The 57,671-nt window shown below is 40.0% G+C and carries 51 protein-coding genes and 2 riboswitches (2 of these 53 running past the window's edge); of the genes, 4 read left to right on the forward strand and 47 right to left on the reverse strand.

All coding sequences use genetic code 11. The annotated features are described in order from the left end of the window. From BHU72_RS10125 to BHU72_RS10140, 4 genes are all read right to left on the reverse strand, one after another. Window positions 1–1,133: the 5' portion of an ammonia-forming cytochrome c nitrite reductase subunit c552 gene (locus BHU72_RS10125; protein ID WP_069702515.1), read on the reverse strand. Its footprint begins 415 nt before the window's first position; only the first 1,133 of its 1,548 coding nucleotides appear in the window; its start codon is at window positions 1,131–1,133; its stop codon lies beyond the left edge, outside the window. Continuing rightward, a complete protein-coding gene (locus tag BHU72_RS10130) occupies window positions 1,126–1,605 on the reverse strand; it encodes a cytochrome c3 family protein (protein ID WP_069702516.1) in 480 nt (159 codons plus the stop codon). The genes BHU72_RS10125 and BHU72_RS10130 overlap by 8 nt, the downstream gene beginning before the upstream one ends. A gap of 249 nt (window positions 1,606–1,854) precedes the next feature. Further along, a complete protein-coding gene (locus BHU72_RS10135) occupies window positions 1,855–2,160 on the reverse strand; it encodes a YerC/YecD family TrpR-related protein (RefSeq protein ID WP_069702517.1) in 306 nt (101 codons plus the stop codon). A gap of 91 nt (window positions 2,161–2,251) precedes the next feature. After that, window positions 2,252–3,319, reverse strand: coding sequence for a DUF3048 domain-containing protein (locus BHU72_RS10140; protein WP_069702518.1), 1,068 nt, complete (start codon window positions 3,317–3,319; stop codon window positions 2,252–2,254). 142 nt (window positions 3,320–3,461) lie between these two features. Here BHU72_RS10140 and BHU72_RS10145 point away from each other — a divergent pair, with 142 nt between their 5' ends. Further along, window positions 3,462–3,920, forward strand: coding sequence for a DUF5665 domain-containing protein (locus BHU72_RS10145; RefSeq protein WP_083248386.1), 459 nt, complete (start codon window positions 3,462–3,464; stop codon window positions 3,918–3,920). Between the two features lie 139 nt (window positions 3,921–4,059). On the opposite strand, the gene BHU72_RS10150 is transcribed toward BHU72_RS10145, so the two are convergent. From BHU72_RS10150 to fdnG, 20 genes are all read right to left on the reverse strand, one after another. Next, entirely contained in the window at window positions 4,060–6,171 is a 2,112-nt protein-coding gene (locus tag BHU72_RS10150; RefSeq protein WP_069702519.1) for a methyl-accepting chemotaxis protein, read from the reverse strand. Window positions 6,172–6,531: 360 nt separating this feature from the next. Beyond that, entirely contained in the window at window positions 6,532–7,380 is an 849-nt protein-coding gene (ablB, locus tag BHU72_RS10155) for a putative beta-lysine N-acetyltransferase (RefSeq protein WP_069702520.1), read from the reverse strand. Window position 7,381: 1 nt separating this feature from the next. Further along, entirely contained in the window at window positions 7,382–8,677 is a 1,296-nt protein-coding gene (gene kamA, locus BHU72_RS10160; protein ID WP_069702521.1) for a lysine 2,3-aminomutase, read from the reverse strand. Between the two features lie 230 nt (window positions 8,678–8,907). Then, window positions 8,908–9,678 (reverse strand): TIGR01457 family HAD-type hydrolase, encoded by a 771-nt coding sequence (locus tag BHU72_RS10165; RefSeq protein WP_069702578.1) that lies wholly within the window; start codon window positions 9,676–9,678, stop codon window positions 8,908–8,910. Window positions 9,679–9,897: 219 nt separating this feature from the next. Then, on the reverse strand, window positions 9,898–11,187 hold the full coding sequence (gene purD / locus BHU72_RS10170) for a phosphoribosylamine--glycine ligase (RefSeq protein ID WP_069702522.1): 1,290 nt from the start codon (window positions 11,185–11,187) through the stop codon (window positions 9,898–9,900). A 17-nt stretch (window positions 11,188–11,204) separates the two neighbouring features. Next, complete coding sequence (gene purH / locus BHU72_RS10175; protein WP_069702523.1) at window positions 11,205–12,746, reverse strand: bifunctional phosphoribosylaminoimidazolecarboxamide formyltransferase/IMP cyclohydrolase; 1,542 nt, start codon at window positions 12,744–12,746, stop codon at window positions 11,205–11,207. Between the two features lie 58 nt (window positions 12,747–12,804). Continuing rightward, complete coding sequence (purN, locus tag BHU72_RS10180; protein WP_245671889.1) at window positions 12,805–13,434, reverse strand: phosphoribosylglycinamide formyltransferase; 630 nt, start codon at window positions 13,432–13,434, stop codon at window positions 12,805–12,807. Continuing rightward, window positions 13,421–14,455 carry a phosphoribosylformylglycinamidine cyclo-ligase gene (purM, locus tag BHU72_RS10185; RefSeq protein WP_069702524.1) on the reverse strand — a complete coding sequence of 345 codons (1,035 nt, stop codon included), beginning with the start codon at window positions 14,453–14,455 and terminating at the stop codon, window positions 13,421–13,423. The genes purN and purM overlap by 14 nt, the downstream gene beginning before the upstream one ends. A 7-nt stretch (window positions 14,456–14,462) precedes the next feature. Further along, window positions 14,463–15,857, reverse strand: a complete 1,395-nt coding sequence (gene purF, locus BHU72_RS10190) for an amidophosphoribosyltransferase (protein ID WP_069702525.1) — start codon at window positions 15,855–15,857, stop codon at window positions 14,463–14,465. Continuing rightward, window positions 15,857–16,570, reverse strand: a complete 714-nt coding sequence (gene purC, locus BHU72_RS10195; protein WP_069702526.1) for a phosphoribosylaminoimidazolesuccinocarboxamide synthase — start codon at window positions 16,568–16,570, stop codon at window positions 15,857–15,859. Before purC ends, purF begins: the two co-directional genes overlap by 1 nt. 11 nt (window positions 16,571–16,581) lie before the next feature. Continuing rightward, window positions 16,582–17,880, reverse strand: a complete 1,299-nt coding sequence (gene purB / locus BHU72_RS10200; protein WP_069702527.1) for an adenylosuccinate lyase — start codon at window positions 17,878–17,880, stop codon at window positions 16,582–16,584. Between the two features lie 189 nt (window positions 17,881–18,069). Beyond that, the gene (gene purK, locus BHU72_RS10205) at window positions 18,070–19,233 is read right to left on the reverse strand and encodes a 5-(carboxyamino)imidazole ribonucleotide synthase (protein ID WP_069702528.1); all 1,164 of its coding nucleotides are present in this window, start codon (window positions 19,231–19,233) and stop codon (window positions 18,070–18,072) included. A gap of 145 nt (window positions 19,234–19,378) precedes the next feature. Then, window positions 19,379–19,864 (reverse strand): 5-(carboxyamino)imidazole ribonucleotide mutase, encoded by a 486-nt coding sequence (gene purE / locus BHU72_RS10210; protein ID WP_069702529.1) that lies wholly within the window; start codon window positions 19,862–19,864, stop codon window positions 19,379–19,381. A gap of 75 nt (window positions 19,865–19,939) precedes the next feature. After that, entirely contained in the window at window positions 19,940–21,265 is a 1,326-nt protein-coding gene (locus tag BHU72_RS10215; protein ID WP_069702530.1) for an NCS2 family permease, read from the reverse strand. Window positions 21,266–21,394: 129 nt separating this feature from the next. Beyond that, window positions 21,395–21,496: riboswitch (purine riboswitch) on the reverse strand. A 119-nt stretch (window positions 21,497–21,615) separates the two neighbouring features. Further along, on the reverse strand, window positions 21,616–23,157 hold the full coding sequence (guaA, locus tag BHU72_RS10220; RefSeq protein WP_301553527.1) for a glutamine-hydrolyzing GMP synthase: 1,542 nt from the start codon (window positions 23,155–23,157) through the stop codon (window positions 21,616–21,618). A gap of 74 nt (window positions 23,158–23,231) precedes the next feature. Further along, window positions 23,232–23,561: a winged helix-turn-helix domain-containing protein gene (locus BHU72_RS10225; RefSeq protein ID WP_069702531.1), complete on the reverse strand. Its 330-nt coding sequence runs from the start codon at window positions 23,559–23,561 to the stop codon at window positions 23,232–23,234. Between the two features lie 77 nt (window positions 23,562–23,638). Continuing rightward, window positions 23,639–24,463, reverse strand: a complete 825-nt coding sequence (locus BHU72_RS10230) for a formate dehydrogenase accessory protein FdhE (RefSeq protein WP_176720459.1) — start codon at window positions 24,461–24,463, stop codon at window positions 23,639–23,641. A 342-nt stretch (window positions 24,464–24,805) separates the two neighbouring features. Continuing rightward, complete coding sequence (locus BHU72_RS10235) at window positions 24,806–25,492, reverse strand: formate dehydrogenase subunit gamma (protein WP_069702533.1); 687 nt, start codon at window positions 25,490–25,492, stop codon at window positions 24,806–24,808. After that, the gene (locus BHU72_RS10240; protein ID WP_069702534.1) at window positions 25,492–26,394 is read right to left on the reverse strand and encodes a 4Fe-4S dicluster domain-containing protein; all 903 of its coding nucleotides are present in this window, start codon (window positions 26,392–26,394) and stop codon (window positions 25,492–25,494) included. Before BHU72_RS10240 ends, BHU72_RS10235 begins: the two co-directional genes overlap by 1 nt. Before the next feature lie 2 nt (window positions 26,395–26,396). Next, a complete protein-coding gene (fdnG, locus tag BHU72_RS10245) occupies window positions 26,397–29,438 on the reverse strand; it encodes a formate dehydrogenase-N subunit alpha (RefSeq protein ID WP_083248387.1) in 3,042 nt (1,013 codons plus the stop codon). A gap of 406 nt (window positions 29,439–29,844) precedes the next feature. Here fdnG and fusA point away from each other — a divergent pair, with 406 nt between their 5' ends. Continuing rightward, window positions 29,845–31,908, forward strand: a complete 2,064-nt coding sequence (gene fusA, locus BHU72_RS10255) for an elongation factor G (protein ID WP_069702537.1) — start codon at window positions 29,845–29,847, stop codon at window positions 31,906–31,908. Window positions 31,909–31,980: 72 nt separating this feature from the next. Here fusA and BHU72_RS16665 read toward each other — a convergent pair whose 3' ends face one another. From BHU72_RS16665 to BHU72_RS10335, 16 genes are all read right to left on the reverse strand, one after another. Next, window positions 31,981–32,121: a YcnL family membrane protein gene (locus tag BHU72_RS16665; RefSeq protein ID WP_495657304.1), complete on the reverse strand. Its 141-nt coding sequence runs from the start codon at window positions 32,119–32,121 to the stop codon at window positions 31,981–31,983. Window positions 32,122–32,280: 159 nt separating this feature from the next. Beyond that, window positions 32,281–33,924, reverse strand: a complete 1,644-nt coding sequence (gene groL / locus BHU72_RS10260) for a chaperonin GroEL (protein ID WP_069702538.1) — start codon at window positions 33,922–33,924, stop codon at window positions 32,281–32,283. 116 nt (window positions 33,925–34,040) lie between these two features. Continuing rightward, window positions 34,041–34,322: a co-chaperone GroES gene (gene groES / locus BHU72_RS10265; RefSeq protein WP_069702539.1), complete on the reverse strand. Its 282-nt coding sequence runs from the start codon at window positions 34,320–34,322 to the stop codon at window positions 34,041–34,043. Between the two features lie 662 nt (window positions 34,323–34,984). Next, window positions 34,985–36,886: a molybdopterin biosynthesis protein gene (locus BHU72_RS10270; RefSeq protein WP_069702540.1), complete on the reverse strand. Its 1,902-nt coding sequence runs from the start codon at window positions 36,884–36,886 to the stop codon at window positions 34,985–34,987. Between the two features lie 12 nt (window positions 36,887–36,898). Beyond that, on the reverse strand, window positions 36,899–37,147 hold the full coding sequence (locus BHU72_RS10275) for a hypothetical protein (protein ID WP_069702541.1): 249 nt from the start codon (window positions 37,145–37,147) through the stop codon (window positions 36,899–36,901). Window positions 37,148–37,544: 397 nt separating this feature from the next. Then, window positions 37,545–38,384, reverse strand: coding sequence for a twin-arginine translocase subunit TatC (gene tatC / locus BHU72_RS10280; protein ID WP_069702542.1), 840 nt, complete (start codon window positions 38,382–38,384; stop codon window positions 37,545–37,547). 32 nt (window positions 38,385–38,416) lie between these two features. Continuing rightward, window positions 38,417–38,677 (reverse strand): twin-arginine translocase TatA/TatE family subunit, encoded by a 261-nt coding sequence (locus BHU72_RS10285; RefSeq protein ID WP_069702543.1) that lies wholly within the window; start codon window positions 38,675–38,677, stop codon window positions 38,417–38,419. Between the two features lie 60 nt (window positions 38,678–38,737). Continuing rightward, window positions 38,738–39,379: a redox-sensing transcriptional repressor Rex gene (locus BHU72_RS10290; protein ID WP_069702544.1), complete on the reverse strand. Its 642-nt coding sequence runs from the start codon at window positions 39,377–39,379 to the stop codon at window positions 38,738–38,740. A gap of 2 nt (window positions 39,380–39,381) precedes the next feature. Next, complete coding sequence (gene mobB, locus BHU72_RS10295) at window positions 39,382–41,172, reverse strand: molybdopterin-guanine dinucleotide biosynthesis protein B (RefSeq protein ID WP_069702545.1); 1,791 nt, start codon at window positions 41,170–41,172, stop codon at window positions 39,382–39,384. Window positions 41,173–41,186: 14 nt separating this feature from the next. Beyond that, window positions 41,187–42,224, reverse strand: coding sequence for a molybdopterin-binding protein (locus tag BHU72_RS10300; protein ID WP_301553528.1), 1,038 nt, complete (start codon window positions 42,222–42,224; stop codon window positions 41,187–41,189). A gap of 314 nt (window positions 42,225–42,538) precedes the next feature. Then, entirely contained in the window at window positions 42,539–43,471 is a 933-nt protein-coding gene (locus BHU72_RS16260; RefSeq protein WP_069702546.1) for an MOSC domain-containing protein, read from the reverse strand. A 1-nt stretch (window position 43,472) separates the two neighbouring features. Beyond that, window positions 43,473–43,955: a cyclic pyranopterin monophosphate synthase MoaC gene (gene moaC, locus BHU72_RS10310; protein ID WP_069702547.1), complete on the reverse strand. Its 483-nt coding sequence runs from the start codon at window positions 43,953–43,955 to the stop codon at window positions 43,473–43,475. A gap of 53 nt (window positions 43,956–44,008) precedes the next feature. After that, on the reverse strand, window positions 44,009–44,992 hold the full coding sequence (gene moaA / locus BHU72_RS10315; RefSeq protein ID WP_069702548.1) for a GTP 3',8-cyclase MoaA: 984 nt from the start codon (window positions 44,990–44,992) through the stop codon (window positions 44,009–44,011). Between the two features lie 107 nt (window positions 44,993–45,099). Continuing rightward, a riboswitch (molybdenum cofactor riboswitch) is annotated at window positions 45,100–45,215 on the reverse strand. Between the two features lie 83 nt (window positions 45,216–45,298). Next, window positions 45,299–45,880, reverse strand: coding sequence for a molybdenum cofactor guanylyltransferase (mobA, locus tag BHU72_RS10320; RefSeq protein ID WP_069702549.1), 582 nt, complete (start codon window positions 45,878–45,880; stop codon window positions 45,299–45,301). Between the two features lie 43 nt (window positions 45,881–45,923). Beyond that, window positions 45,924–46,832, reverse strand: coding sequence for a formate dehydrogenase accessory sulfurtransferase FdhD (fdhD, locus tag BHU72_RS10325; protein WP_069702550.1), 909 nt, complete (start codon window positions 46,830–46,832; stop codon window positions 45,924–45,926). A 440-nt stretch (window positions 46,833–47,272) separates the two neighbouring features. After that, window positions 47,273–47,854 carry a 5-formyltetrahydrofolate cyclo-ligase gene (locus BHU72_RS10335; RefSeq protein ID WP_083248389.1) on the reverse strand — a complete coding sequence of 194 codons (582 nt, stop codon included), beginning with the start codon at window positions 47,852–47,854 and terminating at the stop codon, window positions 47,273–47,275. Window positions 47,855–47,979: 125 nt separating this feature from the next. Between BHU72_RS10335 and BHU72_RS10340 the strand changes: the two genes are divergently transcribed. Together BHU72_RS10340 and BHU72_RS10345 are read left to right on the forward strand one after the other, a co-directional pair. Continuing rightward, complete coding sequence (locus BHU72_RS10340; RefSeq protein WP_069702552.1) at window positions 47,980–49,893, forward strand: ABC-F family ATP-binding cassette domain-containing protein; 1,914 nt, start codon at window positions 47,980–47,982, stop codon at window positions 49,891–49,893. Window positions 49,894–49,997: 104 nt separating this feature from the next. Then, window positions 49,998–51,305, forward strand: coding sequence for a copper amine oxidase N-terminal domain-containing protein (locus tag BHU72_RS10345; protein WP_069702553.1), 1,308 nt, complete (start codon window positions 49,998–50,000; stop codon window positions 51,303–51,305). A gap of 29 nt (window positions 51,306–51,334) precedes the next feature. Here BHU72_RS10345 and tsaD read toward each other — a convergent pair whose 3' ends face one another. From tsaD to feoB, 7 genes are all read right to left on the reverse strand, one after another. Further along, window positions 51,335–52,375, reverse strand: a complete 1,041-nt coding sequence (tsaD, locus tag BHU72_RS10350; RefSeq protein ID WP_069702554.1) for a tRNA (adenosine(37)-N6)-threonylcarbamoyltransferase complex transferase subunit TsaD — start codon at window positions 52,373–52,375, stop codon at window positions 51,335–51,337. Then, window positions 52,335–52,814, reverse strand: coding sequence for a ribosomal protein S18-alanine N-acetyltransferase (rimI, locus tag BHU72_RS10355; RefSeq protein ID WP_069702583.1), 480 nt, complete (start codon window positions 52,812–52,814; stop codon window positions 52,335–52,337). Before rimI ends, tsaD begins: the two co-directional genes overlap by 41 nt. 61 nt (window positions 52,815–52,875) lie before the next feature. After that, window positions 52,876–53,670, reverse strand: a complete 795-nt coding sequence (gene tsaB / locus BHU72_RS10360) for a tRNA (adenosine(37)-N6)-threonylcarbamoyltransferase complex dimerization subunit type 1 TsaB (protein ID WP_069702555.1) — start codon at window positions 53,668–53,670, stop codon at window positions 52,876–52,878. After that, the gene (tsaE, locus tag BHU72_RS10365; RefSeq protein WP_069702556.1) at window positions 53,658–54,134 is read right to left on the reverse strand and encodes a tRNA (adenosine(37)-N6)-threonylcarbamoyltransferase complex ATPase subunit type 1 TsaE; all 477 of its coding nucleotides are present in this window, start codon (window positions 54,132–54,134) and stop codon (window positions 53,658–53,660) included. Before tsaE ends, tsaB begins: the two co-directional genes overlap by 13 nt. A gap of 129 nt (window positions 54,135–54,263) precedes the next feature. Next, entirely contained in the window at window positions 54,264–55,445 is a 1,182-nt protein-coding gene (locus tag BHU72_RS10370) for an HD domain-containing phosphohydrolase (protein WP_069702557.1), read from the reverse strand. After that, window positions 55,442–55,606 carry a hypothetical protein gene (locus BHU72_RS15890; RefSeq protein WP_176720460.1) on the reverse strand — a complete coding sequence of 55 codons (165 nt, stop codon included), beginning with the start codon at window positions 55,604–55,606 and terminating at the stop codon, window positions 55,442–55,444. Before BHU72_RS15890 ends, BHU72_RS10370 begins: the two co-directional genes overlap by 4 nt. A 26-nt stretch (window positions 55,607–55,632) precedes the next feature. Continuing rightward, window positions 55,633–57,671 carry the 3' portion of a ferrous iron transport protein B gene (gene feoB / locus BHU72_RS10375; protein ID WP_069702558.1) on the reverse strand. 4 nt of this gene lie beyond the right edge of the window, so 2,039 of the gene's 2,043 nt are visible here — the last part of the coding sequence; its start codon lies beyond the right edge, outside the window; its stop codon occupies window positions 55,633–55,635.

Below are 57,671 nucleotides of genomic sequence, written 5' to 3' on the forward strand. Positions count from 1 at the left end.
GATAAGTCTTGAGCAACTAATAGCTGTTCCCATGTCTTTTCTTGTACATAATTTACTCTTTCCTTTACCCATCCAGCATCTTTATCTCCATGACATTGTAAGCAAGATTGCTCAGGAGATTTTAAAGGTGATGTCCAATGGTGAGATGAGATTTTCTTTTTCCCATCTACTCTCACATACGGCATATGGCAGTCTGCACAAGTAACTCCTGCTGCGCCATGAGGACCGTCAACCCAAGTCTCAAACTCAGGATGCTGCATTTTAATCATCTTTGTTCCAGATACCGCATGTGTCCAGTCTGCAAATTGTCCTTTAAACCCATCTTTCTCTGGATTTCCGTCCTTGAAGTATTCATAAATATTCTTCGGATGATACCCATTATCCCAAGGGAAGTGCGGCTTCGATGCTACACCATGATCTTTAGTCTCAAAGTAGTACTCGACGTGACATTGCGCGCACACATAAGAGCGCATATCGTTCTTGCTTGCATTCTTCCAATCGATACCTTGGCGTTGTAATGCCTCGTCTAATGGAACGCTAGTGATGACTAAATCCATAGTTTGAGGATCATGACAATTTGCACAGCCTATAGAATGCATTCCTGGCTTTTGCTCCTCACGCAGTTCGTTAAAGTTCATTGACCAGAAGCTATCACCATACTTTTCTAAGTATGTCGGAATCATTGTCGTTTTACAGTTATAGCACGTTGCTGGTAAACCGGCCTTCTCGTCATATCTGTTTACGCGGTCAATGTGCAAAATATCTTCAATGGCAAACGTGTGTCCACGTGCTCTCTTATATTCATAGGAAAAAGGATAACCTAACCATAAATTCTTCAAATAAGGTTGTGCATGCTTATATCCTTCTGGCAGTTGATTTACGCCATCATGTTTATCATGAGGTACAGACCCACCATACTCCGTCATTACTGTATCTTCACTATTTCTTAAATAACTTTCCCAGTGTAATGGGAATAGTTGTGCAAAAGCTTCATTATTGACTTCTTTTTCGTCTAACCCCGTGCTAAATGTTGGGGTTGCTGTTGTTGGTACATCCTTCGCACATCCAGCGATCACAAAAAGGCCGATAACTGCGATGAAGGCGATGCTCAACAATATTCTATATTTACTCACCTGCTACCATCCTTTCAGAAATTGGTTTCTTGCTAAAATGCGGTACTGTTCGATGACAATCTACGCAAAATTCTTTGGAATCCATTGCCACATTGGTATTCGTCATTTCATGGCAATTGAGGCAGTTCTGATTTACGATTTCCCTTGTTTTAGCATTTGCATGAATTACATCATCCACGTCACCAACTAAATTCTTATAAATATCCTTTGCTCCTGCTTTGGCCTTAAATGGTATTTTCGCTACAATATTATGTGGTGCATGACAATCATTACATGACAAATTGGCATGGGTCGAAAACTGGTGTGTTCTGTGTACACCTGTCATAACATGGCAACTACCACAAAATTCCGGCGAATCTGTATACTTCATGGATACAGCGGTACCAGTATAAAACACGATTGCAAATACTAAAACAAAAAATAGCACTGCCCATCTGTTTGCGTTTTTGAGCCTCTCCCTTAAAGCGCTCATTTCAATATCCACCCCCTTCGTTATAATTAGTAAAACCTTAGTGAAACGCTAGCATAGCGCTAGGAATATAATAGTCTTATTAAAAAAAGATCACTATGAAATAAATCACAAATCACTAGTAATTCAGAAAAAAATTCATAAAATATTCTAATTTTCACCTATAATTTTCCTATTAATATAGGGTTAACAAAAAGACACTTGGATTCCCAAGTGTCTACAGTTCATCAATCTTCAGTTGTATATCTATAACTATTTCTCTTCGTCTGCCTGTAAACGATCAAGCACAAGCTGATAGCCATCTGTTCCGTATTGGAAACAACGCTTTACCCGACTAATAGTAGCTGTACTCGCACCTGTTTCCTTTTCAATTTGGCTATAGGTATATCCTAATCGCAGCATACGAGCAACTTCAAGTCGTTGCGCCATTGACTGGATTTCATTGACAGTGCATAAATCATCAAAAAACTGGTACACCTCTTCTAATGTCTCTAACTTCAGTACGGCAGAAAATAGCTGTTGAATTACTTTATCATCACGCAGTTTTTCGAGCTGCATTGTCATCCCCCTATCCTTTTCACTCTTTAACGCGTTGCATTGTTATATAACATTATACATAATTATTATAGAATAGGGAAGAGTTTCATAATTATTTTTGTACATTTACTGTGATTACATCAGGAACAATCTGGATCCATGTATTTCCAGGCATAAGAGCAATTTCATCATTTCCATTATAGAAACGCATCATTCCATTTACATGTCTCCACGTAACATCTATCATTTTGCCTTCTTGAAAAGCAAATCCTTTTCCAGTAGTTTTCAAATTGATATCAATTCTTCCTACTTTATCTACGATGTTATGACGAGCGTATGCAACTAGGATGTTATTCGCCGTCAATTGTTCCTTACTTGTCATATCAGCATGTGGTTCGTTATTAATAAAGCGTTGATACCGTTGTTTTTCCTCATCGTAAATATATTTCACTTGATAGATATTCCCGTAAGGGATAACGAATTCCTTAGATACTGTCCCCTGAACCTCTTGTCCTTCCGCTCGAAACGATAGAGATGGTAAAGTGTAGTTATCTCGGAATTTGAGTGTTTGTGCACCCTTTGTCAATAGATCAATGTTTGAGTATACATTATGAGGCGCTTTACGGAATTTTTCCCGTTTAAAATACGATCCATTGATTATTTCAGAGATGCTAGGTAGCTTTTCTTTTTGGATTCTGGATAACGCTCCTGGACTCCCACCCGCATGCACTATCACAGCATCATAATCATTGGCGATGTCTAACATATATTCTCTAGCACTGCGAATCGGTCCAATCGTCTCTGGCTTTTGGCTTTGGAAAATTCCAATAAATCGTGTAATCCCGCCTTCTGCCATTACCTCATAGACTATATCCGCTTTGTCCAATCCTGATTGTGGTCGTGCATTCGGACTATTTTCCACAAATACTGCGATTGGCCTATTGTTAACTTCTTTCTCTACTCCCATATTTGTTAAAGGCGCTTTATATTTATATTCAGGTTGCTTGTTTTCACTTTTGGGTTCTTTTTCTTCTACTCTAGGACTTTCTGGTTCTTGACTTGTCGGGTCTACGCTTGTTTGCTCGTCTTTCTTACATCCTGCGAATGCGAATAGTAGAACAAATGCAAATAGTATAATAATTAGTTTCTTTTGCCACGATGCTTTCCTTTGAATTGTCATGATTTCAGTCTCCCTTCCTCTGTCATCTTACAAATTCGACAAAAGTTGGAATTTCCCTGCCCAGAGTAGACATTTAGATTTTTCATTTTCCCTCCAATGCGCTATACTATCTTTAGGAAATCTTGTAAAAGGATGATTACCTATGAAATTTCGTAGCATGAGAGCTAATAAAATGAATATAACCCCTACAAAAGTTAGAGGTGCCTCTAAAGATAATTTGCAAGAAGTTGGTACTATAATCGAAGAACCTAATGTTAAGAAAACTGAGCTAAATAGTCTGAATCAACCTCAGGATCATAGCCTAACGGATCTTGTGGAAAAGTTAAATGAAGTTGCCGCATTAAATTCCAAATTAGATCAACTAGGGCGACACTTCGAAGGTTCCAGATTAGAAGATGTGCTACAAAACTTCGCAAACCCTTGGAGAGTCATGCGCATTAATTTCCTAGTTGGCTTATCGAGGGGAATTGGTCTTACATTAGGGACAGCATTCTTCTTAGGGATATTTATTTTTCTATTAAGTAAAATAGTAACTATGCCTGTCGTTGGCGAGTATATTGCAGAGTTACTAGAGTGGATTGATCAGTACCGTACATATTAGAATCAAATTTAGGAATGTTATGTTAAAAAGCTACCATTAGTTCCGTGGACAAATCGTAAGATCCACGGAAGTATGGTAGCTTTACTTTTTACTTTTTATTGTATGCTCTATACTTTATAATCTCTATACTTTATAATCTCTATACTTTGAACCTAGAGACTAGTTGATTTAATTCATCCGCCATACTTTCTAATGTTTCTGCGGCTTTCGTCACTTCTTCCATAATTGCCAACTGTTCTTGTGATGATGCGGCAATATTTTGCGTGTTGTTCGCAGACTCCTTCGCAATATTGGCAAGCTCGTGGACGGAAGCGCTGATTTCTTCTGTTCCAGCTGACATTTCTTCTGATACTGCAGATAGTTCCTCGATTTGTCTGGAAACTTCAGTAATTGTACTTAGTATTTCTTTGAACATTTCTTCCACATTGCGTATATTTTCAATACCAATACTGACTTGTTTTTTGTTCCCATCCATTGATGCTACGGATCCGTCTACATTTTTACGGATTTTCTCGATGATCAATTGAATACTTCCTGTTGCTTGGGAAGTTTGATCTGCGAGTTTTCTAATCTCATCCGCGACGACGGCAAACCCTCGGCCCGCATCTCCTGCTCGAGCAGCTTCAATCGCAGCATTAAGAGCAAGTAAATTCGTTTGACTAGAAATGTTAGTGATAATCTCGAGAATCCCACCAATTTCTTGCGCGTCTTCTTGTAATTGCACGATGGATTGGGAAGTTTCAATTGTCTCTTTTTCTATCTGACCCATTTGTTCTACTGTTACACCCAGCTGCTTGTTTCCATTACGTGCTCGCTCGGTCATTCGGTTTGCTGATTCAGCAATTGACCCTGCACTCTCTGCCACACGCGTAATGCCTTGAGCCATTTCCTCAATGGCAACTGAACTCTCTTTTGAACTTGCTACTTGCGTCTCTGACCCGAGTGATACCTGTTGCGCTGCTTCTGCTACTGCATTCGTCACTTTCATCGTCTCCTGAGCACTTGCGGACAGTTCTTCAGATGCTACCGCCAGTTGATTGGATACACTCTTGCTACTTTCAATCAAACGTGCAAGAGATTGCGCCATTTCATTAAATGATAGACCGATATGAGAAAGTTCGTCCTTCGTTTCTAATCTCGCTCTCGCCGTTAGGTCGCCCCCAGCAATTGCATGCGCTGTTTGATTTAATGTCTTAATTGCCCGCATAGTAGAAACATAGAATCCGATAAAGAAATACATAACTATAACGCTAATACCAACATTTAAGAAAATTAAGAACAATTTATAATTTTCTTGATTCGCTACATTCTTCTGTAGTTCGGATGCTAATAAATCGCTTACTGTATCAAAAATTTCAAATCCCGAATCGATTGCTGTTGTCGCCGTTGCGAAATATTCTGTAGCTTGAAATTCAATTTCCTGTCCGGATAGTATTTCCTTCTCGATTAACTGAAAATATTGATTCATTGTATGATTTAAATTTTCGACTAACGGTTGTATTTTACCCGACAACGATGGGTTTTCCGTCATGGAAATATGCAAATTATATTCAACGGTTGATAGTTTTGTCTCTGCAGAGCTCTTTAAAGCTAATAATTGGTTTCTTTCTACTTCCGTCATATTTTCACGATTGATAATTGATGTTCCACGGGCTCGTAATTGTCCTAAATCTTCCGCTAACGATGGTAATTCTCGTATGCTTGTCATGATTAAATAGTGACGGTCCAGCTGCGAATCTAGTACTAACGAGGACTGATTTCCCACTTGATTCATTAAACTCTTGATTGCATCCACTAAATCCGTGTGCTGTTGAAAGCTTTTATTCTCTTGTAAGTTGAAAACGTTCTGCTCAATATCATACCATTGTTTTTCAATTGACTGCCAAGGGGATATCGTCTGCAGTAGTGTTCCATCTTTTATATTCTGTTGTTGTATGGACTGTATTACCTGCACAATTTCTTTTTGTTTCTCTACCACTCGGGGTTTTATAGTTTCATCACCACTAAGGTAAGATCCAGCCATGCCGCGATGTTGTTGGACATTTCTCATTAAGTCTTTAAGTAACGTGTTATAGTGTGCGCCAATCTGTTGGTTTTTGGCATTTTCTAGATCCTGATTAATAACATTCATCAGTTGAAGATTTATAATCATAACCAAAACCCCGCCAATACCCACAATACACATGAATTTTTTGATATACGTGAGTTGATTCATAAAAAGCTCCACGGGTCTAACAAACATCTTCCACATAAACTGTCCCCCTCGTAGTAACAAATGACTATTTGACTTTCTTTTATCATAATTGAAAACACGTTTATATGCAGTGATAAAACTCACGGATTACGACCAATTTAAAAAATTTTCAATAGTTGTACTTTCGCAAAAGCACGGTAATTTATTACTAATGTGTTGCTAAAAGAAAAAACCAGATTGATGGGGGGATCAACCTGGTAAAGGCTATGCTATATTCTAGGTATCCTAAGATAAATGATCTTACGGTTTTATTTCTTCATATATTTTAGGATATTCAGAATGATGATTGTCTAATTCCATATATATTTATATTTACACCATCGCTCAGTATTCGTTAGAAGAGCTAGTATAAGTTTCTTATACAGTAGTGTTTAATTGCTTCTCCCAAATATTCATGCTTTCATATTGACCGCATATATGACAATTATTCACAAGCCGCCCACGATATTGATAGCCTCTATTGCGGAACACCATTGTAATTCCTAAGCTTCGAGCCCTCGCTAGACTATACACACATGGTATATCCAGTGTAAGCATCTCCGTTTCAAGCGCATCAATCAAATTATCCATAAGACCCAAACCTCTATATTCCGGTAACGTCGCACAATCTGTCATTTCTGCATTTTTGTGATTCCAATCGATTTCTGCCGAAGCTACACTCGCAATTCTATCATCGATTACGCATACTTTAAACAGTACGTGTTGATTCATAATCTCTGCAATATAGGATGGATCATGTAGTTGCGTTGGATACGTACTAAATACCTTGCGAAATATCTGACTTAACTCTTGAGCATCTGCTGTCGTTGCTGTTCGTGTGACAATCTTGATCTGATCTCGCCGCGAAGTGTCCATGTTGGACGTGTACTGCTCTGTTTCTAGCAAAACTTTATCTTCTTCAGCCGAATATGGATTCTGTTGTCTCTCGTCTTGTAGGAACAACGATAATAGATATGCCTTCTCCCCTCGGAAAAACTTTTCAATTGTACCTTCTATTTGAAACCCGTATCTACGATACTTCCGATAGGAATATTCCCCAGCAGTCACAATAATCTTATCAAGATTCTTTGCTTTTGCGATACACTTTAGTGTTTCTACTTCATCACGAGCCAGTTCATTATTATAATTCACAATCTTGATTCTACTGTTCTTATGATCAAGCACGGCATTTGCAGTTCCTGGCTTACCTTGTTCATTTAGACGCATATTAACTGGTCGCTCCTTGAATATCTTCAAACGCCTTACGTCTCTCTTCACGCATGTTTCCTTCTGGAACTAAACTAATTTCCTTATCATTAAACAATGTTCCCAAGCCGCTGGCTGCTAACTTTTTCCCTTTTTTATCACGGCACAGCTCTTTCGTACAAGTCGTACAATCGCTAGCGCTATTCTCTGGTTCTGTGTATACGCAAATGACACCCTCGTAATTACGCAAAATTGTTTTATCACTAGATTGCGAAATTAAATATTGTGGATTTACTGGAATCTTTCCACCGCCTCCAGGCGCATCGACTACAAATGTAGGAACGCTAAGACCAGACGTATGTCCACGAAGCAATTCTATAATCTCTATTCCCTTCGAGACAGAAGTTCTAAAATGATCAATTCCTTGAGACAAATCGCACTGGTATAGATAATATGGTCGAACTCTCATTTTCACAAGTTCATGACATAGTTTCTTGATAATATGGTGACAGTCGTTAATGCCCTTTAATAGAACACTCTGATTCCCCAAAGGTACACCGATATTTGCAAGCTTTGTGCAAGCTTCTTTCGCTTCAGGAGTGATTTCGGATGGGTGGTTAAAATGTGTATTAATCCATACTGGATGGTATTTTTGAATGATAGCGCACAATTCCGGGGTAATTCTTTGGGGTAATACTACGGGCGTTCTTGTCCCTAAACGAATAATTTCGACATGTGGTATTGCTCTTATGTTTTTCAGCAAATATTCAACTAAATCGTCCGATACACAAAGGCTATCGCCTCCTGATATCAAAACATCTCGTATCACTGGATTGGACTTAATGTACTGAATTGCACGGTTAATCTGTGCTAACGGCATTGTCTTGTCTGTGTTCCCTGCAACTCTTCTGCGAGTGCAATGTCTACAATACATAGAGCATTGATCAGTCACTAATAGTAATACTCGGTCCGGATAACGATGGGTAATCCCTGGCACTGGCGAATCTACTTCCTCGTGCAATGGATCTTCCATATCATGACAACCTGTCTCTAGCTCCAGCTTTGTCGGTATGGCTTGTTTGCGAATCGGACAATCTGGGTTCTTCGAATCGATTAGAGTAGCATAATGTGGAGTAATGGCCATCGGTAGAGTTTCCAGACAGGTTTTAATCCCTTGCTCCTCTTCTTCTGTAAGATCTACAATTTCCTTCAACTCCTCCAAGGTAGTGATTCGATTTCGAAGCTGCCACTTCCAATCGTTCCAATCCTCAGGTGATACATCTTTCCATAAGCGAAATTTGGTATAGTCTTTCCTCAATTGAATTCCTCCTTTTCCCCGAAAAAAATAATTTTCCTCGACTATTCAATTGTATCACGACCAAAAATTTACAACAAAGTGTGTCATCATGGGTCACATGTCTGTGCCTTTCATAACCTTGACTTAGGGGGAGTCACCTATGATATATGGAAAATTGCTCTAGATAACTCCCATCTCGTCTATATTTCAAAATTGCCTTGCTTTTGCCCTGCTTTTGCCCTGCTTGCCTGCTAAAGTATCCATTGATTTAAGGAATCAATACAATACGTTGGTTTCCTGTCTTTTTGTTGCAAATCTTCTTTTGAAGTAAATCCAGTAAAAACGAGTAACGTATCCATACCAGCGTTAAAACCTGTGCAAATATCCGTTTCATAGTTATCGCCAACCATCAGTGCCAAATCTTTTGCTACCCCTAGTTTCTCAAGTGCGTACTGTGTAATGATTGGCATTGGTTTGCCAACAACGATTGGTTCTATGCCAGTGGATGTCGTGACGACTGATACAATCGATCCATTCCCTGGTAGTAGGCCCCGCTCGGTAGGAATCGCGCGATCGAGATTTGTCGCAAGTAGTTTTGCCCCATTGCGAATTGCTAGACATGCAGTAGCAAGTTTCTCATAGTTGATATGACGGTCAATCCCCATCACAACATGGCTAGGATTGTCTTCTGTAATCTGAATTCCTTGGCTTTTAACCGCTTGTATCATCCCTTCTTCCCCAATCACATAGGCACGGATTCTCTCGTGCTGGTTTTCTTGTACTAGAAATCTAGCAGCAGCCATGCTCGATGTATACACATGGTCTACAGTGATTGTAAGTCCATAGGAGTTAAGCTTTTCTGCTACTTGCAGTTGGGTCTTTGACGAATTATTCGTAAGAAACAGAAACGGAATGTTTCTCTCCTGTAACCGCTTTACAAATTCGATTGCCTCAGGAATTGGCTCTGTTCCACGATATATAGTCCCATCTAAATCTAGCAAATATCCTTGATACTTTTTCAACCGCTCCATTCTATCACCTCAGTATTATTCTATGCGAAACAACTTAGAATCACAATTCTAATAGAAATATCGTATAGTGTTGCTAACGCACCACTCTACTACTTCATTAAATATTATACTTTCTTATTATAATGAAAAGAAGATGGCACACTTCGCCACCTTCTCCTGTATCATCCAACTATCTAATTATCTAAAATCCTTACTTCAGTTGCTAGATTACTATTGAACGTTTTTAATTCCTTTTAACCCTATATCGGTACGATAGTGCGCACCTTCAAATGCAATGTAAGGAATCGCCTGATATGCATAATCGCGAGCTTGCAATAAATCCATGCCTCTCCCCATAACACCTAACACGCGTCCACCATTCGTTACAATTTCTCCATCCTTAGTTGTGGTTCCAGCATGGAACACATATACGTTGTTGCCAAACTCCCTATCAATCTGCTCTAGACCAGTAATGACACGACCCTTTTCATAGGTGCCCGGATAGCCCCCTGCTGCCATGACAATACATACGGTAGCATCATTCGACCACTCAATGTCAATGTACTCAAGTTTTCCTTGAATGACGGCACTAAAGACTGAGATGATTTCCGTTTCTAAACGCGGTAGTACCACTTGTGTTTCTGGATCTCCAAAACGAGCATTAAATTCAATAACTTTCGGACCGTCTTTCGTAATCATTAGACCAGCATATAGGACGCCTTTGTAAACAATCCCTTTATCTTTTAGTGCATCGACTGTTGGTTGAATAATTGTTTTTACAACCTCATCCGTAAGCGACGCAGGGAATTGCGGTACTGGAGAATACGTTCCCATTCCACCAGTATTCGGTCCTTCGTTATTGTCAAACACTGGCTTATGATCCTGTGCCATCACCATCGGAACTACCGTCTTCCCATCGACAAATGCCATGATTGTTACTTCTTCACCTTCTAAGAACTCCTCAATCACGACTCGACTTCCAGCGTTGCCAAAGATACTATCGCCCATGATTTGGTCTACAGCATCTAATGCTTCTTCCAAGGTCATAGCTACAATTACACCTTTACCTGCTGCTAAACCATCTGCCTTTACTACAATAGGGGCACCTTGTTTACGAATGTATTCCTTCGCTGCCTCTAATTCTGTAAACGATGCATATGCTGCTGTTGGTATGTTATACTCTACCATTAGTTTCTTCGCGAATTCCTTACTAGCCTCGATTTGTGCAGCATCTTTCGTAGGACCAAATGCTGGTATCCCTGAATCCGTTAATGCATCCACAAGACCAGCAGAAAGTGGCGCTTCTGGGCCGACGACAACAAGATCCATCGTCTTCTGTATGGCAAAAGTAACAATTTCCTCGATGTCTAATTCATCGATTGCTACGCATTCACATTGTGGAATTGTCGCGATTCCAGGGTTACCAGGCGCAACATACACATTCAGCACTTCAGGACTTTGAGCCAATTTCCATGCGAGTGCATGCTCACGTCCACCACGACCAACAACTAAAACTCTCATATTCAAACCTCCTGCGATTAGTGTTTAAAGTGGCGCACTCCTGTGAACACCATCGTTATTCCATGTTTATCTGCTTCTTTGATAGAGTCTTCATCTCGAATCGATCCACCTGGCTGAATGATTGCTGTAATTCCTGCCTTAGCTGCCGCTTCTACTGTATCTGCCATTGGGAAGAACGCATCTGACGCTAGGACTGATCCTTTTGCATTAACTCCCGCTTGTTCTATGGCTATCTTTGCTGAACCGACACGGTTCATCTGCCCTGCTCCAACACCAATCGTTTGATTATCCTTCGCTAATACGATAGCGTTTGATTTCACATGCTTTACTACCTTCCAAGCAAATAATAATTGGCGAATCTCTTCTTCCGTAGGCTGACGCTTTGTCACTACTTTTAATTCGGTTGCCTCTATTGTCTTCAGGTCTTGCTTCTGAACTAAAAGACCACCACCAACCTTTAATGTTGTATACGGATTTCTTAAATCATTGCTTGCCTCTATGTCTATCTCTAACAAACGTAGGTTTTTCTTCGCCGTAAGAATCGATAGTGCCTTGTCTGAAAACTTCGGCGCTACAATGATTTCTAAGAATACATCTTTCATTGCATTCGCCGTCTCTTCATCAACCTCGCGATTGAGTGCAACAATCCCACCAAAAATTGATACAGGGTCTGCCTCATACGCCTTTTGGTAAGCACCGTAAATACTACCTGCAATACCAACCCCGCAAGGATTCGTATGCTTTACAGCTACTACTGCTGGCTCCGAATATTCTGCCAATATCGATAATGCAGCATGGGCATCATTGATATTATTATATGAAAGTTCTTTGCCATGAAGCTGTCTCGCTGTCGATATATTACCAGCATCCGGCAACGCTTCACGATAAAATGCAGCGTTTTGATGAGGGTTCTCTCCATAACGCAGATCTTGGATTTTCTCATACGTCATAGTGATTTTCTCTGGGAACTCTTGTCCTGTTTGCTTTGTTAAATATTCCGCAATTAACGCGTCATACGCAGATGTGTGACGGAATACCTTAGCAGCTAGTGCGATACGCGTTTCGTAAGAAACAGAACCCTTTTCCTGCAACTCGTTTAGGACTGGCTCATAATCTGTGCTATCGACTAATACAATCACATCCTTGTGATTCTTAGCCGCTGAACGTAGCATACTTGGACCACCAATGTCGATATTCTCGATTGCATCTTCTAATGTAACGTCAGCTTTAGAAATTGTCTCTTTGAAAGGATATAGGTTCACGATTACGAAATCGATTGGTTCAATTTGATTCTTTTCCATTTGTTCAAGATGAGAAGGTAAGTCTCTACGCCCTAAAAGACCACCATGAACATTCGGGTGTAACGTTTTTACACGTCCATCGAGTATTTCTGGAAATCCTGTAATGTCAGATATACCGATTACAGGTACCTCGTTTTCTTGCAGAAGCTTTTTCGTGCCTCCGGTAGAAATAATTTCTACACCGATTTCTACTAGCTTTTTTGCCAATTCCACAATACCTGTTTTATCAGAAACTGATACCAGTGCTCGCTTTTTCACTACCTATTTCCTCCTAAAATTTCTTTATATATCATAATAAGTATCATATTATTAGCTTTTAGATAATCTCAGTCCGTCTTCCGTGGCGGATGATTCGGTTCTGCGCATATAGGTTCACAACTTCCACAACCATACGATGCTCATGTTGTTGGATTTTCGCTTGCAGGGATTGTTCTGTGTCGTGAAAATCAACCAGTACTGCTTGTTGCAGAATAATTGGTCCTGTATCTAAACCTTCATCGACAAAGTGAATTGTACATCCTGATACCCTAACCCCCGCATCAATTGCCTGCTGTGGAGCATGAAGCCCTTGAAAGGCTGGTAACAACGACGGATGTAAGTTAATCATTCTTCCTTCATACGCCTGCAATAGTTCCTCACCGACAATCCTCATGTAGCCTGCAAGTACAACAAACTGCACTTCATGCTGGTGCAAGTACTGTACAATTTGCTTTTCGTACTCTTGTTTCGACACAAAAGCTTTCGGCGATAGCTCATACGCTGGAATTTCTGCATTCCGTGCGCGCTCTATTGCCTTGGCACCAGGCTTATCTGTGATTACAGCTACAATCCTATATTGAGAGTTACTATCGTCTTGTCGATCGATTAACGCTTGCAGATTCGACCCATTTCCTGATGCAAGGACAGCTATTTTCAATCGTTGCGAATCTAAATTATTCGATTCCACGAATCACAACTCCTGGCTCTTCAGCATTTCTCGCCTCGATATGCCCGATGCGGTAAGCAGTCTCGCCATGTTCTGTCGCTAATTGCATGACTGCATCTGCCTGCTCAGCAGGTACAACTAAAAGCATACCAATCCCCATATTAAATGTACGGAACATCTCACGTTTTGGAATTTGGCCTTTTTCTTCTAAGAAAGAGAAAATCTTCGGGATTTCCCAAGCTCCTAACTCGATTACAGCTTTATAAGCATCTGAGAAGACGCGAGGAATATTCTCGTAAAATCCGCCGCCCGTAATGTGCGCCGCCGCATGTAAAGCGAATTGCTCTTTCACAGCTAATACAGATTTCACATAAAGCTTTGTCGGAGTTAAAATCTCTTCCCCTATCGTCTTACCATTGAATTCTTGGTCAAATGGAATTTGATTGTCAGAAATGACCTTACGAACGAGTGATAATCCATTCGAGTGAACACCACTAGATGCAAGCCCAATGATAACATCCCCTGCTTGTACCTTTGATCCATCAATGATTTCACTCTTATTCACTGCACCTACAGAAAACCCAGCGATATCATACTCGCCTTCCGCGTACATACCCGGCATTTCAGCAGTTTCGCCGCCAATTAATGCGCAACCTGACATTGCACAGCCATCAGCAATTCCCTTGATAATCTGCTCAACCTTGCCCGGCTCTAGCCTGCCACAAGCAAGATAATCTAAGAAAAATAATGGCTCTGCACCTTGTACTACGATATCATTGACACACATTGCTACCGCGTCGATACCAATCGTATCATGTTTATCCAATGCAAAAGCAACCTTCAGTTTCGTACCTACGCCATCCGTTCCTGAAACTAGAACAGGCTCATGGAACTTTTTCAAATCTAACTGAAACAGCGCCCCGAAACTTCCCAAGTCTGTTAACACTTCTTTACGCCACGTTTTCTTTACGTGCGGTTTCATACGATTGACCGCTTCATTCCCTGCATCTATATCTACACCAGCATCTTTATATAAGCTCATACTGTCCCTACCTCTCTAAGCTATGTTTATCTTGTTCAATAATTTCCGTCGGATACGATCCACTGAAACATCCTTCACAATACCCACAGCATTGAGTTGCTTCACTGATAGCCCCTAAACGATCTTTAAACGTGTCGAGCATTCCTTCTGTCGATAAGTATGCGAGGGTGTCTGCCCCGATATGTTCACGAATCTCTTCTATCGATTTACTAGAAGCAATTAACTCTTCTTTCGCAGAAGTATCTATGCCATAGTAGCAAGGGTGCGTTACTGGCGGTGAACTAATGCGAACATGCACCTCTGTAGCACCAGCTTCACGCAGCATGCTGACAATTCGTCCGCTGGTAGTACCACGGACTATCGAGTCATCAATCATGACCACGCGTTTCCCAGCAACTACCTTGCGGACAGCGTTCAATTTCAAACGTACTCCGCGTTCTCTTAATTCTTGCGAAGGTTGTATAAAGGTTCTTCCTATATAACGGTTTTTGATTAACCCAAGCTCGTACGGGATATTGGCTTCTTCTGCATATCCAATCGCAGCAGATATACTAGAGTCAGGTACCCCAGTGACGACATCCGCCTCAATCGGTGCTTCCTGCGCCAGTCGTTTCCCTAGTTGCTTACGCACCGTATGGACGTTTAAGCCTTCGATGTCACTATCTGGTCTAGCAAAGTAAATATATTCAAATACACATGTCGCTTGTGTCGGATAACTCGATACTCGTTCACTTCTAATTCCATCTTGGTCGATAATAATCATTTCGCCAGGTTCTACATCGCGAAGGAAAGTAGCACCGATCGTATCAAATGCGCATGTCTCAGAAGATACGACAAAGCTTCCATTCAGTTTTCCAAGTGATAGCGGTCGAATCCCATTCGGGTCACGGACTGCTATTAACTTGTTATCTGCTAGAAACAACATCGCATAGGAGCCTTTAATCATGCCTAAGCTTTCCTTGACAGACTGCTCACTATTCTCATAGCCTGCACGCGCGATTAAATGTGCTGCTACCTCCGTGTCGCTAGTCGTTTGAAAAATACTGCCCTGTCTTTCTAAGTGACTGCGTAATTGATGAGCATTCACTAGATTTCCGTTATGGGCTAAGGCAAGATTTCCACCTTGATACTTGAAAAATAATGGTTGCGCATTCTGCAAGGAATTCGCTCCCGTTGTTGAGTAGCGCACATGACCGATGGCAGCTTTACCTTCTAAACTTGCAATTTGTTCTTCTTTAAAGACATCAGCAACTAATCCAAGGCCTTTGTGGTGATGAAATTTACCTTCGTTGGAACTAATAATACCGGCACTTTCCTGTCCTCTGTGTTGCAGTGCATAAAGGGCATAATACGTAAGTTGAGCAGCCTTCGAATTGTTATAAATGCCAAAAACACCGCACATTACATTTGTGCCTCCAATCGTTTAAGGATTTCCTGATACGCTTCTTCCACCCCGCCTAAGTCCTGGCGGAAGCGATCTTTGTCTAATTTTTCCTTCGTTACAGCATCCCAAAAGCGGCATGTGTCAGGAGATATTTCATCCGCTAGCAAAATCTTTCCTTCGACATCAATCCCAAACTCCAACTTGAAGTCTACTAACAAAATCCCTAGCTCTTTCATGAACTGACGTAGCACTTGATTGACCTTCAGTGCTTGACTCTTCATTTCAACAATTTGCTCTGGAGTCGCCAGCTTTAAAATCGAGATATGATCGTCGTTTATAAAAGGGTCATTTAATGCGTCATCTTTATAGTAAAACTCGACAATTGTATGAGGTAGCTCCGTACCTTCTTCTAATCCTAAACGCTTCGCTAAAGAACCTGCAGCCACATTCCGTACAACAACTTCGACCTTCACGATTTCCACCTTTCGAATCAGTTGTTCGTTTTCTGAAATGCTTTGTACAAAGTGATTCTCAATACCGTGTTTCTTTAACAATTGGAAGAACAACGCACTGATTTTGTTATTCAAAAATCCCTTGTTCGCAATCTGCCCTTTTTTCGCACCGTTAAAAGCAGTTGCATCATCTTTGTACTCTACCCAGTAGATGCCTTCTTCGTTCGTTTGGTAGATTCTCTTCGCTTTTCCCTCATATAGCATTTGACCCTTATTCACGTAAATTCCCCCTAGTCGATTAATCCAATACGTTTGAAAATTGTATCTACATGCTTTACATGATAACGAGGGTCGAAGCAGTCTTCGATTTCTTCAGTCGTTAGGTGGTGCATGATACTTTCTTCGCCTTCCACTAAGCCTTTGAAGGATGTTTGTTCTTCCCACGCCTGCATTGCTTTTCTTTGTACCATGTCATAAGCTTGCTCCCTTGACATGCCCTTTTCAATCAATTTCAACAATACTCGTTGAGAGAAAATCAGTCCAAAGGTACGATCCATATTTCTTCTCATATTTTCCGGGAATACCGTTAATTCCGCTAATACTCCGCCCATACGACGCAGCATATAGTTTAGAAGGATTGTGCTATCTGGAATAATGATACGCTCTACTGATGAGTGGGAAATGTCGCGTTCATGCCATAATGGCACACAATCATATTCAGCAACCATATTTCCGCGTAGTACGCGCGCAAGACCACAAATGTTTTCACTAGATACTGGGTTACGCTTGTGCGGCATAGCAGACGAACCTTTTTGCCCTTTATGGAAACGTTCCTCTACCTCACGTACTTCACTCTTTTGTAAGCCACGGATTTCAACGCCAATCTTCTCTAGGGTTGTCCCAACCAAAGCTATTACAGAAAGGTAATGCGCATGGCGATCACGTTGTAATGTTTGTGTTGACACAGGCGCTGGTGATAAACCTAGCTTTTTACATACATATTCTTCTACAAAAGGCTCAATATTCGCATATGTCCCTACAGCGCCAGACATTTTTCCAAACTCTATTTCTTCCGCTGCACGGTTAAATCGATCTAGGTTACGCTTCATTTCTTCATACCACAACGCAAGCTTCAAGCCAAAAGTTGTTGGTTCCGCATGAACACCGTGAGTTCTACCCATCATAATCGTGTTTTTGTGCTCGATAGCACGTTTACGAAGCACTTCTATCACATATTCTATATCCTTACGCAGGATGTCATTTGCTTGTTTAATCAAGAAGGCAAGTGCTGTGTCTACCACGTCTGTAGACGTAAGACCGTAATGAACCCACTTCTTCTCTTCTCCTAAAGTTTCAGAAACTGCTCTTGTGAAAGCCACCACATCGTGGCGCGTTTCTGCTTCAATCTCATGGATGCGTTGTACATCAAAGCTAGCTTTCTTCCACAATAGAGCAACATCCTCTTTCGGGATAATCCCTAACTCTGACCACGCTTCGCAAGCCTCAATCTCTACACGTAACCAAGCGTTGAATTTGTTCTCTTCTGTCCAAATGGCTGTCATTTCTGGTCTACTGTATCTTTCTATCATCTTGAATCCTCCATAAATCTTTCTATTTTTATTTTTTATGATTTTTGTGTTTATATGGTTTTTTGCTTATTACTTTTCCTTACTCATTTTTTTGTTTTTTACTTGTTTTTTACTTGCTCTTTGCTGATTTTTGTTTCTTCTCTTCTAGTTTCTGCTTACTTCTGCTTACTTCTGCTTGCTTCTGTTTCTTTAGCAGGTTTGCTTTTCGCGAAATACCGAAAGCTGGTCAGCTATGTCGAGGGCTTGATTGATCGTTTCTGATAGTATGTTGATATGACCCATTTTCCGATTCACGATTGCTTCTTTTTTGCCATACAGATGGAATTTAATTTCCTTAGGTAATGACGGTATCAATGTATAGAAATCTTCCATATGTTGCCCAAGTAAATTCATCATCACTACTGGAGAAAGTAAATCAGTTCTACCTAGTGGCAAGTTGCAAATCGCCCGGATATGCTGCTCAAACTGAGTAGTTATACAGGCATCCATCGTATAGTGACCAGAATTATGTGGTCTAGGAGCTAATTCGTTAATGTAGATACTTCCATCTTGATTATAAAACATTTCAACTGCTAATAGTCCAACGAGTTCCAAATGATTCGCAATTTTTATAGCGATTGCTTGGGCTGCTTTTAAACTAGCAGCTTGAACTCTAGCAGGCACAATCGACATATGCAGAATGTTATTGCAATGAATATTCTCGGCTACTGGAAATGTCTCTACTTCTCCCTTGCGATTTCGAGCGACAATCACTGATAACTCTTTCTCGAAGGGTACGAACTGCTCAATTATAAATTCAATCCCTTGATAGAATGGATGTTGAAATGCTTTCGCTGCTTCTATTAAATCTTGATTCGATCGGATTACCCATTGTCCTTTGCCGTCATAGCCTCCTGTGGCCGTCTTCATGACAACAGGCAAGCCGAGGGTTTCTATAGACTTAGTTAGGGCTACTTCACTATCTACTACTTGAAAAGGTGCGGTAGGAATCCCCATCGAAGCAATCGTTGTTTTCTCAGTTATGCGATTCTGTGTAATTTTTAAAAGCTTACTGCCTTGAGGGACATCTGATATTTCTTCTATATATTCGACAATACTTGCGTTGACATTTTCAAATTCGTAAGTAATAATACTACTCTTTTGTGATAATATGGTCGCTCCCTGTTCATCTAAATATTCCGACTGAATGTATTCATCTGCTACCTGAGCGCACGGGCAATCGTTAACTGGATCTAAGGTAACAAATCTATACCCCATTGCTTTACCTGCGAGCGTAATCATTCGCCCTAGCTGTCCCCCACCTAATATCCCTATGGTTGAACCAGGCAATACTACTTTATCTTGCTTACTCATATTATCACCTCCCATTTGTATGTATTAACCATGAAATAACGATTCATTATTTTACTTAGTGATTTTTAATAATTACGCAGTCGTTTGTTTAGTGTATTCGTTTGTGTTTTCGTTTTCTCGTTTGTATTTTTGTTTGTGTTTTTTGCTATAATTCGTCTGTTAAAACTTTATCTCTTTTTTCTTGTCGCATCTTTGCAACGTTTTGTTGGTACACTGGATATTTAATTCCAAGAATTTGCGTTGCCAAAATTCCTGCATTTGTAGCTCCTGCTTTACCTATAGCTACTGTTGCTACAGGAATACCTCCAGGCATTTGTACAATGGATAATAGCGAGTCTAACCCATTTAAGTTACTAGATTTCACTGGAACACCGATGACAGGTAGTTCAGTCTTTGATGCGACCATCCCAGGTAAATGCGCTGCTCCACCCGCTCCAGCTATAATCACTTCAATTCCGCGTTCTTTTGCTGTAGCAGCATATTCAAACATATAATCTGGAGTACGATGTGCTGAGACTACTTTTTTCTCATACGTTACACCAAGCTCCTCCAACATTTCACATGCAGCTTGCATTGTATCCCAATCCGATGTACTTCCCATAATGACACCAACTAATGGTTGAGTATCCATGAATATCCTCCTTTAGAAGTAAAGAGGACTCTTATGAGTAAAGAGTCCTCTCTATTTAACTATTAAAATTGTATATTATTCTCCACCAAGGAATAAGAAACGAAGTACGAACAACACGCCGATGATATACACGATTGGGTGAACTTCTTTACCTTTTCCAGCGAATAATTTAATAATTGGGTAGAAAATAAAACCAAAAGCAATACCCGTTGCGATACTGAAGCTTAAAGGCATTAACAACGCTGTCATAAACGCTGGCACTGCTTCTGAGAACTCTCCCCACTCGATATCTTTAAGGCTTGACGCCATAAGAACACCTACAATAATAAGTACAGGAGAAGTAACAGCAGGTGATAATGCTAGTGCCTTAATAATTGGGAAAAACGGTAATGATACTAAGAATAGTAAACCAGTAACTACAGCTGTCATACCTGTACGTCCACCTGCAGCAACCCCAGCAGATGACTCGATATATGAAGTAGTCGTAGATGTACCAAACGCAGCACCTGCGATTGTAGCAACAGAGTCAGCTGTTAACGCTCTACCCGCTCTAGGAAGTTTGTTGTCAACTAACATATTTCCTTGTTTCGCAACACCAGTTAAAGTACCAGCAGTGTCAAAGAAATCTACAAATAAGAATGCAAATACGATTGTTAATGCACCTAACTCTAACGCACCCATAACATCCATTTGCATGAATGTAGGTGCCATACTAGGAGGAGCTTGTACGAAACCTTCTGGACGAATTACATCACCAGTAACAAGTCCAATTACTGCTGTAATCAACATCCCGATAAAGATACCACCAGGAACTTTACGAATCATTAATAATGCGATAATTACAATACCTACTAAAGTCAATAACGGTGTACCAGTGAAGATTTCTGGATTTAATCCAACATATGTTGCAGGGTTTGCAACAACGATACTTGCATTTTTCAAGCCAATGAATGCAATGAATAGACCTATACCGGCTGCCACTGCACTTTTTAAACCTGAAGGGAACACGTTAATAATTGTTTCGCGAAGCTTCGTAACTGTAAGAAGTAGGAATATAATACCAGAAACAAATACTGCACCTAATGCTACTTGCCAAGGATAGTTCATGCCTAATACAACGGTATACGCAAAATAAGCATTTAATCCCATACCTGGTGCTAAAGCAATTGGATAGTTAGCATAGAGCCCCATGATTAAACTACCGATTGTAGCTGCTAATACTGTTGCTACGAATACTGCCCCAAAATCCATACCCGCATCCGATAGAATTGCTGGGTTTACAAAGATTATGTAGGCCATTGTTAAAAATGTTGTTAGACCTGCCACAAACTCTGTTCTGAAATTCGTGTTGTGTTCTTTAAAACCAAAATACTTACCAACTGCACTTTCTTGACTAGCCATTCGTACATCTCCTTTTAAATGAAATTTTGGAAATAGCAGAGCCTAGTGTCTATTTATACACACTAGGCTCTACGAAAACAAGCGCATCATCATTATCTCCAACATAACAAAAAAGTATCCAGAGATAACCAATGATACGTGACGTTTCGTAGTCAAGCAATTTACGGTTGCTTGGTAGAGACTTCTGAGCCTTATTCCCAGGAATATACGAACCTTACGTTTGAAATTTTTTTCAAAACTATCAACCTTAGTTTAGCAAGAGTTTCGACAAAAGTCAACAAAAAACACGAACATTAAGTTCGTAATAAACTTTATTGTTCGTGTATTTTAATTTTTAGGTTTTAAACCAGTTATTCCCACTCAATCGTTGCTGGTGGCTTAGAAGTAATGTCGTACACAACGCGGTTTACTTCAGGGATCTCATTGATCATACGTGTGGATAACTTCTGTAATAATTCATAAGGAAGATGCGCCCAATCGGCCGTCATTCCATCCGTACTAGTAACAGCGCGAATTGCAACTGCATGGTTGTATGTTCTTTCATCACCCATAACACCTACACTACGCACATTCGGAACTACCGTGAACATTTGCCATACCTCACGATACAGCCCAGCTTTACGAACTTCCTGCTCAAGAATAGCATCAGACTCACGAAGAATATGCAGCTTTTCTTCTGTCACTTCGCCAATCGCACGAATTGCAAGACCAGGACCTGGGAACGGATGTCTCCATACTATTGTATCAGGTAATCCTAATTCTTCTCCTACACGACGAACTTCGTCTTTAAATAGCGTGTTTAATGGCTCGATGATTTGGAAATCTATGTCTTCTGGTAATCCGCCTACGTTATGATGCGATTTGATTGTTGTCGCAGTGTCTGTACCGCTCTCAACGATATCAGTATATAAGGTCCCTTGTACTAAATAATCGAACTGTCCAAGTTTCTTCGATTCTTCTTCGAATACTCGAATGAACTCTTCACCGATGATCTTACGTTTAGTTTCTGGATCGCTTACGCCTTGTAATTTTGACATGAAACGTTCTTTGGCATCGACAAGGATAATATTCATATGGAACCCTTCCTTGAAGGTCTCCATCACTTGCTCAGCTTCGTTTTTACGTAATAATCCATGATCGACAAAGATACAAGTTAAATTGTCTCCAACGGCACGGTGAGTTAACACAGCCGCAACCGAAGAATCTACTCCACCACTCAGACCAAGAAGCACCTTTTTATTGCCTGCCTTTTGCTTGATATCATCAATCGACATTTCCACAAAGTTACTAGCTGTCCAATTTAATTCACAACCACATACCTCTGTAATGAAATTCTTCAACATATCGTTACCATGAATAGAATGTAAGACTTCAGGGTGGAACTGTACTGCGTAGAACTTCTTATCGATATGACTCATGGCTGCCACAGGTGCGTGGTCCGTACTAGCATCTACAGCAAAACCAGTAGGTGGCTCAATCACAAGGTCACTATGACTCATCCAAACTTGTTGCTCTGCAGGTAAATTTCTATACAGCAAGCTTTTGTCATTCTTCACTTGGATGGTAGCTTTTCCGTACTCTCTGACGTTAGCTCTTTCTACTTTGCCATCAAAGTGATAAGACATCATTTGCATCCCATAGCAAATCCCCAAGATAGGAATCCCTAACTCATAAATTTCTGTGTCTACCTTCGGTGCGTTTTCGCTGTACACGCTATTTGGTCCTCCAGAGAAAATAATCCCCTTTGGATTTAATTCTTTAATCTTATCTATCGTAATCTTATGAGACATCAATTCGCTGTAAACACCTAATTCACGAATTCTTCTTGCAATCAGTTGATTGTATTGACCTCCAAAGTCAAGTACAATCACTTTCTGTTCTGGCTTTTGCACGTATCTTACACTCCTTAGCATAATCAAGATTAGATGTAATTTTATCAACAGTTATTTTGTTCGTCAAGAATGCATTAGGAGGAAAAATATTTTTTATGTATTTCATCAACAGCCTGATTCGATTCCTTTTTAAACATCTCGTACTTTCTCATGAACTCTTTTCCATTTTCCGTTAAAAAAGTCCCACTGTCTGAACCGCCGGCTTTCGTACTTACTAAATCGATTCCGAGGCGTTCCTCAGTAGCTTTAATCTTCCCCCATGCCGCCCGATAAGACATGCCTAGCTTGCTTGCCGCTTGACGTATCGATCCCGTGGATTCGATAGCTTCTAGTAATACTTGTCTACCGTCTCCGAACACAACGTTATTATCTCTCTCCAACCAAACCTTAGATTTTGCCTTCATGTTTTTCAACTCCCCTAAGATTATTATAAGATTGCAAAAAGCGTATCCAGTATTGTCTATACAAGATACGCTTAGTTTTACATTACTTTGCTATTGGATTCGGCTTCTTCTCCGTAACCCTCTTGGCTTGCCACCATATCAAGATGGATTGTCTCTAAATCTATTATGAAAAAGCTCGGTGTACCAAGCTGATCTTTCAAATTCACAATTTTAATATATCCTTTGCAAGATTCACACACATATAACTTTCTATTCTCGTCATCGCCTGCAACGATATATTTCAAATCTTCATGCTTTTCATTTTTACAATGTGGACATTGTAAACGTTGAATCTCCCATACCGTATCACAGCGCGTACAGCATGCTTCACGCTTACCATCTTCCGCTCCTCGTGCAAGACGAGCTTTCTCCCCACATACTGGGCACATATTATGGTTATATCCTTCAAACTTAACCTTTTCATCTAATAATTTGGCTAATGCTTTAATGTATGGACGATATGCCATCTCTGCTAGGAATTGTACAATCGCACCATTTAAAGAATTTCTTTCTGCAAAGTCTGCAAAATAATACGAATTCAAACATTTTGTAGCTTCAATAAATTTTTCTGTTTCGTCAGTAGTTTTTAAGGCTGTTGTAATTGCATCCATTGTTTCTTGTAGATGGGGTTGATTCCCTACGCTAATTTCTGCAATTTGTTGAACAAATCCAAAGAATTGCTTAGCATCAATAGGGACATCAATGACAGATGCGATTGGTTTCTTCTGTTTCACTTGTTCCTGTAGATAGCCATCAATCAATGCTAAATTCGCAAATTCAACCTGATCTATAAGGCTATTGACTTGCTTCGCTATTTCTTTGTGCAATTTTAGGTAGTCTTTGTTTGCTGCGGAATCGCTCATATATATAACCCCTTTAATCGTAGTTTTAAAGAAAACTTGCATTTGCCAAGCCTTCTGGCGAAGCACGCAAGGTATAAGCCTCGCTATATGCCTTGCATAAGTCTCGCTATAAGAATGCCTTAGTAGCACTGACGCAAAAACACAGTAATTTATTACTGATGTGTTGCTAATGCATAGCTATGTACATCAGATAAAATTTATAAATTCTGATGTACCATGAAATTCATCCTTATAAAGATATTAGCATGAATAGAATCATGGAGCAACTGGCTCCATGATTCTATTTCACTTTTCGCTAATATTTAACTTTATTGACTTAATTATTGTGCGTACGCTTAATAATTAAGAACTCTTCTTTTTCTTTTCTGCTGCCACTACTTCGTTGTACCACTTCTCATGGTGACCCTTAGCAAATTCAGCATCTACATAACCGTTAATCATGCCTGGTAATGCAGCCTTAGATCCTGGGTTGAACGTTCCAAGGTAAATGTGTACGATAGCTACTGCACTTAATAATGCCATTGCACCACTATGAATCACATATGACCATTGAACTACTGCAGTACTGAAAGACTCAGGGAACCACATTACAAATCCAGAGATAACGATTAACGTTGTGAAAGTAATTGTTAATAATGAGTTAACTTTCTCCCCAGCGTTGATGAAGCCTTGAGGAGGGCACTTAGGATGCATTCCGAACAATTCCATAGCAAAAGCAGGGAAGAACTTAATGTCATCCATTGTCCATGTGAAGCAGTCCTTTAACCATCCGAAGAAGCTCTTAGGATCGAACAACACAAAGATTACAGCTGGTAATAAGAATACTACAGCAAAGATTCTATGAATCAATTGCGCTCCTTCATACCCACCAAATAATGGTGCTAAGAAGTCAAACGTATCTGCAAATAACAGTAAACCTGTTAAGAACAATACAGCATATGAACCTACATATAACCAGTGAGTGAATCTAGCAGTGGGAGTAAAACGATAAATTTTACCGTCTTTTAACATTGGCACATTCTTACTCATTATGCTTCTCCTCCCTTCTTGACATCATGATCATCATGATGACCGCCTTTTCCTCTAGTTAAAATGAAACTAGCGATTGCTACTGCAGCAGTTGCTCCCATAGCTACCTTACCAAATGGTTGAACGATGTCTTTCCATAGAGCAAGTGAAGCTGGTACAACAGGCTTAGCAGGAAGGTCGAAAAACTCTGGCTTCTCGCCTAATACATAAATTGCATTGGTTCCATCAATACTAGCAGGATTGTATACGTTAGCATTTGGATACTTCGCTTGTACTTCAGCCAAACGAGCATTTGCCTTTTGAATCATTGCTTCACGGTCGCCAAACTCTAGAGCACCGCTTGGGCAAGTCGTAACACATGCAGGCTTCATTCCAGCTTCTACACGATCTACACAGTGGTTACACTTAGTAGATTTCTTAACTACTGCGCCTTTGTATTGGCTCTTACGAACCGCATTCTGGCATCCTGGCTCCTCCATAAAAGTAGGGTGTTTTGCATCATCAATGATGATATCGCCAGCTTCTGTATATTCTTGAACTTGGATAACTTTGAATGGGCAGTATCTTGCACAATATCCGCAACCTACGCACTTATCCCAATCACGATCAACTGCACCCCACTCTGTATGATACAGAGCATTTTGCGGGCAAGCCTTTACGCAAGCAGCATCCACACAATGTTTGCAAGTATCTTTCATGAAGTGCCATTCCATCTTACCGTTTACTTCATGTTCTTTAAACTTGATTAAGCACCAAGTGTTAGCTCCTACAGCAGCATGAGATTGATAGCTACCCTGAAACGCTTCGTTAACAGCAGGAAGTTCGTTCCAATTCTTACAGCTTACCATACACCCGCGGCATGCAGAGCATTTCGTTGTGTCAATATATTTAGTGTATGCCATGGTTACGCCCTCCTAACGTCGCATAAGAATGCTTTATATTCAGGGATTCTTGTATTCGCACAACCAATATGAGATGTCAGTAGGTTCGCTTGGTGTCCTGTTACGATACCTTTGTAACCAAAGTGCCAAGGCATACCGATTTGATGAACTTCTTGGCCACGAATATTGAATGGCTTAAAGCGTTTTGTTACCATAGCTACAGCTTTTACAACACCGCGCTCGTTGAATACTTCAACTTGTTCGCCGTTCTTAATTTGCTTTGCAGCAGCTAATTCTTCACTTAATTCTACGAACATGTGAGGAACAAGCTCAGATAACCATGCTAAGTTACGAGTCATAACCCCTGATTGCCAGTGTTCGCACATTCTGTACGTAGTAGCAACGATTGGGTACACATCTCTTGAACATACTTCGTTCATTGACGAGTCATATATATGAACCGCAGGGTTTAACTCTACAGAGTTAAATGCGTTCGGAATTGGGCTCTCTAATGGCTCATAGTGTTCAGGGAATGGACCATCCACCATGCCTGTCGGTGCAAATAATGCCCCTACACCATCATTCATCATGATAAACGGATTCATACCACCTGGATCTTGAGGTGCTCTTGTGCCTACGAAGTCAGGAACATCGTATCCCGCCCACTTCTCACCATTCCACCAGATTGACGCCTTATCCTTAGACCATGAATTTCCATTCCAGTCTGCAGAGCAACGGTTGTAAAGAATGCGGCGGTTTGCAGGCCAAGCATAGGACCAGTTCAAGTAAGAACCAATGCCTTCTTTACCATCTGGACCAAGATCAGTGTCATCGCGACGGCAAGCCTTATAGTCTTTATAGAATTGGTCATTTTCTTGATCTGTCGTTACGTCAACGTCTTTCGTGTAGCAACCACTGTAAATCCAGTTACCACAAGCAGTTGTTCCGTCAGCTTGAAGCTCCCCGAACAATCCAACTGTCTTGCCAGTTTCAACGTTATAACCGTTGATTTCTTTCGCAATTCTTTGGATGTTTGGATACTCGCCAATGCCTGCACTGTAGTTCCATGTAAGCTTTTGGATTGGAATATCCTTAGCAGCTGTACTACCTTCATATAACTTCTTAATGCGTAATCCAAGGTCATTCGCTATGAATAAATCAGACTTAGAGTGCACACCTTCTCTTGGAGATACAGCCTTCCAACGATATTGCATCCAACGTCCACTGTTTGATACAGTTCCTTCTTTCTCCATTGGTGCATTCGCCGGTAAGAAGAATACTTCAGTATTAATGTCAGCAGACTTCGCTTGTGAGCCATCATTGTCTTGCCAGAAAGCAGCCGTTTCTGTTTCATATAGGTCAATTGACACTAACCAGTCAAGATTCGCCATTGCAGCTCTTTCCTTGTTAGAGTTTGGCCCACCAACCATTGGATTCTGTCCCCAACAGATTAGACCCTTTATTGTACCTTCATACATTGCTTCGAAAATTGATATAAATGAATGGTTTCCATAAGACTTCGGTAAGAAATCATAGCTGAAATCGTTTTCTGGTGTAGCGTAATCACCCCACCAAGCCTTTAGTAAGCTTGCCATGAATTTCGGACGGTTAGTCCAATATCCGCCAGGAGTCGTCTTATTATATGCTTCTAAGTTTTCATGCAGTGGCGTTCCAGTTGGAGCTGGTAAATAGCCAGGTAGGATATGGAATAGTAACGCAAAGTCCGTAGAACCTTGTACGTTTGCCTCTCCACGAAGAGCATTTACTCCACCACCCGGTAAGCCCATGTTTCCTAATAGTAACTGCAACATTGCATATGAACGAACGTTTTGAGAACCCACTGTATGTTGTGTCGTTCCCATAGCGTAGTTGATGTTACCAGAACGATCGCCAGAACCAGTAGAACATACAATCTCAGCTACCGCTAGGTAGTCTTCCTTCGGAGTTCCTGTTACTGAACAAACAGTATCAACATCATAACGCTCTAAATGTTTCTTTAATAACTGCCATACACAGCGAGGATCTTGTAAAGTCTCGTCCTTGATAACGTTACCTTCTTCATCCTTCTTATATGCCCATGAAGCATTCGCATACTTTCTGCCCGCTGCATCGTATCCCGAGAATAACCCATCGTTGAATTCATATTCATCGTTAATGATAAATGAAGAGTTTGTATATTTTAGCACATAATCTCTATGCTCTAAGCCATTATCAATAATATACTTCATTAAACCAAAGATAAATGGAATATCAGTACCTGAACGCATAGGAGCATATACATCAGATCTTGCTGCTGAACGTGTAAATCTTGGATCAACAGTTACAATCTTCGCACCACGTGTGCGTTGTGCTTCTTCAATCCACTTCCAAGAAATTGGGTGGTTCTCAGCAGGGTTACCTCCGATAATGAAGATTACGTCTGCATTCTTGAAGTCTACCCAGTGATTCGTCATTGCTCCACGACCAAAAGATGGTGCCAGACCGGCAACCGTAGAGCTGTGTCAAATACGAGCCTGGTGCTCTAACCATACAGTACCAAGACCACGCATTAACTTAGAAATTAAGTAGCACTCTTCATTCTCAAGTGCAGCTCCACCTAAGCTTGCAATCCCAGTATTGTGGTTTACTGTAATGCCATTAAGTGTTTCACGGAATGTAGCATCGCGAGTTTCTTTCATCTTCTCGGCGATTCTATCTAACATCCACTCCCAATCTTTTTCTTCCCACTTGTCAGATCCAGCTGCGCGGTACATAGGATTCTTCACACGCTTATGGCTGTAATGCGTCTGCTTTAATGAAGAACCTTTACTGCAAAGTGATCCTCTGTTGTTCGGATTCCTTGGATCTCCCTCAGAACTGATAAGCTTACCGTCTTTCGTGTAGCAAATGATACCACACCCTACAGAGCAATACGGGCAGATTGATGGAACTTCAGTAGCAGATTCGATTTTAAGTGTTTGCGTTTTTGCTTGTACAGCATTTGCATCAAACCCTAAATCAACAACTGCTAATGTTGCCGCCGTAGCTCCTGAAAGTTTCAAGAATTGTCTTCTTGTTACTCCCATTGATGATCCCCTCCTTAAAGTATCTAGTAAAAAGAATTGAATAAATGCAACTAGCTTAGTAGTTTGATAGTCAAACGACGTGCCTACTAACTGTGTTGTCCCCATAAAATGTATATAATTAGTAGTTCTCAGCTAGCCTCTTAAACTATTATATGATTATTTTATAGCCTTAGGACTATAAATCTTATAGTCCTGTAGTATTAACTATACTAGATTATCATAAAAGGTTCAAGGGTATTTTCTGGCATGAATGTAATATAACAAACTCTTATGTTTGAATAAGTTTTTATTATTTATATCTCGATTAATCCTATTATTTCCTTATCGTACCATTCTATATATTTACTTTTATAGTACTCAGTAGTACGATAAAAACAAAAGCACTAACATAAGAGGAGCTGATTGGATGAAAGCTTATGAAGCAGACAAAATCAGAAATATCACCTTGTTAGGACATGGCGGTAGTGGTAAAACCTCCATCACAGAAGCTGCTTTATTTACTGCAAAATTAACGACAAGATTGGGCAAGACAGAAGATGGCAATACTGTTTCTGACTTTGATAAGGAAGAGACTGCAAGAGCGATTTCGATAAGCACGTCGCTCATCCCGATAGAATGGGAAGGTTATAAGATTAATTTTCTTGATACTCCAGGCTATTTTGATTTTATTGCCGAAGCCCAAAGTAGTATAAAAGTAACCGGCGGTGTAATTATAACCGTCGATGCCACAAGCGGAGTTGAAGTAGGTACAGAGAAAGCCTGGGATATGGCAATGGCAAGAAATATCCCTACGTTTATCTTTGTCAATAAGATGGATCGTGATACAGCAAATTTCGAAAAGGTATTAAAAGAGCTGCGCGAAACCTTCGGAAAGAAAATAGCTCCTTTCCAAATCCCCCTTGGAGCTAACGAGACATTTATCGGCAACGTGAATGTAGCGAAGATGGTTGCGTGGGAATATACAGGCAAGGACTGTATAGCAAAACCCATTCCTGATGCTTTACTCGATAAAGCACACGAGATTCGTGAAATGTTAATGGAATCCGTAGCCGAGAGTGATGAAGTACTCATGGATAAATACTTCGGAGGAGAACCGTTTACCGAAGATGAAATTCAGAACGGACTCCGCGCTGGTATCATTTCCGGCAGTGTCGTGCCTGTAATCTGCGGGGCTGCTAATAAAAACATCGGGATCCACACCATGTTAAGTATGATTACTGACTATTCCCCTTCCCCAATGGATATGCCTGCAAAAGAAGGTATAAACCCTTACACTAAGCAAAAAGTAAAGCGAACTTTAGAGTTCAATGAACCTTTTTCCGCACAAGTTTTCAAAACAATCATCGACCCATATGTAGGTAAAATTTCATTATTGAAAATGATTTCTGGCAAACTCACCCCTGACACCGAAGTATTCAATGCAAACAAAGACGAAAAGGAAAAAATATCAAATCTGTTTATCTTACGGGGCAAACAGCAAATTGACGTGACTGCTGCATTAGCTGGCGATATTGTTGCTGTTGCAAAATTACATCATACTGTAACAGGTGATACCCTTTGTAGCGTGAACGCGCCCATCATGTATAGCAAAATCGATATTTCTGAGCCACAACTATACCTAGCCATTGAACCAAAGGCTAAAGGCGATGAAGATAAAATCCACATCGGACTTACAAAGTTAGCTGAAGAGGACCCTAGCTTTTCTTTTGCAAGAAATACCGAAACAAAGCAAACCCTCATTAAAGGGCAAGGAGAACTACATATAAAAGTCATAGTTAGTAAGCTAAAGAGTAAATTTGGAGTTGACGTCGAGCTAAGTGATGCGAAAGTTCCCTACCGAGAGACGATTAAAGGTACTGCGGATGTGCAAGGAAAGCACAAAAAACAGTCAGGCGGCCATGGTCAGTATGGAGATGTAAAAATTAAGTTCGAACCTTCTAGTGAAGAATTCGAATTCCACGAGAACGTATTTGGCGGCGCTGTACCTAAGTCTTATATCCCTGCCGTAGAAAAGGGGTTAAGAGAAGCTATGGAGCATGGCGTCCTTGCAGGATTTCCTGTGATTAATATCAAAGCGACCCTGCACGATGGATCATATCATGATGTCGACTCATCGGAGATGGCATTTAAAATCGCTGCAACGATTGCCTTTAAGAAAGGAATTGAGACCGCTAGCCCTGTTCTATTAGAGCCGATGGCCGAGTTAAAGGTAATTATTCCTGAAGTGTATATGGGTGAAGTGATGGGTGATTTGAATAAAAGACGTGGTCGGATCATGGGTATCGAACCACAAGTAAGTGGCGACCAACTAATTATTGCAGAGGTTCCTCAATCCGAAGTGTTCCAATATGCGACAGATTTACGATCAATTACACAAGCGCGGGGTAGCTTTACGTCAAAGTTCGCCCGCTACGAAGAAGCACCACCTTTTATTAGCGAGAAAGTTATTGCCGCCGCAAAAAATCAGTGAAAATAGGTACGTATTTGACATAGAAAAGTCCACTCAAGAGGTCACAACTAACAGTCCCTTTGAGTGGACTTTTTATATATGTAAAGAAAATTTACCATACTTCAAAATGATATATGCTGTGAATTGAATTCCAAACTTATAAATTGGCGATAAAAATATGATTACGATTAACCATGTTGGAAATTTATTGATAAGTTCATAATATGGACTAATTCACGTGACGTAAAAATACAAACCACTCTCTTTACCGTAAATGCAAGTAAAAGAAGCCTCTCACAAGTTCAAAATGAACCTTTGAGAAGCTTCAAAAATGTTATCATTTAGGCATTACTTCGGGGTAATTCCTGATGCATAAGGCTTTAAGGGCCTAGATTACATCATTCCGCCCATTCCGCCCATGCCACCCATGCCGCCCATTCCGCCCATGTCTGGCATTCCTTTTCCTTCTTCTTTCTTGTCAGCAACTACAACTTCTGTAGTTAAGAACATTGCTGCAACTGATGCTGCATTTTGAAGTGCGGAACGAGTAACCTTCGCAGGGTCAACGATACCCGCTTCGATCATGTTCACCCATTCGCCAGTAGCAACGTTGTAACCAGTGCCTACAGGCTCATTCTTAATGCGCTCAACGATTACAGAACCTTCAAGTCCAGCATTGTCAGCGATTTGACGGATTGGCTCTTCTAATGCACGAAGAACAATGCGTACTCCTACTTGCTCTTCTGGTTGTAATTGAATCTTCGATACTGCTTGAATTACGTTTACTAGAGCAGTTCCACCACCAGAAACGATACCTTCTTCTACTGCTGCACGAGTAGAGTTTAGTGCGTCTTCGATGCGTAATTTCTTCTCTTTTAATTCTGTTTCAGTAGCCGCTCCAACTTTGATTACTGCAACTCCACCAGCAAGCTTCGCTAAGCGCTCTTGTAACTTCTCTTTATCGAACTCAGAAGTAGTTTCTTCGATTTGTACACGGATTTGCTTTACGCGAGCACCAATTTCTTCTGGGTTTCCAGCACCGTCAACGATAATTGTGTTCTCTTTCGTAATGCGAACTTGACGAGCAGTTCCTAATTGCTCTACAGTAGCTGACTTAAGGTCTAAGCCTACTTCTTCTGTGATTACTTCTCCACCAGTTAATGCAGCGATGTCTTGTAGCATTGCTTTACGACGGTCGCCAAATCCAGGAGCTTTTACAGCTACGCAAGTAAATGTTCCACGTAACTTATTCACTACTAATGTCGCTAACGCTTCGCCTTCTAAATCTTCTGCGATGATTAATAGCGGCTTGCCTTGTTGAACAACCTTCTCAAGTACTGGAAGGATTTCTTGAATGTTGTTTACCTTCTTATCTGTGATTAAGATATATGGATTGTCAAGAACAGCTTCCATTTTATCTGTGTCAGTTACCATGTAAGGAGAGATGTAGCCGCGGTCAAATTGCATACCTTCTACTACTTCAAGCTCAGTAACAAAGCCCTTTGACTCTTCTACTGTAATAACTCCATCGTTTCCTACTTTATCCATTGCTTCTGCAATGATTTGACCGATTTCTTCGTCAGCAGCAGAGATAGCAGCAACTTGTGCAATAGCAGCTTTGCTTTCTACCTTCTTAGAAATCGCTTTAATTTCTTCTACAGCAACTTGAGTTGCTTTTTCAATACCCTTTTTGATAACCATTGGGTTTGCACCAGCAGTCACGTTCTTTAGTCCTTCACGGATTAAAGCTTGCGCAAGTACAGTTGCAGTTGTTGTACCGTCACCCGCTACATCGTTCGTCTTAGTAGCAACTTCCTTCACTAACTGTGCTCCCATGTTTTCGAAAGCATCTTCTAATTCGATTTCCTTCGCGATAGTTACACCATCATTAGTAATTAGTGGAGAACCGAATTTCTTTTCTAACACTACGTTACGACCTTTAGGCCCTAAAGTTACTTTTACAGCGTTTGCTAATGCATCTACACCGCGAAGCATTGCACGTCGTGCGTCTTCTCTGTACTTAATGTCTTTTGCCATCTATAAAAACCTCCTAATATTCTATATGTGATAAATCGCTAGTATCGATTGGACTAGCATCTCCGTCTATTACTTAAGTATAGACTACGAAATAACTTATGTGTTTGGTGATGCTACTACTCTAGTACAGCAAGAATGTCGCTTTCACGTAAAATTAAGAACTCTTGACCATTGTGCTTTACTTCAGTACCTGCGTACTTAGAATAAATCACTTGATCTCCTGCTTTCACATCTAATTCTACGCGCTTACCATCTTCGAAACGGCCATTTCCTACAGCAACAATTTCACCTTGTTGTGGCTTTTCTTTTGCCGATTCTGGTAAAACGATACCACTTGCAGTCTTCTCTTCTTGTGCCACAACTTTAATAATGACACGGTCGCCTAAAGGTCTTAACATTTGAAAAAAACCTCCTTGAAATATTATGATTTTTAGATTATTAGTATTTTTATTGTTAGCACTCGGGTTAAGTGAGTGCTAACGATTATTATAATAGTCATTTACCTAGAAAAATGCAACTAAAAAGATGGGTTTTTTATCGTTTTATTTAAATATATAAGTCATTTATAGAGAATATTTCCCATCTTATCTCTTTGTATCTCGTTTTTTCAATCATTTTTGTACGTTTCAATATTCATACGATGATTGTTTTTACTCATTATTATTAACTAGAGTTTATTCTTTAAAAAGACATACTGCTCTATGGTATCCAGTTTTCGCAATATATATTCTCTTGAAAAATAAATAAAGCTAGTTATTAGTTCCCTAGCTTTATTACACCAATGATTATAAAGAATAATAACACTGAATATAGAAGTATTTTCATTCTTTTCTCCCATATCGCAGCTATAAATATCCTACAATAGAATAAGAAAATGAAAGTCACCCCATTCCCAGATTACATAACAATCCTCTAAATATATATGTATGTTGATGGCAACTATAAATTGCATGGTATAAACGAAAAAAACAGTAAGTTGAGCCCAAGAGCTTTACTTACTGTTCCTATCAAGTATCAAAGTTGATATTTTATTATTGCGGTTTCATAACCAGTATTATAGTTATGGGCGTTTTATTTCCCCTGTATCTCTACAGCTATATCCACCTAAAGCTTCAATTCTACTTTTGATTCTTGGATCACGAATCAAAGCTAGGAGCATTTCTCCTTGCTCACTTGCAAGGAATGCATCAGAGACTACAAATTCATACTTTTCTTCGCATAGTGGAACGAAATCGCATCCCATCGCCTCAGCTGCAGAACGAATTCCCATGGCACAGTCTGCCGCCCCGTAGGCAACTGATGCTGCCACCGAGCTATGGGTAAACATCTCTCGAGTATAACCCGCAATTTGACTCGGGACAATTCCTGCTTGCTGCAATAAGTAATCGAATAGCATACGTGTTCCCGCACCTTTTTGACGGTTCACAAAGACAATATCCTGTCTCATTAAATCAGAAATGCCTTGAATATTCTTTGGATTTCCTTTGGCTACAATAAATCCTTGCTCACGATGAACAAAATGCACAATTGACACTGGTGTGTTTTTTACAAACTTCTTTACATAGGAATGATTGTACTCCCCTGTTTCGGGATCTAGTAGATGAATGCCAGCAAAATGACATTCCCCGCGATCAATTGCCATAATTCCTGCCATACTGCCCACATGGGCGGAAGATATACGCTTTTCTGGATAACGAAGTTTGAGCTCGTCAACTAAAATATCTAAGGAAAGGTCGTGGCTACCAATCCCAACCATGGTATTCTTAATAATCTCTGGTTGGCATAACAACTCTACTTCAACTTCTTGCCCGCTATCGAAGTGCTCTCGTTCTGGAGGAATTGTCATAATGCCGTCAGCTAATACCAGCGACATGACAACACCTGCACCACTGCCAATCGGTGTAACAATCAACTTGTCATTCACGTAGCCGATCTTGACTCGGACAAACTCTTCAGAACCAAATACGGAGTTTACACGTTTCGAAAGAATCCCATGTAACTTCGGTCGCTGTGGCGGAATCAACTTACGCAACCGATATACTAGTGGCTTAGCAAACCAATCTAGAGCAAGCCAAGCAGATACAGGATAACCAGGTAGTCCTAAAACAGGCGTCTCTGCAATCTTACCAAGAATTGTAGGCTTCCCAGGTCGAGTGGCAATCCCATGCAACACGACTTCCCCACGATTGCGTATCGCATGCACCGTATAGTCCTCCGATCCTGCGGAAGAACCTGCATTAATAATGACAAAATGATGAGATGAAGCAGCCTTTGCGAGCGCTTCTTCAATAGCGTGCAACTCATCCCTTACAATATCAAAAACGGTTACTTCTGCTCCCCATTCCTCTAAGTAACCTTTAAAAATCGTGCTATTAAATTCTATCAATTCTCCCCGTTCAGGGTCTCTTTTTGGTTTAACGATTTCATCGCCCGTTGGAATGATTGCAACTTTAGGTTTTACATGAACAGGAACATCTAGTACTCCAGCAGCAAGCATAGCAGCTTGGTCAATCGGTCGAATCTGATGGTTCGCCGTTAGAATGAGTTCCTTTGTAACGATATCTTCTCCAATGGCACGAACATGTTGCCCAGGTCCAACAGATTGATGGATGATTACATTGCCATTTTCCAACGTATTGACTCTCTCAATCATAATCACTGCATCAAATTCGTCTGGAATTGGATCTCCTGTATCAACAGGTATAAAGTCAACGTCCTTAACTAATTCTACTGGATTTGCTTCCGATGCGTCATAGGTCTTGTACGCTTTAACAGCAATCCCGTCCATTGCAGATGCTTGAAAATTCGGATTTGAGTTATGTGCATACACGGCCTCAAATGTAACACGATGTAATGCACTCTCCACAGGGATTTGTTCGTAATCTATATTTGTACTACATGCTTGTAACCATTTGTGTAACGCGTCTATACGCGGGCTATTATCTAAATATACATTTCGCACAGGCCCACCTACTTAAAAGCAGCCTAATTCACATGCAACAATTTTAATATTATGTTGCTTTGCAATTGCGCCTAATCGATTACTTGGCAAACCTAGTTCCTTCGCAATCTTTCTTAATCTTCCACAAGCAATACGATTCTTCACTGCGTATGTTTGTAGTACTTCCACTACATAATCTTGTTCAAGTTCATGAGTTTCTTCTAGAGAATTGATGACTTCAGGAATTTCCGTATATTCAGTAATAGGTGCGATTTGTTGCATATAAATCCCCCTCCATCTAGTTATCTCAGCGGCGTTTACTAATACTCCCACTTCTACAGAATGGTTCTTCTATTTTAAAATAGTTAGAACCATTACGTACCTGAGGTGAAAGCGGGAGATAAGTGCCGCCAAGCTTCGAAATAAGTGCAACTAAAGTTCAGTTGGAGTAAAAACTCCATCTGAACTAAGTTTTCTTTATATCTGTATATTTTTTAGGCTATGCCTCACAAAACATATGGTATGTGTCTTAATTGATATAATAGCACATAGGGGCGGGAACTGACAAGAATAAAAATAGTACTTTCCAAAAATTTTATAGTCATATTGGATGGTAGTGTCAATGAAAAAAACGAACTGCAGAAAGTTCGGCAGTCCGTCTATCCATTTCTATTCAGCTTTAATTCGATTCCTTAGTTTCCTCGTTAGAATCTTCCTTCACTACATCTGACTCATTCGACTCAGTAGTACCTTCTGATTCTCCTTCGGATTTCTCGCCGTACATTGCTTCATACTCTGCTTCCTTTGCTAACTGCTTCTTATATACGACGCCAGATAACAAGATACTAATCTCATATAATCCCACGAGTGGTATAAATACAGCGATTGCAGAAATAAAGTCAGCCGGCGTAATCATTGTAGCAACAATAATTAACACTAAGTAAGCCATTCTTCGCAGTTTACGCAACCTCGGTGGGTTTACGATGCGGATTTTGGTTAAAAAGATTACTACGATTGGCATTTCGAAAAGTAATCCAAAAGGTATGACTAGATTGGAGATAAAGCTCACATATTCAGCTAAACCAATCATACTTTCAACGCCAGCTATTGCTTCTGTAAACCCAACCAAGAAGCCCCACATCATTGGAAAAATTACAAAGTATGCGAAGGATGATCCGACAAAGAAAAGAGCCAACGCAGCAGGTATAAACCATACCGTGTTCTTACGTTCCTCTATCGTCAAGGCTGGCTTAACAAATGCCCAGACCTGATATAACGCCGTGGGTAGGGCAATCACAATTCCCACGTAAACAGCAACTTGCAGATATACACGAAGTGTATCCATTGGACGGAATACATTTAAACTATCTATATCCCGTGTTAAATATTCAATAATCTCTTTCGCATATATGAAGCCAACGACAAGCCCCACTATAAAAAACGCAAAAACTACAACAATGCGGTTTCTTAACTCTGCTAGATGCTCTACGAGGGTCAGTGCTTGATCTTTTTCTGACATGAGGCAACGACCTTTCTACTTATAAGCGTTTTCTAGTGCTTTTGCTCACTCTTAGCATCAGTTACTTCTTGTGCTTCTACTGTTAACACAGTTTCTTCTTTAATTTCCTTCTTCACAGTCTTCTGTGGAGCGTCATCATTTAAATCATTCGTTAAGTCCTTAGTAGCACTCTTAAATTCCTTAAGTGTACGGCCCACTGCACGACCTAGTTCAGGAAGCTTGTTCGGACCAAACACAATAAGTGCGATTACTAAAATTAAAATTAAACCTGGTACACCGATGTTTGAAATCATTTTTGAATCCTCCGATTTAATAAATTTTTTTACTGATAAATTTACTGACACATACTGATTTTACGCCTCAAATCGCTCATTATTTTTCAAAAGGTAAATGAGGGTCTGAAGTTCCACTGTTAAATCTATATAATGAATGCGGACTTCCTTAGGTACTAATAGCCTGACGGGAGTAAAATTGAGAATTCCTTGAATCCCAGCCATGACTAGTTGATCAACTACACTTTGAGCGACTTGCGCAGGTACTGTAACAATCGCCACAGTGACAGCATATTCCTTACAGAGCTTATCTAAATCTGAGAAGTGATGTATTGGTACGCCATTGACTTTTGAACCAACCTTTGAACTGTCGACATCAACTGCCGCAACAATCTTACTATTCTCATCTTTGTAAAGGTTGTAATTCAAAAGGGCGGTACCCAGGTTCCCTACTCCTACTAGTATAACATTCGTTACTTGATCTTTTTTCAAAAAATCTCGAAAAAAGTTAACCAAATAATTCACATTATAGCCGTAGCCTTTTTTGCCAAGCTCTCCAAGATAAGAGAAGTCACGTCGAATGGTAGCAGGGTCAATCTGCAACGCTTCACTTATATCTTTCGAGGATACTCTTTGTTTCCCTGAAGCTTGCAGCTTTTCCATATATCTATGATACACTGGCAACCTCTTTGCTGTCACCTGAGGAATTTTTTGTTCTGACATCCTTAGGACTCCCCCAACACTCGATTTACTATGTATCGACTTAACCCCTCTACATCATTTATATCATACACTGGTAGTTTTTGCTGTTCAAGAGAAAAATCTGTAGCAATTGCTTCTACCATTGGAAGCTCGTACGCATGATGCAATAAATCTGGGTTGCGGACGACATAAATTTTAGGAATCGATAGTGTTTTAAAGCCCTCAATCAGTATGATATCTACATCACGTATGTGGGATAGTGCTTGTTTCAATTGCTCTTCTCTTTCATACTTGCGATAATCAATGAATGCAAGCTGTGAGTCGGACGTGATCGTCACTGCCTCAGAACCGGCCTGTCGATGTTTCCACGTATCCTTACCCTCTTGATCCATCTGAAAAGAATGTCCATCGTGTTTGACACTAGCTACACGATACCCCATTTCACGTAACCTTGCAATCACTTTACAAACCAAAGTGGTTTTCCCACTGTTAGCAAAACCTGCAAAGCCGAATAACGGTATATCTTTAGCCCGATTAAGCTCGTGATTAGAAGCTGTCGGTGGATGTAACAAAATAACATCAACGGAATCACCGCTGTGAATTTTCTGTTTACTGGCAGGCACATAAATTAAACAATTCGCATCGATAAGGTTTGATAGTATCCCTGACTTTTGCGTTGCCAATGGCTCTACTAATAAACTACCCTCACGACTAACCGATGCCGTTGCTCTAAGAAAGCGATCTTGCCCAACAACTTTACCAACGGAACGAGTCAACATCGCCCTTACAGGCTCTCGCCACACGTCAGATAAACTCTGTATTTTCCTGACAAACGCACGGACAAACAGTTCACAGCTAATGTACGCAGCTGATGGATTCCCAGATAAACCGAATATCATCTTATCCTTCCATTTCGCAACAACCATAGGTGTACCTGGACGCATAGCTACACGCCAAAACAAGATTTCTGCACCAATGGCTTGAAATACTTCTTTCATCACATCGTAATCCCCAACGGAAACACCACCGGTCGTGACTACAAAATCGTGACTGTCTAAAGCTGCTAATAGTGTACTCGCAATCTGTTCCTTTTGGTCAGGCACAATACCGCCCATTTGGGCACGTACGCCCCAAGCTATCAACTGCGCTGTTATACTTGGGCTATTACTATTGCGAAGTTTCCCATAAGACGGTTGCTGGTCCACTGATACTAACTCATCACCACTAGCAAATACGATAGCATTCGGTTTGCGATACACATGCACTTCATGATATCCAAAGCTCGCAAGCACTGCAATTACGGCTGCATCAATTAACCGACCTTTTGTAACGATTAATTGGCCTTGCTCCATATCCTCCCCTACATGCGAGTAGTTACCAGGGGATTTAGGAACGTGATAAATATCAACATGTTGACTGGAGTTTTCATAGTGCTGGGTTTGATCCTTTTGCACATTTGTATCTTCAAACTTTATAATCGTGTCGGCGCCTTGTGGAAGAGGTGCACCCGTCATAATTCGAGTTGCTTTACCAACTATTACTTCTAATGCAGGAACATGCCCAGCAGGCACACTCTCAATTACCTCTAAAGTAACTGGTTGATCTGGCTTTGCATCTTTCACATCTATGAAACGAACCGCGTACCCATCTAAAGGTGACTTATGAAACGATGGAATTGGTGAGTCAGCTACAACATCCTCCGCCAACACTCTTCCTAAACAATCCTCAAGCTTGACTACTTCTATCATCGGTTCATCTGCATGTGCTAAAATAATTTCCAATGCTTCCTGTACGGATACATACTGTTTATACATTTGGATATTCACTCCTATTTGCCAAAAGAACAGTGCGGGAAGGAACAAGGTTCACAGCTAGTGCATAGTCCTCCATATCCTAACTCGGCAATATCTTCACGAGTCACTGGCTCTTTAGCAAGTACTCTCGGAAGAATTAAATCGAAGGATGTTGATTTCTCATACATAACGCAGCCAGGTAACCCGATAATTGGCACTCCTTTGTAGTACGCTAACAACAGCATGGAACCAGGTAATATTGGTGTCCCATAGGTGACTAGATCAGCACCTAAACTCTTGATTGCCCCAGGTGTCCTGTCATCTGGATCGACACTCATACCACCAGTCGTGACCACCATTTCAGCACCAGCTTCAATTAGCTTTAGAACCGCTGTACGAATCTCTTCTAAATCATCCGGTACAAAAATCTGGTCAAGAATCGTAGATTCTAGCGCTTCAAGCTTCCTCTTTACAACTGGCCCAAACTTATCTGGTATTCTACCTTTAAATACCTCTGACCCCGTGGTAACAATCCCCACTTTAAAAGAATGTATAGGTAAAACAGAAATAATAGGTGCAAAATTTTTGGCAATCGTTTCAACCGTTAATATCTTTTCTTCTTCAATGACTAACGGGATTGCCCTTGTGCCTGCAAGCTTTTCACCCTTTTTCACACGTCGGTTGCTGTGCAAAGTAGCAATCGCTATGTCGGGTACATTATTCATCGCATTGATTGCTTGCGGATTAATTTTCAATAAGCCGTCTATGGCAGCACTCAAATTCACTTTACCTTCGCTAGTCTCAGACAACTCTACATTATCACCGGCGATTGCTTGGGCAAGGCGAAGAGCCGCATCATCTTCATGCAGCTCACCTTCTTTAATATCTAAAATATATATATGTTCTTTACCCATAGATAACAGCTCTTCCACATCAAGCGGACGAATTATATGTCCTTTTTTAAAGGCACGGCCCTTAAACTTACCAGGCACAATCTTCGTCATATCATGAGCAAGTACCATTCCTATGGCATCTTCCGTCTTAATTTCACGCACACTAATTCCTACCTTCAAATATTATTCTTACTCCCATTTCATAAATGAGAGATCGGTTATATGAAGCATTTTATTAATATTCTGTATTACTATTATTGTAGTCGATTATTGTAACGTTATAACGTTATAGTAGACTACTGTTAACGTTATTTTGGTAGTAGGAGGATATTCGCTTTTTGCACTTTTAGTGAAGTCATTGCTAATATTTCTTAGTGAAGAATTCTTAAGAAGATTCACTGTTTGAGCAAAACGAGTTTGAATCTTCAAGAATTCAAGCTTAGAAATATAAATGACGAAACGCTAAAGTGAAAAAAGTGAATGTCCGTATACTTCTATTTCCGTGCACACTCCCCAGTTTTCCCTTGCAGAATACGAATTCCATGCGGCAATGTCGCAATAATTTCCCCAAGGCACTCTTCAACCGCTTTCGGGCTTCCTGGTAGGTTTACGATAATCGCCTGCTTACGCGTTCCAGCTACAGCGCGAGATAGCATAGCACGGTCCGTCTTTTCAAGGGATCTCATGCGCATCACTTCTGCAATGCCTGGAATCTGTTTCTCAATAATCTCTAATGCTGCATCTGGTGTTACATCACGAGGCCCTAGCCCTGTTCCGCCAGTCGTAAGTACAAGATCTAATTTCTCTTCATCAATCCATTGTTTCATAGTATCTCTCAAAACATCTTTTTCATCAGGAACTACTGCGTATTGTTCCACATGTCCGCCAATTTTCGCAACCATATCACGAATTACTTGTCCGCTTTGGTCTTCTCTTTCACCTTTAGATCCCTTATCACTTGCTGTTAATACGCCTACACGGTAATAGTCGGTAGGTAGCTCTTCTACCTCGTCACCAACTTTTAGTACGCCACCTTTAAGAACGATTGCGAAAATACCTTCCTTCGGCATAACACAATCACCCGCTTGGTAATAAATCGCACAACGTGTATGACACTCTTTTCCGATTTGTGTAATTTCTACAATAGTTTCGCCCATACGAACGCGCGTCCCTACAGGTAAAGCCAACAAGTCTAAACCTTCTGTAGTAATATTTTCTGCAAAATCTCCCGCTTTAACCGTTAGACCCATTGCAACCATTTTTTCGATACTTTCTTGAGCTAATAAACTTAGCTGACGGTGCCAGTCTCCTGCGTGAGCATCTGTCACAATCCCATGATCTGGGCGGATTTCCACCTGATCTACATTGGTCTTTCTCATTCCCTTACGATCACTAATTGAAATTGCACGAATTCTTCCCTTTTCCATATTATTGCCCCTCTCCTCTACGGAAATCTCCACTCTTACCACCAGTTTTATATTCTAATTGGATATCTGTAATGACCATTTCTTTGTCAATTGCTTTGCACATATCATAAATCGTAAGTGCTGTTGCTGAAGCTGCTGTTAGCGCTTCCATTTCTACCCCAGTAACTCCATGGGTACTTACAGTTGCTTCTAAGTAGATTGTGTTCTCAATTTTCTCTGTATCGAACACAATGTCAACACTTGTTAGTGCCAACGGATGGCACATCGGAATTAAGTCCGAAGTTTTCTTCGCTGCCATTACTCCAGCTACTTGTGCAACTGCCAATACATCACCTTTTTTAATTTTCCCTGTTTTGATACGGTCTAGCGTTTCCGGTTTCATGACTACTTTACAACTAGCTATGGCAGTTCTTTTCGTCACAATCTTTTCAGAAACGTCTACCATGCGTGCAAACCCTTGATCATTAAAGTGCGTTAATTCCATCGAATAATCCTCCATCATACCAATATGAAAAGTAGTGTTCCGTTAAAGTTATGTTACCCACCAATTTGCGACATCTTACGAACAGTTTTATCTTGCGACATCTGTTCCTCTGTCATCTGGTGTTTTTCTTCCTTAAGGTTGAGCACTTCACGGAATACATTTGTTAGCTGCTCCTCATCAGAAATGTAAGAGCGAATATCGACTTCATTTTGCCAGAATAGACATGGCTTCAGCTTCCCATCAGCCGTCAGACGTAATCTATTACAACTAGAGCAGAAATGCTGACTTACAGGATGGATAATGCCAATCGTCCCTTCAGCACCCGCAAGTTTAAAAACACTGGCAGGTCCGTTTCCTCGAACCCCTACTACGTCCATCACTGGTGCAATCGATTCTGCAATCTTTCGTACTTCTTCCAGTGGGTAATACCCATCTTTCCAAACTAACGAATCGCCAATTGGCATATATTCAATAAATCTCATTTGAATTGGTAAGTGAATTGTCCAGCGGATAAAGTCGGCAATTTCATCCTCATTAAACCCTTTAATCACAACAGCGTTTACCTTCACCGGGTTAAGACCTTTCTCAATGGCCTTCTCAATCCCTTGAATTACCTTTTTCAGTTCGCCGCCTCGCGTCATTAAACGGAATCGATCTTCGTTCAAAGAGTCTAGACTAATATTTACACGACTTAAACCTGCCGCTTTTAATGCATCAATTCGGTCTGCCAAAAAAATCGCATTTGTCGTCATTGCTATATCTTCAATCCCAGGCACAGCATGAATCATCTGGATTAAAGACTCTAAATCTTTACGCACGAGTGGTTCCCCGCCAGTTAAACGAATTTTGCGTACCCCTAGTTTGGCAGCTACCTTTACAACAGACAAGATTTCTTCAAAGCTTAAAATATTTAAGTGATCAAGAGACTTGACTCCTTCTTCTGGCATACAATATTGACAACGCAAATTGCAGCGATCTGTAACAGCAATTCGCATATAATCATGCTTGCGCCCAAACTTATCAACTAGAGTATTCATTGGGTATACCCCTTTCTAAAACAGCGTCAAAATATGATAACGATATGAATGAGTTCGTGAAAATTGCAACAAAAAAGATACCCTAAAATGAGAATACGGGTATCTAGCATGTACAGACCGTATCTCCTTTCCAGTGGGAGGCCAAACCGTTTCCAGTATAACCCTAATCGGCAATCTTACCGTAGTAAACCTTAGGCAAAAAAGCTCGGAGACAATCAATATTGAATTATCTTTAATTTTACTATGTTTGTGATAAAAATACAAGCATCATTGATGAATTTCATATGAATAACTAGTGATTTTCAGCTACGCTTTTCCTTTAGCTGTGCGGTAATCTTCTGGTGTGTTCATGTTATAGAAAATATCCTGTCGCTCTTCTAAAGGAATAATCTTAGCCTTTACTTGATTTACAAGATTGCTAATTTTCAAATCTTGTGCCAATAAAAGTCGCTCAATGGTTTCACGACTATCTTTATGGTAGATCGCATGAAGCGGTTGCAAACGGCCATCGGTGGTTTGTCCAATGATTAATTGGTAGCCTTCGTGCATAAAATCTTGCGCCTTTGCAATAAACCATGCAGGGTCTGCATATGGCATATCACAAGCTATGGCCATGATATATGGATTTCCCGACTTACCTAATGCCGCATGAATTCCACTGAGTGGGCCTAGCTGTGGAATCTCATCTTCAATCATCTGTACTGCTAATGTTTGTGCGACTTTATGATAACTCTCCGGTCGATTCGTTACCAAAATGATGGGATTAGCCACAGGCAGTAATTTTTCATGAATATGTTCCACCATAGTTACGCCATTCAATTCTAATAAGCCCTTATCTTGCCCCATTCGCTTACTAAGTCCGCCTGCCAGAATTACACCTGTGATCATGCTATTCTCCTAACTGTATAGATTCATCGTCTTTCGTGTAATGTTAGTCGTTATTTTCTTGTTGTACTTGTTGTTGTTCCTGTTGTTCTTCATCAGACTCTGCTAGTTGTGTGCTTTCCATATACATTGCATCATGGTCAGCTACTTCCACATCTGTGATTCTCCATCCGTTGGCATAAATATTAAATCTTCTACCACGCACAAAGCCAGCTAACGTCAATCCTAATTCCCTTGCAAGACGTACGGACAGGGTCGTTGGTGCAGATTTGGAGATAATCATCGGTATATCTAACTTTGCCACTTTTAATAATATTTCTGAAGAAACTCGTCCACTCGTTACAAGCACCTTATCTTCAATGTTAATATTATTCTTTACACAGTGACCGACAATTTTATCTACCGCATTATGACGCCCGATATCCTCGTGATACACGACAATTCCCGATGGATCACATAAAGCAGAGGCATGGTTTCCACCTGTTTCTTTAAACATTTCGGAGTTCTGTTGCAATGCTAGCATTAAATTAGAAACCTGTTCTGAAGTAATGTCCAGTGGTCGTTCAATTCGATTTGTGCGCATCGAATCCAATACATTGTAGAAGATTGTCCCTTTGCCACAGCCTGATGTAATCGTACGTTTTGCGAATAATTTCTCCGATAACGATTTTTTCTTTTTCGTAGTCACATAGATTAAGCCCTTGTCCAAATCTGGACGAATTGTATCAATATCATCATACGATCGGATTAACCCTTCCGAATTTAAGAAACCTATGGCAAGCTCTTCAAGGTAAGTTGGCGTACACAATAACGTGACTAACTCATGATCATTAAAGAAAATCGTTACTGGGTATTCAACAGCCATTTGATCTTCAAACGGCACCGGTTCGCCTTCTTTAACTCGAATTACCTCTAATGTTTCGGTCTTGTCCAAACGTAAGTCTTTAATATCCACTGAGTGAATCCCCCTCTTGATATCTAATGCCTAGTAATCCATTTCATAAACAAAACTTATCATTCATCGAGTCCTTTGCGAAGCACGAAAGGTATAAGTCTCGCTATATGCCTTGCTCGGAAAAAGGACTAGCACGACTAAGTCGTGCTTAGGGTCCCTTCCTCTCTATTAATCGTTCGAATATTAATCTGCTGCCTTACTAAACACTTACTACAAACTAATATTAATTTTGCCTTACCTGCAATCTCTATCCGAACCCTGTGTAATTGAACCTTTGCTGAATACCTATACTCTCCGTCGCTAAGCTTCCACGTTTTTTTAGCGCTTCTTAAACAGATTTGACAGGACTTCTTCATGCACTAGCCCCCTAACAATAAGTTATTAATACATATGTCAGAGGGTTTTTGTCTCATTCCTAATATAAAGAAAACTTACCTATCCTATAGAACAAATTTTGTTTCAATAAATTCTTGGTCTGTAATAATTAATGGAATGCGTTTATCATGATTCTCCATTGGTACTTCAGAAATTATTTGTTCATCAAATGCAACGGCTATGATGGTAGCATTCGGTGTGCGCTCAAAAAACCGATCATAGTAACCAGCGCCATAACCAATCCTTCCACCATGTCGATCAAATGCAAGACCAGGAACGATAATAACATCCAATGTGTCCACATCCACGATACGAATTGCTTGTTTGATAGGCTCAAGTACACCGAAATTCCCAGGAGCTAGTTCCTCAAAGCTGTATAATAAGGAAGGGTGTAGCTCCCGTGACTTAGGATCACTGAGTGGCACGATAACTTCTATATTTTTATCCCAAAGGTATTGGATGAAATCTTTAGTCTCTACTTCATCTTGAAAATTCACGTATACCATTACCCTTTTGGCTTGCTGAATTTCTTCTAAAGCCTTTAATCGCTCAAGAATTACTGCAGACTTCTTCACTCTGCTTTGCTTACTAACTTTCATTCGTTGTAGTAGCATTTCTTGGCGTAATGTTCTCTTTCTAACCTTCACGTCTATCCCCTCCGTTTACATGGTGGTTATTCTTATAAGAATTTGATATCATAAAATTTATAAATTCTAATGTACTAGCAAAAGCCGTATGTATGTTTGAAAAGTAATTTCTGAGGTGATTGAATTTGGCAGTCCTACAAGCTCTTCATATAAATAAGTCCTATGGGATTACTCCTATTCTAACGAATTTATCTCTTCAAGTCCATGATGAAGATAAAATTGGGATTGTCGGCCCTAATGGCGCTGGTAAGTCCACTTTTTTAAAGATTCTAGCAGGACGCGAATTGCAAGATCAGGGTGACATTATTGTTACGAGAGATAAACAATTATGTTATCTTGCCCAAGATAGTGGCTTAGATTCTGAACGCACTGTCTGGGATGAGATGTTATCCGTATTTGCTTCCCTTCATTCAATTGAACAAGAAATTCGCCGTTTGGAAATTCACATGGGTGTTGCTTCTTCTCCACAGGAAACATTAGAAGCGATTATGGAACAATATAGCATATTACAGGAACGATTCGAACGTGAAGGTGGATATAAATTCGCTGCTGACATCCGTAATGTGCTGGCAGGTCTGGGCTTTGGTTCCATGAATTATAAAGAACATCTGGTAAAACGTTGTAGTGGCGGTCAGAAAACGCGACTAGCACTAGCTAAAATTCTTCTCAGTAATCCAGATCTTATCTTATTAGATGAACCTACAAACTATTTAGACATCGATGCTTTGTCATGGCTAGAACAATTTATCAAGGACTTTGAGGGGGCTGTTCTTGTAGTTTCCCACGATCGTTACTTTCTAGATACTTTCGTAACTGCAATTTATGAAATCGATCAACATGTTGGCACTCGTTATGAGGGCAATTACTCTTTTTATTTGTCCACAAAAGAACAGCGTCTCATCGAGCATGAGAAACGATATGTTCAGCAACAACAGGAAATTGCCAAAGCAGAAGACTTCATTCAACGAAATATTGTGCGAGCTACCACTTCTTCACGTGCGCAAAGCCGTAGAAAGCAGTTAGAAAAAATCGAAAGAATTGAAGCTCCTAAGCAACAATCGAAAACCTTTTTCACGTTTCAGACGAAGAAGCGCACAGGAAACTTAGTACTCGATTTACAGTGTTTAGAGATGCAATTCGAGGAAAACGGTCAACAAAGAAAATTATTTCAAAACCTCAGTCTTCAAGTCGAGCGTGGCGACCGAATTGGAATCATCGGCCCAAATGGTATAGGCAAATCTACACTATTAAAAATTATAGCTGGCCGCCTAACCCCTGTTGCTGGTAACGTCCAATATGGTTCGAATTTGCTGATTGGCTATTATGATCAAGAGCAAGCAGATTTGACCTTAACGAATACAATCTTCGATGAAGTGCATAATGATTTCCCCAATATGACGAAGACGGAAATCCGCAGTGCTCTAGCGCAGTTCCTTTTTACTGGCGATGAAGTAGAGAAAAAAATTGTATCTTTAAGTGGCGGTGAGAAAGCAAGGGTCACTTTGACAAAATTGATGCTCGCGCAAGATAACTTACTCCTCTTAGATGAGCCGACGAACCATTTAGATATACAGGCTAAGGAAGCCCTTGAATCAGCGCTAACTGCCTATGATGGTACGATGTTATTCATATCCCATGATCGATATTTCTTAAATACGATTGCCAATAAAATCGTGCACTTCTCCCAGGACCAATTGACTGTATATCTTGGCAATTACGATTACTATCTGGAAAAGATTCAAGAGAAAGATCTCGTCATACAGCGTGAGGACTCTGTCGCGGAGCAAAAAGAAACCCACGAAGAAATGAAGCGTAGAAGAAATACCGAGAAACAACTAACAAAACAATATGAGAAGGTAGAAGCAGACATTCAACAAACAGAAGAGGAAATTGCAAATTTAGAAAATGAGCTATGCAATCCTGAAATATTTGATGATCACGAAAAGGTCACCATCCTAAATCAAAAACTTACAGAAAAACAACAACAGTTAAATCAATTATTAGAAAAATGGGAACTTCTAGCGAATGAATTGCAGTAGACTAATGACCTGTCTTTCAGGTTGAATTCTCCTGTTAAAATTGTGAGTGCAGACTCCGATATTAGATGTATCAATTCCCATCACACCAATAGGAGGACTTACAAATGAAGAAATTAGTCATCGTAGTACTTTGCATCGCTCTTCTTGTCCCTGCCCAAGTTTTTGCCGTAGTATCCACTGCTGATCAAGTAATTATCTCTGAGAAAGAACGACAACTATTAAAAGATTTTTATGTGAAACTAGAGAATATGATTGTTAAGCTACAGTCAGAGACAGATAAGCTAAAGTATAAAAAGCAGCTAGAAGAAAATATCCTTCGAAACGAGACCGTCCCATACATAAACCGTTTTGAACGATTAAATACCATGTATTATGAGATTGACGCTAATTTACAGAAATCGCAAGCCGCTACAATTAACGCTAGTGAACAGCAACGTTTACGAGAATTCTCTACTAAAATTGAAGGTAGGATTAGTACTCTTAAAAATGAGCGAGAGATCCTGTCATATAAGAATCAATTAACTGAAATCATGAATGCAAATCTTACTTTTACAGATAGAAATGCAAAACTACTTTCCTTATACCATGCTGTAGAAGGGGCTATCAATCAAAGTTATAAACAAGTAACTAACGACAGCGAACAACAAAGATTACGCGAATTCTATACTAAAATTGAAGGTAGGATTGCTACCCTTAAAAATGATCGGGAGGTTCTGTCGTTTAAGACCCAATTAACTGAAATCATGAATGCAAATCTTTCTTTTAATGATAAAAATGCAAAATTACTTTCCTTATACCATACCGTAGAAGGCGCTATCAGCCAAAATTACGATCTGGAAATGAGAAAAGAGCTAGAAAAAAGACAAGAACTTGAAAAACAAAAGCAACTAGATAAACAAAAAGAAAATGAAAAAGCGAGAGAAATTATAGACCCTACGAATAAGTTGCAAGAAGAACTACGCCTAGCGCAAGAAAAAATACGAGCAATGACGAACCGTATCGCTGAGTTGGAAAGAATCACCCTGTTAAAAGATGATGAAATACGTAAATTAAAGGAAAGAGATGTCAAGGATCGATTATTCATCGAGGGGAAAACGCTTCAGTATGATGTACCTCCAATGATACAAAATGGAAGAACTCTAGTACCTGTAAGAGCGATTAGCGAAGGTTTGGGCGCAGATGTAGGTTGGAGTGCAATAGACAGGAAAGTAACTGTTCTTAAAGACGATAAAACTATTGAATTAACTGCTAACTCTACTACTGTATTAGTAAATGGGCAAAAACAAGTGATTGATGTGCCTGCTACCATAATCAATGGCAGGGTCATGGTCCCTTTACGTTTCGTGTCAGAAATTCTAGGCATTAACGTCATGTATAACGATAAAACTGGTGATATCGATGTAGGTCTTTAATGTTGAAATAAATAAAAACAACTGCTAGCTTAGAGAGACAAGCTAGCAGTAGCATTTAATGACATATCGGAGAATTCTTGTTTTTCGTATAAATAATACGCAGCAGCAGCGATCATGGCCGCATTATCTGTGCAATAGTGGATGGGAGGAATATTAACCTGCCATCCTTTTTGTTGCCCTGTTGCAAGTAACGCTTGGCGTATCCCAGAATTAGCAGCCACACCGCCAGCAACAACAAGCCGGCTTAATTGCATTTTTTCCATGGCTAATTCTGTTTTCGCTACGATTACATCGACAACGGCTTTCTGGAAGCTAGCAGCGATATCTGCATGGTTGACCTCTTCATTTTTCATACGCGATTTATTCAAGTAATTCAACACTGCTGACTTCAGACCACTGAAGCTAAAGTCTAGTGATCCTTCTTCAAGCATAGCTTTAGGAAACTCAATGCTGGCTTGTCCCGTCTGTGCTAATCGATCGATATGCGGACCTCCTGGATAAGGTAATTCAATCGTTCTTGCTACCTTATCAAAAGCCTCACCTACAGCATCATCTAGTGTTTGGCCTAAAATTTCAAAAACCCCGTGGTCTGTAACTTTCACAAGCTCTGTATGACCTCCAGAGATGATAAGACTAAGATACGGCGGCTGTAAATCTACCACTAACTGATTCGCATAGATATGACCAGCAATGTGATGGACACCGATTAAAGGTTTCTGTTTAGCAAAGGCTAAGGCCTTCGCAACGGAAACGCCTACTAATAACGCCCCTACTAGCCCTGGTCCTTTCGTAACAGCGATTGCATCAACTTCCTCTATTGTAATACCCGCTTTATCTAATGCTTCCTCGATTACAGGAAGGATATTATCAATATGTCTGCGCGAAGCAACCTCTGGAACGACCCCACCATATCTTTTGTGAATATCAATTTGGGAAGAAATAACGTTCGACAGCTCTTTTTTACCGTTTACTACAACTGCTGCCGATGTCTCATCACAGCTCGTTTCAATCCCTAGGATTGTCACAGATTTATTCATTGAACTCTGACGTACCGCTTTCGTCTCGCTCATCTTCCTCTAACACCACCCACATAATAATTGCATCTTCCCCGTTGTCGGAATAATACTTTTTTCTAATTCCATTTTCAACAAACCCATATTTAATATACATCTTTCTCGCCGCTTGGTTAGAAACGCGCACTTCCAGCGTCATGCGTTGAACGCCCATAGCCTTACATTCTTTCATGATTGTTTCTAACAATAGGCACCCTAGACCTTGCCCTTGATATTCAGGTTTTACTGCGATTGTCGTAATATGAGCTTCCTCTAATATCAGCCATATACCAATATAGCCTATGATTGTGCTGCTCTTCGTATCTTTAGCTTCGAGTACATAATATTTTGCTAGCTGATTATCTGTTAATTCATTGTAGAATGCCGCTTCACTCCACGGCAAAGAGAATACCGTGCTTTCAATGTCGAATACATACGGTATATCAGCAAATGTCATGGAACGAATGAGGTATGTGTTAATCTTTGAAAAGCTTGGTTTCTCATAATTAGAATGGTCGTTACTCAGAGCCAACACCTAATTTCTGCTGTTGAAGCCAATTGTATTCTGCCTCTGCCAATCTTAAGTACTCTGGACTAAAGCTCTTCACATCTTCTATTTCTCCGCGCGCTACATATCCTAGCCCAATTTCTAGTAAACTACTGGCGCGGGCGAGATTTCGCGACACACTAGCGACCCTTATGTTCGTTCGAATGTAATCCATATCGCTGGCACGCTGCTCTTGACTGGTTATAAATTGTTCTAGAGTTTTTTTATGTATGTGTATGTCATGACCAACAAAAAGTATACGTTCATACTTACCACTAATTTCACAAATCCAATCAGTGAACATTGTTAGACGATCGCCTTCAATAGCCTTCCACAAATCATTATGTGGAAGATGAGTAATACTCCCGTCATCACTACAGTGACTTTTATAGACTCCAGTAAATACCTGCCCTCTACGCGCATCAATGACAGGAACAATAACTCCTGTATGACCTTTGCAACTATGAGCAATCACAGACAAGCTAGATACACCGATTAGTGGTAGATTGAGTGACCATGCAAAACTTTTTGCAGTAGAAACGCCAATTCTTAGTCCCGTATAGGAACCTGGTCCCTTTGCTACAATGATTCCTTTCAGGTCTTTAGGCGTTATCTTTGCAACTTTCATCATATGTTCAATGGCAGGCATTAGTCGAGATGAGTGATCGCCACTCACATTCGTTGTATACTCGGCAATGATTGATTCTTCTGTTCCTAATGCGACTGATAACGTTTGCGTTGATGTATCGATTGCTAGATACGGCATATACTCACCAACTCCTCAATGACTTTCTTCCACCTTTGATCTGTAAAAGAAAAGGTGATTACCCTATGCTGATCATCTTCTTCCATATGCCGAATTGCGATGTGTAAGCGTTCTTCCGGTATCAACTCATCGATAAACTCCGACCACTCAATCACACAAACGCCATTCCCATAAAAATACTCATCATATCCTAAGTCTTCATCAATCGCTGACTCGCCTAAGCGGTAAATATCAAAATGATATAAAGGCATTCTGCCTTCAAGGTATTCTTTAATGATGGTAAAGGTAGGGCTACTTACGGGCGCCAAAATGCCAAGTCCTTTAGCAATTCCCTTCGTCATCGTTGTCTTGCCCGCCCCTAAATCCCCACTCAATGTAATAACGTCTCCAGGGGACAGTAGTTTTCCTAAATGATTGCCTATGTTTAATGTATGTTCAAGTGATTGACTCTGAATGTTTTCCATGAAAAAAGACGACACCTTCCATTGCATACTTTACTATTCGAAGATTCCAACAAGTAACATAATTATAGCCTTTTCCTATGCGTTGTTGCAAGAAAGGCTATAAATAATAACAGATGTAATGAATATGTACTATTCATCACATCTGCTCACAAATTGAATATATTGATCTACTAATGATGGGTCAAATTGCGTCGATTTCCCCTTTTCTAACTCTTCAACAGCCCTATCAAAAGTAAGTCTTGGTCTATAGGCACGATTATCCGTCATAGCATCCCAAGCATCTACAATTGTTACAATCCTTGCAGATAAAGGTATTTCTTTACCTTTTAATCCATCAGGATATCCTCTCCCATCGAATCGTTCGTGATGATGTTTAACTATATGCAGAATGTCTTTTTCTGGTTCTAGTGGCGCAACTATTTTTGCACCTTTCATTGGATGAGACTTGATAATCTCAAATTCATGTTCCGAAAGCGTGGATGGTTTATTTAAGATGACATCCGATATCCCTATCTTTCCTATATCATGTAGTAAGGCCCCATGTTGAAAGACTTCAACGGTATGTGAATCTAATCCCAAAAACTTGGAGAATTCCTTGGTCAATCTTGAAACTCTTTTGGAATGGTTTTGAGTGTACAAGTCTTTAGCGTCAATAGCAGAGACTAATGTATCTATGATTTTGAAGTAAAACTCTTTCTTTCCCTGTTCAATTTTCAACACATTGTTTTCAAGAATGAGAGCTGTATTATGTGAAAAAATTCTGAGATTCAAAATATCCTGCTCCGAATAAACACTCGTGTGCTGATGATGCCCTCTTTCCTTGCGATGCATAACAACGGTGTATCCTATCATATTTTCACCAATATTCAGCGGAACAATTGCTAGGGAAATTAGTTTACTATCGTACCTCAAAAAGTAGTTTAATTTTTTATCAAATTGGCTTATAACTGTGATGTCTTTCGTTTTATCGGTACCAAATAATCGGTTAATATTTCTTAATTCTTCTACTAGTTGACTAGGAATATTTCCATTGACCTCAATCGTCTTTAATTTGCTAATCCCTTGTTCAAATATGTAAAGGCATCCAGCCTCACTTCCAGTGATATTCATAGCTAATTGCAGTGCTTTTTTTATACTTGTGTTTATGTCACTCTCGTTAATCCAAACTTTATTGATTTCTACTAAAAATAATTGTTCTTCTAATGATCTTTCTAATTCTGCAATTCTTGTATGTAATTTATGAATGTTGTTCTCATGCTGATATACATTCGGTTGTAAAATGGTAGTCGCCTCCAATTGTGCATTTATCATCTACACTTGCAATCCATTCTGGTAGCCGCTTGATTCGCTCCGCAGGATTTTCCTCCTCCACAGCATCCACTACCTTTTATCCCGTTTCCAATCCTTTTTATTACTACATATACACTATAAGTAACAATCATAATACCGGATAGCATACTGATATATTCCATAGCTCCACCTCATTGATTCAATTGATTTAAAAGAATAGTGATCCGATTTGATATATAAGAGCTGCAACTGTCCAAGCCAGCATAAACTGCCCTACCATGGCCAAAAATGTCCAACGATAAGAACCCGATTCTCTTTTTATAGTAGCTAATGTTGCGATACATGGTGTATATAATAGTACAAACACCATAAAGCTGTAGGCTGAAAGAGCTGTAAATGAGTTGTTTATAAATTGATGAAAGTAAGTGCTTTGTGAGGCTATATCCATGTCCCCTAATCCATAAATAATGGCCATCGTACTGACAACTACCTCTTTAGCCATGAACCCTGCAAAGATAGCTACGGTTGCCTGCCAGTTATCAAATCCGAGCGGGGCAAATATCGGAGAAATCACTTTCCCAATCGACGCTAAAAAACTATCATCTATTTCCGAAACGCCATTGAATGAAAAATGCAATAAAACCCACATAATAACGGACATTCCAAAAATAATGGTACCTGCTTTTATTAAAAATAGTTTTCCTCTTTCCCAAACGCGAAGCATAATAGTAGTAGGCTCAGGGATGCGATAAGGCGGAAGTTCTAAGATAAACGGTACATATTCACCTTTTAAAATAGTCTTCTTCAAAATATACCCTAACCCTATAGCAACCAATATTCCTAATAAATACAAAGAAAATACAACTGCACTACTGTTATGCGGAAAGAACACCGTAACAAATATTAAATATACGGGAAGTCTCGCACTGCAGGACATTAAGGGCGTAACAAGCATAGTTACTTTTCTATCATTCTCATCTTCAAGAGTCCTAGCTGCCATTACTGCCGGAACAGAGCAACCGAAGCCTAGAATCATAGGAATAAAAGCCTTACCATTTAAACCAATTTTACGCATCAATCGATCCATAATAAACGCAGCTCTAGCCATATATCCACTATCTTCTATAAGCGATATAAAAAAGTACAGAATAAAAATTTGTGGTACGAAAACGATTACACTTCCTACGCCGCCGATAATCCCTTCAGAAATCATCGAATTAAGGACTGAAGATACTTCAAGAGCAGTTAGCCACTGGTTCACGGATGGTATTAATAGCGTGACAAATAAACTGTCCACCCAATCGACTAATGGTGTACCTAAGATGTCAAAGGTGATTAAAAATACGCCCCACATGATTAATAAAAATATGGGAATTCCAAGTACACGGTTGATTAATATTTTATCGATTGTATCTGTTATGGTGAGCTGACATTCTTTCTTATGCTCAACCACCTTTTGTTTGATTTGAGTAATCATTTCATATCTGTTTTCTATGATTCTGCTAATAAAAGGGCTATCGTGAACTATTTCTTCTAATTCTTGTATAAACGAAGAGTCACTAACATTTGTTTTTATGGTTTGTAAGATTATTTGATCGCCTTCTAATAGCCTAAGTGCGGTCCATCTTAGCCTCTCTTCTTTTATATCACAATTTGAAGAATCTCTTTTTAATAATCTCATTATATTACCTAATATATTTTCTATAGATTGATCATAGATACGAAGAGTGGCTTCTCCTGCGTTTATTTGTTGTTTCTCCGCAACGGCAATTGTTTGATTCATCAACTCTTGTATTCCCATTTGTTTTACAGCGACAATCGGAATCACTGGTACACCTAATAAGTCAGATAGTTTTTGTATATCAATGAGCATACCTCTCTTTTTCGCAACATCCATCATATTCAACGCGATTACAAGTGGCTTGTTAAGTTCTATTAATTGTAGCGTTAAATATAGATTCCTCTCTAAGTTTGAGGCATCAATCACATTGATGATTACATCTGGTTCATCATCCGAGAGATAAGACCTTGTAACAATCTCTTCTATCGAGTAAGAAGTAAGACTGTAAATACCTGGCAGATCAACAATCTTTACAGAACCCTGATTGTTGCTTTTATTAAGAGAACCTATTCTCTTCTCTACCGTAACCCCGGGCCAATTGGCAACATGTTGCCGTGCCCCCGTCAATTTATTAAACAATGCTGATTTCCCAACATTTGGATTTCCTGTCAACGCTGTAGTAAAAG

It is taken from the genome of Desulfuribacillus stibiiarsenatis (assembly GCF_001742305.1).
Taxonomy (GTDB): Bacteria; Bacillota; Bacilli; order Desulfuribacillales; family Desulfuribacillaceae; genus Desulfuribacillus_A; species Desulfuribacillus_A stibiiarsenatis.

What these genes read in the sequence shown, in the direction of transcription:
- BHU72_RS10130 (WP_069702516.1), bottom strand. Translation starts at nt 1,605, where the DNA reads ATGAGCGCTTTAAGGGAGAGGCTCAAAAACGCAAACAGATGGGCAGTG.
- BHU72_RS10135 (WP_069702517.1), bottom strand. Translation starts at nt 2,160, where the DNA reads ATGCAGCTCGAAAAACTGCGTGATGATAAAGTAATTCAACAGCTATTT.
- BHU72_RS10140 (WP_069702518.1), bottom strand. Translation starts at nt 3,319, where the DNA reads ATGACAATTCAAAGGAAAGCATCGTGGCAAAAGAAACTAATTATTATA.
- BHU72_RS10145 (WP_083248386.1), top strand. Translation starts at nt 3,462, where the DNA reads ATGAAATTTCGTAGCATGAGAGCTAATAAAATGAATATAACCCCTACA.
- BHU72_RS10150 (WP_069702519.1), bottom strand. Translation starts at nt 6,171, where the DNA reads ATGTGGAAGATGTTTGTTAGACCCGTGGAGCTTTTTATGAATCAACTC.
- ablB (WP_069702520.1), bottom strand. Translation starts at nt 7,380, where the DNA reads ATGCGTCTAAATGAACAAGGTAAGCCAGGAACTGCAAATGCCGTGCTT.
- purD (WP_069702522.1), bottom strand. Translation starts at nt 11,187, where the DNA reads ATGAGAGTTTTAGTTGTTGGTCGTGGTGGACGTGAGCATGCACTCGCA.
- purM (WP_069702524.1), bottom strand. Translation starts at nt 14,455, where the DNA reads ATGAGCTTATATAAAGATGCTGGTGTAGATATAGATGCAGGGAATGAA.
- purF (WP_069702525.1), bottom strand. Translation starts at nt 15,857, where the DNA reads ATGTGCGGTGTTTTTGGCATTTATAACAATTCGAAGGCTGCTCAACTT.
- purB (WP_069702527.1), bottom strand. Translation starts at nt 17,880, where the DNA reads ATGATAGAAAGATACAGTAGACCAGAAATGACAGCCATTTGGACAGAA.
- purK (WP_069702528.1), bottom strand. Translation starts at nt 19,233, where the DNA reads ATGAGTAAGCAAGATAAAGTAGTATTGCCTGGTTCAACCATAGGGATA.
- purE (WP_069702529.1), bottom strand. Translation starts at nt 19,864, where the DNA reads ATGGATACTCAACCATTAGTTGGTGTCATTATGGGAAGTACATCGGAT.
- BHU72_RS10215 (WP_069702530.1), bottom strand. Translation starts at nt 21,265, where the DNA reads ATGGCTAGTCAAGAAAGTGCAGTTGGTAAGTATTTTGGTTTTAAAGAA.
- BHU72_RS10225 (WP_069702531.1), bottom strand. Translation starts at nt 23,561, where the DNA reads ATGAAGGCAAAATCTAAGGTTTGGTTGGAGAGAGATAATAACGTTGTG.
- BHU72_RS10230 (WP_176720459.1), bottom strand. Translation starts at nt 24,463, where the DNA reads ATGAGCGATTCCGCAGCAAACAAAGACTACCTAAAATTGCACAAAGAA.
- BHU72_RS10235 (WP_069702533.1), bottom strand. Translation starts at nt 25,492, where the DNA reads ATGAGTAAGAATGTGCCAATGTTAAAAGACGGTAAAATTTATCGTTTT.
- BHU72_RS10240 (WP_069702534.1), bottom strand. Translation starts at nt 26,394, where the DNA reads ATGGCATACACTAAATATATTGACACAACGAAATGCTCTGCATGCCGC.
- fusA (WP_069702537.1), top strand. Translation starts at nt 29,845, where the DNA reads ATGAAAGCTTATGAAGCAGACAAAATCAGAAATATCACCTTGTTAGGA.
- groL (WP_069702538.1), bottom strand. Translation starts at nt 33,924, where the DNA reads ATGGCAAAAGACATTAAGTACAGAGAAGACGCACGACGTGCAATGCTT.
- groES (WP_069702539.1), bottom strand. Translation starts at nt 34,322, where the DNA reads ATGTTAAGACCTTTAGGCGACCGTGTCATTATTAAAGTTGTGGCACAA.
- BHU72_RS10275 (WP_069702541.1), bottom strand. Translation starts at nt 37,147, where the DNA reads ATGCAACAAATCGCACCTATTACTGAATATACGGAAATTCCTGAAGTC.
- tatC (WP_069702542.1), bottom strand. Translation starts at nt 38,384, where the DNA reads ATGTCAGAAAAAGATCAAGCACTGACCCTCGTAGAGCATCTAGCAGAG.
- BHU72_RS10285 (WP_069702543.1), bottom strand. Translation starts at nt 38,677, where the DNA reads ATGATTTCAAACATCGGTGTACCAGGTTTAATTTTAATTTTAGTAATC.
- BHU72_RS10290 (WP_069702544.1), bottom strand. Translation starts at nt 39,379, where the DNA reads ATGTCAGAACAAAAAATTCCTCAGGTGACAGCAAAGAGGTTGCCAGTG.
- mobB (WP_069702545.1), bottom strand. Translation starts at nt 41,172, where the DNA reads ATGTATAAACAGTATGTATCCGTACAGGAAGCATTGGAAATTATTTTA.
- BHU72_RS16260 (WP_069702546.1), bottom strand. Translation starts at nt 43,471, where the DNA reads ATGGAAAAGGGAAGAATTCGTGCAATTTCAATTAGTGATCGTAAGGGA.
- moaC (WP_069702547.1), bottom strand. Translation starts at nt 43,955, where the DNA reads ATGGAATTAACGCACTTTAATGATCAAGGGTTTGCACGCATGGTAGAC.
- moaA (WP_069702548.1), bottom strand. Translation starts at nt 44,992, where the DNA reads ATGAATACTCTAGTTGATAAGTTTGGGCGCAAGCATGATTATATGCGA.
- mobA (WP_069702549.1), bottom strand. Translation starts at nt 45,880, where the DNA reads ATGATCACAGGTGTAATTCTGGCAGGCGGACTTAGTAAGCGAATGGGG.
- BHU72_RS10345 (WP_069702553.1), top strand. Translation starts at nt 49,998, where the DNA reads ATGAAGAAATTAGTCATCGTAGTACTTTGCATCGCTCTTCTTGTCCCT.
- tsaD (WP_069702554.1), bottom strand. Translation starts at nt 52,375, where the DNA reads ATGAGCGAGACGAAAGCGGTACGTCAGAGTTCAATGAATAAATCTGTG.
- rimI (WP_069702583.1), bottom strand. Translation starts at nt 52,814, where the DNA reads ATGACATTTGCTGATATACCGTATGTATTCGACATTGAAAGCACGGTA.
- tsaB (WP_069702555.1), bottom strand. Translation starts at nt 53,670, where the DNA reads ATGCCGTATCTAGCAATCGATACATCAACGCAAACGTTATCAGTCGCA.
- tsaE (WP_069702556.1), bottom strand. Translation starts at nt 54,134, where the DNA reads ATGGAAAACATTCAGAGTCAATCACTTGAACATACATTAAACATAGGC.
- BHU72_RS10370 (WP_069702557.1), bottom strand. Translation starts at nt 55,445, where the DNA reads ATGATAAATGCACAATTGGAGGCGACTACCATTTTACAACCGAATGTA.
- BHU72_RS15890 (WP_176720460.1), bottom strand. Translation starts at nt 55,606, where the DNA reads ATGGAATATATCAGTATGCTATCCGGTATTATGATTGTTACTTATAGT.